The sequence below is a fragment of the Sulfitobacter aestuarii genome (assembly GCF_042685005.1).
Classification (GTDB): domain Bacteria; phylum Pseudomonadota; class Alphaproteobacteria; order Rhodobacterales; family Rhodobacteraceae; genus Sulfitobacter; species Sulfitobacter aestuarii.
In genome coordinates, this window is sequence record NZ_JBHUMP010000003.1 from 1 (window position 1) to 55,666 (window position 55,666).

Consider the following 55,666-nt stretch of genomic DNA (forward strand, 5'->3'; position numbering starts at 1 on the left):
GGCCTCATAGCAAAAATACAAACGGCCTCCGTGAACACCCAATTTCTCGACCAACTTCCTGATGTGGTCCGGCCGATGTGTGATTGTTCCCCAATGGCGCACTTCGCCCCCGCGTTCACCTCGCGCGACGGCGACGGAGATCGTCGCCTTGTGGACATCAAGCCCGATGAATGTGCTATCCTGCATGTGGTCTCTCCCCCATTCTTGAGGCTCGGCGCCAGCCTATCTGACGCAACCCTCGAACGGAGAATGCCGCGGGAGAGGCCGCCGAGCCAGTCAGCTCACACGGCGATCATGGGGTCTAAAGAGCCGATGTTACGGGATCAGTTAAGACGCGCGATTGTGGTTGAAAAGGAACCGCCGCCCTGGCGCCATGAAGGCGTTTCGTACGCCGATAGAATGGGTGCTTAGGTTCGCGTTCCAATTGAATAGTTCCGCTGGCGGAGGAGGTGCGCTTCCAACCAGACCGTCTCCCGTGACCCCTGAAGGAGCTACGGAAGGCTAACGTGTCTTACGGATTTCTAGCGAACATTTCGCAATTTGACGCCGGTTCACTGGGCAATTCGCTGCTGCGCCCAATGTCCGAGGGAAGCAGCCCACAACGCGCAGTGACCCGCAACACACTGACTTGAATACGTTTTCTTTCTACGCATTCGTTGTCGTGCGACCACGGTGGTCGTTCGAAAGGAAACAAAAATGCGAGAAGTATGCCTCAGTCAAATCGATCTGGCTGCCCGATGGAGAATTAGCCCACGGACGCTCGAGCGTTGGCGGTGGATCGGAGATGGGCCGCGCTTCATGAAGCTCGGCGGGCGGGTGATCTACCGCCTCGAAGATGTGCTGGCGTTCGAACACCAAGAGCTGCGTGATTTGGAGGAGATAAAGGCCGGACGTTGAAACCGGCGCGCGCATCGTCAACCAAACCCTGCGCAGCGAGTTGTTCTGACCTGCGCAGGGAAGTTGCGTCCGCCGAATAGCATATGCAGATCGCCAGCAAGCGTCATTCCTGCCCTCGGGCCAAAACCATAACAATCATCTTCACCTCCAGATAGAACCGCGTTCGAAAACAATCACTTTACGCGCAATTTCGATTGCCCGCTTTCCTCCCCTCAGTTAGCGTCATCGAGAGCACAGAAAATGGGCCCGCATAGTTTGCGGGTCCACCGATCTGGCCCGGAGGTGATTTTGGAGAATGACCGGTCGGAACTTCGCTGGGGTGTCGAGCAGCGCCTCGAGTTCATAGAGTTCCGCCTGTTCTGGGAGGGGCATGTGAACCGGAGCGATCTGATGGACCAGTTCGGGGTCTCGGTGAACCAGGCGTCCACCGACCTGAACCGCTACATCGGCTTCGCGCCTGACAACATGGTCTACGACAAGAGTGCGCGAACCTATGTACGCGGCTCCGGGTTCAAGCCGCAGTTCCTCGAGCCTGACGCGAGCCGCTACCTTGCACAGCTGCGATCGGTCGCTGACGGGATCGTCGACCGCGAGGACGCCTGGATCGCCAACCTCCCGCCCTACGCGGCCGCCCCTACGCCGGTTCGCGGGGTCAGCGTACTATGGGGAGGCCTCAATGACTGGGTGGACTGAAGATGGGATTGCGCGCGCCTGGCGAGCGCTCGCACGGCAGGAAGCGGCGGAAGACTGGCGATTTGTCCATCTCACCGATATGGGCGCCGTCTCTGTCGAGGCGGGGTGTCACTTTCACCGGCGTGTTCGTCAGCGTCGTCGCGCCATCCTTGTGATCGCGAGCCGTCGGCGTCATCCACATCTGGCAGGCGCTGGTCAGGTCGGCTGATTTGCGGTTGCCCGCGCTCGGCTTGTTGCCGTCTGTCGCCATCGGCGTCGGCCAGTCCCGCGCCATGCCATCGAAGCCCTTCTCGTTTTTCCGGGCACCTCCCTGGCTGCGAAAGCTGTCCGTCTGCGGCGTCGGCCACATCGCGGCGCTCGTTGCCGGGTTCATTCCCTGTTTGCCCGCTTCTTGCGAGGGCGACGGTTTGGTCTGCCGGTTCTCGTTGGCGCTGGCCCGGGGCGTCGGCCACAGCCGCAGCATCTCCGTCCGGTTGCCACCGCTCGAGCGGGTCCCGGAGCAGGCGCGCGGGGTCGGCCAGCTCGTCGTCTTCACGGACGGCGAGGATGAACAGACGCTCGCGTTTGTGGGGCGCACCGACTTCCGCCGCCGTAAAGAGGCCTGCCGCAAGGCGGTAGCCCATGACGACCAGTCCGCTGGCGACTTCGGGGAAGCCGAGGCGGAGATGATGGGCGACATTCTCGAGGAAGACGAAGGGCGGCTCGACCTCGTCGATGATTTGCGCGACATGCGGCCAGAGGTGGCGCGGGTCGTCCGCGCCCTGTCGCTTGCCCGCGACCGAGAACGGCTGGCACGGATAGCCCGCAGTGACGATGTCCACAGCGCCGCGCCACGGGCGGCCGTCGAAGCTGGCAACATCGTCCCAGACAGGCGCGCGATCCAGGGTCGCGTCCTCCATCCGCGCCACGAGAGTGGCCGCGGCGTAGGTTTCCCGCTCGACATGGCCCACAGTTCGATATCCGGGCATGGCGATGGTGAGCCCGAGGTCGAGCCCGCCTGCGCCGGAACAGAGCGAGAGGCCGAACAGGTCTCCGGCTTCGGAAGCGCGTCCGGAGGAAGGTAAAGCCAGGTCATGCATCGCCTCAGCGTGGGTTGGCCGTCAGATCGGCGAAGGTCTGGCCGGTCTTGTCCAGCACGGCCTCATGGCCGGTGAATTGCTGCCAGCGCTGCACGGCGACATCGACATAGGCCGGGTTCAGTTCGATCCCGAGGCAAACGCGGCCCGTCGTTTCGGCCGCGATCAGCGTCGTACCAGATCCCATGAAGGGCTCGTACACCGCCTGAGCCGCGCATGCCGGTGGTGATGTCGCCGCTCTCGATCAGGGTCAGCAGGATTTCGTCGCGGTCGCGCGATTTCAGCCATTGGGAGGCGCGGGTGATCTCGGATTTGGTGATCCCCTTGGGCCCGGCCGCGCGGACGATCTCCTTCAGCCGCTTCAGATGCGCCTCGGTCTCGGTATCCGCCACATGGCGCTCGACCGCCTCCATGGTGCGCCGCGCGTAATGGCGCACGAAGCCGATGGCCCAATCCGCCCCGGAGATGTCGATCTCGGGGCGCACGGGATCGCGCCCGACAGCGACGATCAGCGCGAGCTTCAACGCGTTCTCTCCGATGCGGGCGAGAATGGCAGTGAAGGCCGTCCCGGCCGCCGCCCGTAGCTCCTCGGTCAGGGCGTCGCTGAGATCGGCAAACCGGGCGCGCGCCGCATCCGACATCGGCACGGTCATCGGGTTAACGGCGGTGTTCTGATCGGCGGTCTTGCCGGTCAGGTTGCCCTTCACGGTGCCGCCGCCTTTCGCGACCTGCTGGAGCGCCTGGATCAGCGTGGGCGGCGCTTGCCGGATGCCCACGGCGAGGTTCTCGTCGGGATAGTCCTCACGGCTCGGCAGGATCAGAAAGCGCGCGAGCGAGCCGTCGACCACATTCGCGCCCTGCAGCACGCCCCAGAAATGCAGGGGCATCGTGGTGCCATAGACGCAAAGGCAGGGCTGATTGATGTCGCGCCGCTCATTGGTGCCGTCGCGGTTCGCATATTCGGCCCCAAGGAAGATCCCGCCTGCGGCCATGAAGAGCTCGGTCATGTTGTCGAGGATCTCGGTGATGTGGCGCGGGCTGCGCTTGCGGTCGGCGGCGGCCAACAGGAACATCCCGAATTCGTCGATCTGGAACAGGGTCGCGGGCTGGCGATGGAGCGCGGTCAAAAGCCCCGCGCCAGAGGCGATCTTGTTGCCGCCGAGATGGTGGGCAAGGCCTGCCTCGAAGAACACCTCGTTGATGATCTCGCGGGCGTGGTTCTTGCCCGAGCCGCTGTCAGCGATCCCCACGACATAGAGGTTCGAACGCAGGTTGCTGGTCGCGCGATACCGCCGGCCCATCAGCGCGCCGATGGCGCAGAGGCTGGCCCCGAGCGACAGAAGCGGTTGCGGGCGGCGGGCGGTGGCCAGCATGTAGCCGGTCAGCTCGCCGACAAGACCGTCGGGGATGTCCAGGCTGAAGGTCGGCTTTTCCGGGTCGGCGACGGTGGGCGCGCTTCCCTCCAGCCGGGCCAGCAGATCGGCGGCCGGATGCGGGCCATCCGGATCGAGACTGCCATCGAGGCGCAAGGCGGCATCGGGCTGCCAGCCTCGTTCCATGGCGAGGTGATAAATGGTGCCCGCGCCGATCCTGTCGGGCTTGAAGCTCGCCCAGGCGCGGGCCGTGGTCGCGGGCACATCCTTGGCCGCCTGGGCCGACCAGGTGGCAAAGACCTCGCCGCCCTCATCGCCAAGCGCGCCTTTCAGCGCCATGCCGATGCGCATCCAGCTGTCGTAATCGAGCTCGTCATTCGGCAGCCAGTCGAGCGCCGACCGGATGGCCGACAAGGTGCCGATCTGCCCGTGGTTGCGCAGCACGGTGGCCGCGGCTGCCGAGCGCAGCCCGCGCTTACGCAGGGCCTCGGGCAGCATCGCACAAGCCTCCTCGATGAAGGCTGCCGCAGCTTCGGCCTTGATCTCCGGAAGGTCGCTGATGCCGAGATCGGCCAGCCCCTCGTCGGGCCAGACATAGGGCGCGCCGGTGTCGGGATGATCGGCATGGCCTTGTCGTGGCGGCTATAGGAAACGCCCGTGACCGGAAGCCATTGCTGCTTCGGCGAAAGCACCGGCAGCGTGGCGGCCGTCGGGGCGATCTTCACCTCGCGCGCCGGGAAGACATAGCCGCAATCCGGGCATTCCGTCGCCGAGAGCGCGATGATGCTGTCGCAATCCGGGCAGACCTTGGTCGGTGGATCGCCCCCGCTGCCATCGCCGGGGCGTTTGGGGCGCACGAGGTCGATCGGTCCGTGGCGACGGACATTGCCCGCGAAGTCCAGCACCAGGCAGTTTTCCTTGCCCGGCGCGAGGCGGGTGCCGCGCCCGACCATCTGCACATAGAGCCCGGCCGATTGCGTCGGGCGCAGGAGCGCAATCAGGTCGACGCCCGGCGCGTTGAAGCCGGTGGTCAGCACGCCCATCGAGGCCAGCGCCCGGATTTCGCCGCGCTTGAAGGCGGCAAGGATCGCATCGCGCTCGTCCTTCGGCGTGTCGCCGAAGATCGTGCGGCAACTGATGCCCTGGCGGCCGAATTCCTCCGCCACATGACGCGCATGCTCGACACCCGAACAGAAGGCCAGCCAGGATTTCCGATCGCGGCCATGCTCGATGATCTCGGTAACGGCCGCGCGGGTGATGGCGTCCTGATCGACCGCCGCCGCCAGATCGCGCGCAATGAAATCGCCCGCGCGGGTGCCCACCTTCGAGACGTCGAGCCGGGTTGCGGGCTGTTTCGAGACCAGAGGGCTCAAATACCCCGCATCGATCAGCTCGCGGACCGGGGCCTCATAGGCCGTATCGGTGAAGAGTGCGTTCTGCCCCTCGTGCAGCATCCCGCAATCGAGCCGGAACGGCGTGGCAGTCAGACCGATCACCTTGAGCGCAGGGTTGATCGCCTTCAGCGCGTCTAGGAAGCGCCGATACATGGTGCTCGACTTGCCAGGGATCAGATGCGCTTCGTCGATCAGCACCAGATCGGTGTGGCCGATCTCTGCCGCGCGGCGGTGGATCGACTGGATGCCGGCGAAGAGAATCCGCGCCTGAGCCTCGCGTTTTCCGAGGCCCGCCGAATAGATGCCCGCCGGGGCATCGGGCCAGAGGCCGGTCATCTCGGCATGGTTTTGGGCGATCAATTCCCGGACATGGGTCACGATCAGGATGCGCTGGTCGGGCCAGGCCTTCAGCACGCCCTCGATGAAGGAGGCCATGACGAGCGACTTGCCGCCCGCGGTCGGAATGACCATCAGCGGATTGCCGGTGTGGGTCTGGAAATAGCCGTAGATCGCGGTGATCGCGGCCTGTTGATAGGGGCGCAGGGTCAGCATGGCGCGGCCTCCGGAGAACGGGCGTTGTTGGTCCAGGTCGAGCCATCGGCCATGCGGTAGGTGACGAGATCGTCGCCCGCATCGATGACCTCGCCGGGGATGAGATCGGGGATGAAGAGATGGCGGTCGCAGGCGGCGCGCTGCTCCGCCGGGGCCAGCATCCGGTCGTGGCGGGCGCAGTGCCAACCACCCTCGACGGGTGTGGAATGCAGGCAGGACCGGCAGGTCACTGCGGCCCCACCGCCGTCATGGCAGGCCGCATGGTGATCGCAGAACCGGCATTCGAACCAGGCCGGGTCCTCGCTGATCCGCGCGGGCGGATGCTGGGCGAAGATGATGCGCCCCGCCTTTTCCAAGAGGCGCTCGGCCATGGCGCGGTCCGCCTTGATGCGCTCGACATGCAGCGCGTCGGTGTCCTTGCAGACCGCGACGTAGAGGGCGCGCGTGATGCCGGTCAGGTGCATGTAGATCTGCATCTGCGCCGCATGCTGGGGCTTGGCCAGAACGACGCCCTTGGCGACCAACTCGTTGAAGCTCTTGACCGAGTGGGTCTTGAACTCCAGCACATGGCAGGTCTTGGGCGCCTCCAGGAGCCCGAGGGCCACGCCGTCGAGCGAGCCGCCGAAATGGCTACCATGGGCTTCGACCCGGAACTGGCGGCCGGTTTCGGGATCGACCTCGAGCACGGTCGCCCCGGTGGCACGCAGGTTGCGCACGAGCCGGTCCTCTTCCAGCTGACCCGTCTCGAAAAGGCGCAGCAGGCGGCCGGAATTGCGCGAGGGCGTGACCCAGCGGAAATCATACCAGAGCGCCCGGGCACAGGATTTGCCGATGATCGACGCCCCGAGGTGATCGCGGAAACCATCGCCCTGGCGGGCCTCGTAATCGGCATAGATCGCCGTCAGCGTCGGCGTGGGGGCTTCGGGAAGCTCTGCCATCACAGACCCTCCCGTTCGGTGCGGGCCTGAGCCTCGGCCAGAATGCCATCCCAAGTCTCGGGGTCATCCGCCGCGAAGGCGTCGCAGGCGTCATCCTCGAGATGATCGCCCCGCGCGACATGGAGGCCGCCGAATGACCCGAAGCAACGACACGATCCGCGTGCTGATCCCCCTGAAGTTGCGCAGGAAGAATGGACGGCCCAAGATCATGCCGCCCGCCGATTACAGCCCGAGTGAGGATCAGACGCAGGACCCGCACATCCTGCGCGCCATCGGCCGGGCTTGGGGCTGGCGGCGGCGTATGGAGGCAGGTGAGTTCGCCACGATCCAGGAGCTGGCCGAGGCCGTCGGTCTGGCCGAGCGCCATGTCAGCCGCCAGCTGCGCCTCGCCTATCTGGCACCCGAGGTGCTCAAACGCCTGACCTGCGGGCGCGAGGCGTCGGTGGTCAGCCTCTATGACCTGTGTTTTCTGGCCGGGGAGACATGGCAGGAGCAGGCTGAGCGGGCGTTTCGGTAACCCTCAATGAAAACTCGCCTGAAAGGACGTCGCGGTCAGCGAGACATACGCGTCCAACGGCGGGTGCAGCTCAAACGCTTTCGGCTCGCGCGCAAAGTTCCACAGGCGGAACAGGGACCATTGCGAGCGCCGCTCCTCGGCCACAGCCAGCTCGTTGCGGCTGATATGAAAAGGCGTGCGCTCCCAGCCATTCGTCGTCTTCACCTCGATCAGGCGCGGACGGCCGTCCGGCGCGAAACTCGCGATGTCGTAGCCGGCGCCATCGCCATCCTCCTCCGAAACCCATCTGACCTTGCGCGCAAGATCGTCGCGGCCCGCTGATTTCAGGGCTGCACGCTCATGCGCCAGGACGCGTTCCTCACCGGCACGGCCGAGGGCGCGGTTTCGCTCGTCTCGCGCCGCGACATCGAATTTGCGGGCGATGTGCAGCATCTGCTCCAGCTCCTGCGGCGGCGGCTGGTTCGACAGCGTGGGCGGCGGCCCGGTCCAGATCGGCCGCGCCTCCGCCAAGCCAGTCGGCGCTCCCGGACGCGAATGGCGACCGAGCCAAGCCGGATTCAGCGCCAGCCAGCGCGCCACTGCATCCACCAGCGTCATCTGGAAATTGAAGGCGGGCTTGTAGCCCGGGATCCAGTCCTCACCCAGCCCCTTCAGCACGGCGCTGATGTTCTGGTGCTTGAACTTGACCGATCCCTCGGACCGATCATTCAACAGGGGCAGCAGCCCGCGCCGATGCTCGGCCTTGTTGTAGGGGCGACCAGAGACGTCGTCGGCCAGCATCGCCAAGTAATCCGCGACGATCAGGTCGTTCTCTTGATCAGTCCAGGCCCCGTTTGACATCCCGCCAGGCTAAAGGCGGAAACTGCGTTTGTCATCAGAGACTTCGCGCAAGGCTCCCAAGACATACCAACGAACACGCCGCGCGTGTCGCGCCTCCGACTTCATCGAAACAAGCCGGAACCAGCGAAACACGGGCGCAACGCGACCCGATCAGATCATTGAAATGTATAGGGATTTTGAATCCGTCTCGCCGAGAGCGCAGGGCGGGTGGAAAGAGACGGTGGGCATTCGGAGACCGATCTCGCGCAGTCGGCCCGTCTCTGAAGGGCGGATGGTGCCTGAAAACCCCTTTGGCACATAAAGAAAAAGGCCCCGCGAGGGACCTGTTTTCGGGTTTGCAATTTGCAAGTGGCGGAGGAGGTGGGATTCGAACCCACGGTACGCTCTCACGCACGCCGGTTTTCAAGACCGGTGCATTCGACCACTCTGCCACTCCTCCGCAGCCCGCTCCTCCTAATCTGCCGATGTTGATTCGGCAAATGCCAATGGCTGCAAGAAGAACTTTGCGGAGCCGGGGAAATTTGCCGAACCGGGCGGCTCGGCCTTTTCAGTGCCCGCGCGGCAGGATAATGTGCGCCAAAGCCCCTTGCAATGGGGCAGGTGAGGTGCCGTAATCGCGGCGGAACAGGCCCGTTTGCGCGGTGCCGGCAGGCAAGGACAGGATCATGATCAGGCCAGACCCCAGGATGCGCGGGACGCGGCGCCCATTGCTATTGTTGAGCGTCGGCACCGTGGCGCTGAGCCTCTTGGCGGGCTGTGGCGAAGGCGGGCGGTTCTCCCTTGGCAGCGGCGGGGAGAGCGCGACGGGTGATGCGCCCCGCTCGACCCGGCTGGTGGAGCGTGATGTCGAGGCGCCGGACGTGTTTTCAGTGACCGAGGAAGGGCTCTGGGACGGGCGGCCCTCGCTGGGCGGCGTCTGGGTGGCACATCCGGATGTGAAGGAACCCGAGCGGGTGATCATTCGCAACCAGCAGAACGAGAAATTCGTCATCGGGGCGCTGTTCCGCCGCGAGCGCGACCTGCCGGGGCCGAGCCTGCAGATATCCTCGGATGCCGCCGCCGCGCTGGACGTGCTGGCCGGGGCCCCGGCGCCGCTCAACGTCACGGCCCTGCGCCGACAGGAGCAGGCGCCCGAGGCGGAGACCGAGACCGGGGCGGAGGAGGACAGCGCGGTTGACGAACTCGCCCTCGCCGCCCCCAGCGCGGTGCGCGAAGCCATGCTCGAACCTGCCGCCGCAACCGGGGACGCCGCGCCAAGCGGTCCGGTGAGCGTCGCGGCAAGCACAGCCAAGCCACCCGCGACCAGACCCGCACCGGCCGCCGCTGCCAAGCCTGCCAGGGCGCCTGGCAAGACCTTCGTGCAGATCGGCATCTTCAGCGTCGAGGCCAACGCCACGCGCACCGGCAAGCAGATGCGCGCCGCCGGAATGGTGCCGACGATCAAGCGCAGCGAGATCAACGGCAAGCCGTTCTGGCGCGTTCTTGTCGGGCCGGCGGCCAGCCCCGGCGAGCGCGACAAGCTGCTGAAGGCGATCAAGGCGGAAGGCTTCTCCGATGCCTATGCCGTGTCTAACTGACCCAAGAAGGAGCCAACTTTTGATGATCCGCCATTTCGCTGCCAGCCTGGCGCTGATCCTGTTCAGCCTCCCTGCCCTCGCCTTCGACACCAAGGCCAAGGCCGCCTATATCATGGACCAGACCACCGGCACGGTGCTGCTGGCCAAGAATGCCGACCAGCCCCTGCCCCCGGCCTCGATGTCCAAGCTGATGACCCTCTACATGGCCTTCGAGGCGGTGGAGAAGGGCGTGCTCGACCTCAACGAAGTGCTGCCGGTCTCCGATCATGCGGCGGCCTATGGCGGATCGTCGATGTTTCTCGACACCACCGATCGGGTCAAGGTCGAGGACCTGCTGCGCGGCATCATCGTGCTTTCGGGCAATGACGCCAGCGCGGTGATCGCCGAGGCGCTGAGCCCGGATGGGACCGAATACGGCTTTGCCCGCCTGATGACCCAGCGCGCCCAGCAGCTCGGGATGACCAATTCGACCTTTACCAATTCCAACGGCTGGCCGCAGGCCGGGCATCTGATGTCGCTGCGCGATCTCGGCCTGCTCGCGCAGCATCTGATCGAGGATTTCCCGCAATTCTACCCGCTGTTCAAGGAGACCGAATTCGTCTTCGACAACCGGGTTCCGAGCAACAAGTACAACCGCAATCCGCTGCTCACCATGGGTATCGGTGCCGACGGGCTGAAGACCGGCCATACGTCGGAAGCCGGCTATGGTCTCGTCGGTTCGGCGACCGAGGGCAACCGGCGGATCATCTTCGTCCTCTCCGGGCTCGACAGCGAAGCCGTGCGCGCGCAGGAGGCCGAGGCCATCGTGAACTGGGCCTTCCGGCAATTCTCCCAGCGCCAGCTCGGAGCGGCCGGAACCGAGATCGCCCAGGCGCCGGTGGCGCTCGGGGCTGCGCCGAGCGTCGGGCTGGAACTCGCCAGGGACCTTTCGGTCCTGGTGCCGGTGAGCGGCGGTCAGGACACCAGCGCCGAGGTCGTCTACCAGAGCCCCTTTCACGCGCCCCTGAGCAAGGGGCAGGAGCTCGCCGAACTGGTGCTGACCCGCGACGGTCTGCCCGAAGTGCGGGTCCCGCTGGTGGCGGCCGCGGCCGTTGCGCCGGGGGGCTTCAAGGTCAAGGTCATGGCAGCGGCAAAGCACCTCCTGACCCGGCTCAACGCCGGACCGCGCAGTGAGACCCCCGCCGCTGACACGTCGGAAAGCGCGGGGCAAGAGGAGGCCTCGTGAACGCCCCCGGCCTGTTCATCAGCTTCGAAGGCATCGACGGTTCGGGAAAATCCACCCAGGCAAGGCTGTTGCGCGATCATCTGGCCGCGGGCGGCCAAGACGTCGTGCTGACCCGCGAACCCGGCGGCAGCCCCGGTGCGGAGGAGATCCGCGCGCTCGTCCTGCAGGGCGACCCCGACCGCTGGTCCGCCGAGACCGAGATCCTGCTCTTCACCGCCGCGCGGCGCGATCATCTGGAACGCACGATCCGCCCGGCCCTGGCGGCGGGCAAGGTGGTGATCTGCGACCGTTTCGCCGATTCCACACGTATGTATCAGGGCCTGTCGCGCGGCGATCTGCGTCCGGTTGTCGATCAGCTCCACGCGCTGATGATCGGCATCGAACCCGACCTGACCCTGCTGATCGACATGGAACCGGCGGCGGGCCTCTCGCGCGCCCTCTCACGCCGCACGGCGGAGGAACGGTTCGAGGATTTCGGCCTGCCGATGCAGGCGGCGATGCGCCGCGGCTTTCTCGATCTGGCCGCCGAATTCCCCGACCGTTTCGAGGTCATCGACGGCAGCGGCGCGATCGACGCCGTTTCCCGGACCGTCACCGCCGCGGTCGATGCGCGGTTGCGGGCGCGCTGAACCACCCCGGCCCGCGTCGTTTCGGCCCCGTTTCCTCCCCCGCCAGATATGTTAGACCCCAGCCATGAGCGATGATGACCACCCGCAGCCCGATGCCATTCCCGGCGCGCCGCATCCGCGCGATACCGTTCGCCTGATCGGACAGGAAGCGGCAGAGGCGGCGTTTCTTAACGCGTTCAACACCGGCAAGCTGCATCACGCCTGGCTGCTGACCGGACCACGCGGCACCGGCAAGGCGACCCTCGCCTGGCGTCTGGCGCGGTTCCTGCTCGCCACCCCGGGGCCAGACGATGGCGGCATGTTCGACATGCCGTCGGCGACCAGCCTTGACATCGACGCCGACCATCCGGTCGCCCGGCGGCTCGCCGCGCGGGCCGAACCGGGGCTGAAATCGGTGACCCGCAGCCTCAATCCCGAAACCAAACGGATGCGCAAGCAGATCGTCGTCGATGACATCCGCAGCCTCGGGAGCTTCTTCCAGCTCTCCGCCGCCGAGGGCGGCCGCCGCGTGGTGATCATCGATTCCGCCGACGAGATGAACCCCAACGCCGCCAATGCGCTGCTGAAAATGCTCGAGGAACCGCCCGAACGCGCGACCCTCCTGCTGATCAGCCACCAGCCCTCCGCCCTGCTGCCCACCGTCCGCTCGCGCTGCCGGGTGCTGCGGCTCGACACGCTCAGCCCCGATGAGATGACCGAGGCCTTCGCCGCCCTGCCCGAACCGGTCGCGGGCGATCCCGGCGCGCTGGCCGAATTGTCCGGCGGCTCGGTCGGGGCCGCGCTGCGCCTGTCGCTGCTCGGCGGATTGCAGATCTACGCCGAGCTGGTGACGCTGATGGCCAGCCTGCCCCGCATCGATCGCGCCCGCGCCCTGAAACTCGCCGAGGCCGCCGCCACGCGCGGCGCCGAGGAAAAACTCGCCCTGCTGTTCACCCTGATCGACCTGTTGCTGGCGCGTCTGGCCCGCACCGGCGCCACCGGCGCGGCGCCGCTGATCGAGGCCGCACCGGGCGAGCGTGACATGCTGATCCGCCTCGCCCCCGGCCCCGGCCAGGGCCGCGCCTGGGCCGACATCGCCCAGGAGATCTCATCGCGGGCCCAGCACGGGCTGGCGGTCAACCTTGACCCTGCCGCGCTGGTCCTAGATACCCTGCAGAAAATGGGCCAGACTGCGCCCCGTTGACCAGTGAGAGGCCCGGCCGGATGACCGATACACCCGAAATCACCGACAGCCATTGCCACCTCGATTTCCCCGATTTCGACGGCGAATTGCCACAGATCATCGCCCGCGCCACCGCAGCCGGGGTCACCCGGATGGTGACAATCTGCACCCGGCTCAGAAACGAACCTGCCGTCCGCGCCATTGCCGAGGCCCATGCGCCGATCTTCTACGCCGCAGGCACCCATCCGATGTCCGCCGCCGAAGAACCGCTGGCCAGCACCGACGAGCTGATCGCCCTGACCCGCCATCCAAAGATGGTCGGCATCGGCGAGACCGGGCTCGATTATCACTACACCGCCGAAAGCGCCGAGATCCAGCAGACCTCCCTGCGGATCCATATCGACGCCGCGCGCGAGACCGGCCTGCCGCTGATCATCCACGCGCGCGACGCGGATGCCGACATGGCCCGGATCCTGCGCGAAGAACACGCCAACGGCGCCTATGCCTGCGTCATGCACTGCTTTTCCTCGACGCCGGAACTGGCCCGCGCCGCGCTCGACCTCGATTTCTACCTGTCGATGTCGGGCATCACCGCCTTCCCGCGCTCCACCGACCTGCGCGAGATCTTCGCCGCCGCGCCGATGGACCGGATCCTGGTCGAGACCGACGCCCCCTATCTCGCCCCGCCGCCGCACCGGGGCCGACGCAATGAACCGGCCTATGCCGCCGATACCGCCCGCCGCGGCGCCGAGACCTTCGGCCTCGATTATGCCGAATTCGCCGCCCGGACCCAGGCCAATTTCGACCGGCTCTTCGCCAAGGCCGCGGCCCATGTGGCAGCCGCCTGATGGACCGGCTGCGCCTCACCATTCTCGGCTGCGGCTCCTCGGGCGGCGTGCCCCGGCTCGGCGGCCATTGGGGCGCCTGCGACCCGGCAGAGCCGAAAAACCGGCGCCGCCGATGCTCGCTGCTGGTCGAACGGATCGGCGCAAACGGTACCACCACGGTGCTGATCGACACCTCCCCCGACATGCGCGCGCAGCTGCTCGACGCCGGGGTGGGACGGCTCGACGCGGTACTCTATACCCATGCCCATGCCGATCACGTCCATGGGCTCGACGATCTGCGGATGATCGTCATGAACATGCGCAGCCGCCTGCCGGTCTGGGCCGACGCCCCCACCAAGGCAGCGCTTCTCGACCGGTTCGGCTATGCCTTCATCCGCCCCGAAGGCTCGCTCTACCCGCCGATCCTCGACATGCATGACATCACCGGCAATATCGAGATCGACGGCGCCGGGGGGCGGCTCACCTTCACCCCGTTCAGCGTCGCCCACGGCCCGATCGACGCGCTCGGCTTTCGCATGCATGACGTGGCCTACCTGCCCGATGTCTCGGAAATCCCCAATCCGGCCTGGGCGCATCTCGACAATCTCACCTGCTGGATCGTCGATGCTCTGCGCCGCGACCCGCATCCGACCCACAGCCATCTGGCGCGCACCCTCGAATGGATCGGGCGGATCGCCCCGAAAAGCGCGGTGCTCACCAACATGCACAACGATCTCGACTACGCGACCCTTGCCGCCGAGCTTCCCGCCCATATCCGGCCGGCCTTCGACGGGCTGCAGCTCACCTTCCCGCTGACCTGATCTCCGGCTTCTTCTGACCTGAAATACCTCACGGGGGTCCGGGGGTGTGAAACCCCCGGCAGCGCTTCTTCCTTGATTCTGCCGCAGTGCTTCGGGGCACCCGACCGGGGACAGGGCGCCAGCCAGATGATGCGCAAATGCAACGGCGCGCCCGCCCCGCGACCATGACCCGGCCCCCTGAAAAGCCACGCGGAAACGCGGCGAAAAACCCGGGCCGGAACGTCACCGTGCCCGGAGCGAACCCGCTTTTCTCGAAATAAATTATCATTTTAAATCAATGTGGTGCGGGTGAAGGGACTTGAACCCCCACGCCTTGCGGCGCCAGAACCTAAATCTGGTGCGTCTACCAATTCCGCCACACCCGCACGCGCTGCGCGGGGCTTGCCCGACACAGATCGCCTGCTGCGTATCAAACATGAAGCGCTTAGGCGAGAGCAAAAAGACGGGACATTAATCGGATCTTTGCCTAGACTCGGCACAACCTGAGGCAGGTAAGCAGAGAGAACGCCCATGAAACCGAATACGGTCGGGCGCGTTGGCGGACAGGATCCGCACACGGGCCAATTCAGGCCCTATGCCAGTCTGGATACCGGGCTGGTGCAGGGCAGCATGTTGCTGACGCTCGAAGGCGAGATACCGGTGGAGTATCTCTCGCCCGGCGACAGGCTGATCACCCGCGATTGCGGCATGTCCCGCGTCACCCATATCCAGCGCAGCACCCGCCGGGTCCGGACCATCGCGCTGGCGGCGGGCTCGCTCGGCCATACCCGGCCCGAACGCGATGCCCTGCTGGCCGGGGACCAGATGGTGCTGATCCGCGACTGGCGCGCGCGGGCGCTGTTCAATTCCGCCCGCGCGCTGGTCGCGGCGCGCTCCCTGATCGACGGTGAATTCATCACCGATCTCGGCACCAGGGAACAGACCCTCTACCAGATCTTCTGCGACGGTCCGCATATCCTTTATGCCGACGGTCTCGAACTCGGCACCGCCGATGCGGCAAGGGCGCCCGGCGCCGTGCTGCACGCCGCCTGAGCTCAGATCCCGAGCCGGTTCATCACCCGCGGCAGACGTTCGGGCAGATCCTCGGCAATCAGCCCGGCGCCGAAATCGAGCGCGCATTCCACATGCAGCCAGACCGCCAGCTCCGCCGCCTGGCGCGGCGCCAGCCCGCGGGCGCGCAGCCCGGTCACGAAACCCGCCAGCACATCCCCGGCCCCGGCGGTGGCGAGCCAGGGTGCCGCCCGCTCTCCCGTCGCCCGGTGCCGCGCAATCGCACCGTCCGGCCCGGCCACGCAGGTCTCGCTGCCCTTGAGGATCACCCAGGCCCCGGCCCGCGCCGCCGCCTTGCCCGCCGCCTCGGCCCTGCCCATGCCCGCCTCCAGCGCCGTGGCGAGATCCGGAAACAGCCGGGCGAATTCACCGCCATGCGGCGTCAGCACGCAGCCAGGATGCAGCCACCCGAACAGCGCCGCATCCCGCGCCAAGAGCGTCAGCGCATCGGCATCGATCACCAGCCCCCGACCGCTGCGTAGCGCAGATGCCAGAAGCGCACCCTGCCGTTCGCCAAGCCCGAACCCCGGCCCGAGACAGAGGATATTGATCCGCTCATCCTCCAAAATCGCTTCGAGCGCCGCCGCATCCGCGACCCGGGCGAGCATCAGCGCCCGGATCTGCGTTGCCACCTCGAGTTGCGCCGCGGGCGGCACCCCGAGCGTCACCGCCCCGGCGCCGATGCGCAACGCCCCGCGCGCCGCGAGCAGCGCCGCGCCGCTGCGCCCTGCGCCGCCGCTCAGCACCAGCGCATGGCCGTGATCGTATTTATGGCCCTGCCGCTTGCGCAGTACGGCAAGGTCCAGATGTTCCCGCGCGATGCTCCTCACGTCCATTTCACACTCCCTGCGCGCATCGCCCGCCCGGCCTCATGTCGCCACGCCGCGCGCAGCTGATTTTCATTTCCGCCCAAAATTTGGGCGACCTGCCCAAACCGCAGGCAGCAGTCCCGGCATCGGCCGGTTTGCGCCGTCCTGCGCCCGCCTGCCCATGGCGTCGATCCTCACAAGATGGGAGGTAGGGCGCAACAGGTGCGAGTCATATTGCGGAGAGCCAGCATGAAGAAGATCGAAGCCATCATCAAACCGTTCAAACTCGACGAGGTGAAAGAGGCGCTGCAGGATATCGGTGTGCAGGGCCTTTCGGTGATCGAAGTCAAGGGCTTCGGCCGCCAGAAGGGCCATACCGAGCTTTACCGCGGCGCCGAATATGTCGTCGATTTCCTGCCCAAGGTGAAGATCGAGGTGGTGCTCGACGATGATCAGGTCGATGCCGCCATCGAGGCCATCGTCGATGCGGCCAAGACCGAGAAGATCGGCGACGGCAAGATCTTCGTTTCGCCCATCGAACAGACCATCCGCATCCGTACCGGCGAGACCGGCTCGGACGCGCTGTAAGCTACCCAGAAAGAAAGAGGCCATTTCCATGGACAACAAGGCGTTCCTGAAGAAGATCAAGGACGAGGATATCGAATATGTCGACATCCGCTTCACCGACACCCGCGGCACGTTGCAGCATGTCACCGTGGTCAACGACCTCGTGGACGAGGATTTCCTCGAAGAGGGTTTCATGTTCGACGGCTCCTCGATTGCCGGCTGGAAGAGCATCGAAGCCTCCGACATGAAGCTGATGCCCGACGTCGCCTCGGCCTATGTCGACCCGTTCTATGCCGAGAAGACGATCTGCGTGCATTGCTCCATCGTCGAGCCCGACACCGGCGAAAGCTATGAGCGCGACCCGCGCGGCACCGCCGAGAAGGCCGAGGCCTACCTCAAGTCCTCCGGCATCGGCGACACCGCCTTCTTCGGTCCCGAAGCCGAGTTCTTCCTCTTTGACGACGTGAAATTCTCCAACACCATCAACAAGGTATCCTACGAAGTTGATGCCTCCGACGGCTCTTGGAACTCCGACACCGATTACGAGATGGGCAACATGGGCCACCGCCCGGGGCTCAAGGGCGGCTATTTCCCGGTCAACCCCACCGACGAGGCGCAGGACCTGCGCGCCGAGATGCTCTCGACCATGAAACGCCTCGGCATGAAGGTCGACAAGCATCACCACGAGGTCGGCTCCTGTCAGCACGAGCTCGGGCTGATCTTCGGCACGCTCACCGAACAGGCCGACGAGATCCAGAAATACAAGTACATCATCCACAACGTCGCCCATGCCTATGGCAAGTCGGCGACCTTCATGCCCAAGCCGATCTTCGGCGACAACGGCTCGGGGATGCATGTCAACATGTCGATCTGGAAGGACGGCAAGCCGCTGTTCGCCGGCGACAAATACGCCGATCTCAGCAACGAGGCGCTGTGGTTCATCGGCGGCATCCTGACCCATGCCAAGGCGCTCAACGCCTTCACCAACCCAACCACCAACAGCTACAAGCGCCTGATCCCCGGTTTCGAGGCCCCGGTGCTGCGCGCCTATTCCGCGCGCAACCGCTCGGGCTGCGTACGGATCCCGTGGACCGAAAGCCCGAAAGCCAAGCGCGTCGAGGCCCGTTTCCCCGATCCGGCGGCCAACCCCTACCTGTGCTTTGCCGCGCTGCTGATGGCCGGTCTCGACGGCATCAAGAACAAGATCGATCCGGGCGAGGCGATGGACAAGAACCTCTATGACCTGCCCGCCGAGGAGCTCAAGGAAATCCCGACCGTCTGCGGCTCCCTGCGCGAGGCGATGGAAGAGCTCGAACGCGACATGGACTTCCTGCTCGCCGGGGATGTCTTCACCCGCGACCAGGTCGAAGGCTACATCGCGTTGAAGATGGACGAGGTCCACAAGTTCGAACAGACCCCGCACCCGGTCGAATTCGGCATGTATTACTCCTGCTGAGCCGACCGGCACCGCAGAGATCAGGGCGCTCCCCCGGGGGCGCCCTTTCCGCATCCTGATCGCCGAACCTGCCGCAACCTGCGCGCGACTGTGCCGCAAATGCCTCAGGAGGCGCCATTTCCTTTGCTTGTCAGCGGCTCCGGGCTAGTCTCAGTGCAACGTCAATATAAGAGGTTTCACATGCGCCCCCTAAGTACCGTACTCATCTCCCTGGCCCTGTCCGGCGCCCTCGCCGCCCCGGCGGCAGCAGCAGCCTGCGGCAACAATGCCAACGGTTTCAACAGCTGGAAATCCGGCTTCGCCGATACCGCCGCGGCCAACGGGGTGAAGCAGCGCGGGCTCGAGGCACTGGCCAATGCGCGCTACGCCTCCGGCACGATCCACGCCGACCGCAACCAGAAATCCTTCAACTATTCGCTGCAGAAATTCATGCAGATCCGCGGCGCCGACACGATCGTCGCCCAGGGCCGCAAGCGCAAGGCGCGCGATTCCGGCTTCTATCAATCGCTCGAACAGCGCTTCGGCGTTCCGGCCGGGGTGCTTCTGGCGATCCACGGGATGGAGACCGGCTTCGGCGGATTCATGGGCGACAGCGCCGTCGTCTCCGCGATCACCACGCTCGCCTATGATTGCCGCCGCTCGGATTTCTTCATCCCGCACGCGATCGGCGCGCTCAAACTGGTCGATCAGGGCGCCATCACCGGCGCCACCAAGGGCGCCAAACACGGCGAACTCGGCCATACCCAGTTCCTGCCCGGCAATGCGCTGCGTTACGGTGTCGACGGTTCCGGCGACGGGCGGGTCGATTTCTATAACCAGGCCGACGCGCTGGCCTCGACCGCCAATTTCCTGCGCCAGAAGGGCTGGCAGCCCGGCGTCGGCTATCAGGAAGGTCAGGCAAACTTCAACGTGATCAAGCAATGGAACGCTGCGGGCGTCTACCAGAAGGCGATCGCGATCATGGCTGCCCGTATCGACGGCTGAGCCCCCGGGCTGCGCTCCCCCTCGGGGCGCAGCCTCCCGCTTCTTCATGCCCCAAATACTCATCCACCCCGACGGCAAGCGCAGCGCCGACTGACGCGCACAATGTCGAAAACGACCTCAGGCAACGTCGCTTTCAAGGGATGCAGCGCGCGTTCTTTCAGGCAGGCTGGTCCCGACAGAGGGAGCCCGCCGATGACCGCCCATTACAGCAGCCAGCGCAAGATCACCCCGCATGCCCCGCCGACGCCCCGCGCCGCGCCCCCCGACAATGACCGGATGGAGATCGGCCCGACCCGCCTGGCCCTAGACGAATGGGCAGAGGCCGGGCTCGCCTTGCCGGACCTGCCGGAAATGCGTCGTTACCGCTGGGACCGGCTGACTCGCCACATCGTCGCGCGCGATTATGGCGGGCTGTTGATGTTCGACCCGCTCAACATCCGCTACGCCACCGACAGCACCAACATGCAGCTCTGGAACACCCACAACCCGTTCCGCGCCGTGCTGCTCTGCGCCGATGGCCATATGGTGATCTGGGATTACAAGAACGCGCCCTTTCTCAGCGGATTCAACCCGCTGGTCCGTGAACGCCGCTCCGGCGCCGATCTGTTCTATTTCGACCGGGGCGACCGGATCGACGTGGCGGCGGATGTCTTCGCCAACGAGGTCCGCGCCCTGATCGAGGCCCATGGCGGCAACAACAAGCGGCTCGCCGTGGACAAGATCATGCTGCACGGCCTGCGCGCGCTGGAAGCGCAGGGGTTCGAGGTCAAGGACGGCGAAGAGGTCACCGAAAAATCCCGCTCGGTCAAGGGCCCCGAAGAGATCAAGGCGATGCGCTGCGCCTCCCATGCCTGCGAAACCGCCGTGCGGATGATGGAGGATTTCGCCCGCGCCGAAGTGCCCAATGGCGAGACCAGCGAAGATGACATCTGGGCGGTGCTCCATGCTGAAAACATCCGCCGCGGCGGCGAGTGGATCGAGACCCGCCTGCTCGCCTCCGGCCCGCGCACCAACCCGTGGTTCCAAGAATGCGGACCCCGCATCACCCAGCCCGATGAAATCATCTCCTTCGACACCGACCTTGTCGGCGCCTACGGCATCTGCATCGACATTTCGCGCAGCTGGTGGATCGGCGACACCGCCCCGCGCCCCGACATGGTCTACGCCATGCAACATGCCCATGAACATATCATGAGCAACATGGCGCTGCTCGGACCCGGCGTGATGATCCCCGAGCTGACCGCCAATTGCCATCAGCTCGCCCCGCAATTCCAGAGGCAGAAATACGGCTGCATGATGCATGGCGTCGGGCTCTGCGACGAATGGCCGAACGTCTCCTACCCCGACAAGGCGGTGCCGGGCGCCTTCGATTACCCGCTCGAGCCCGGCATGGTGCTCTGCGTCGAGGCGCTGGTCTCCCCCGAGGGCGGCGATTTCTCGATCAAGCTCGAGGATCAGGTGCTGATCACCGAAGACGGTTTCGAGAACCTGACCCGCTATCCTTTCGACGCGGCACTGATGGGCGGCTGAACCGCCCTATTGCCCCAATGCCTGCCCCAGATCGGCGATCAGATCGCCCGCATCCTCGATCCCCACTGACAGCCGCAACAGCCCTTCCGGTATGCCGGTATGCGGCTCGATCGTGTGACGATGCTCGACCAGCGATTCGACCCCGCCGAGCGAGGTGGCGCGATGGAACAGCTGCAACCGCCCGGCCACATTCAACGCCGCCTCCACCCCGCCCCGCACCACCAGCGAGAGCAGGCAGCCAAAGCCCTCCGCCATCTGCCGGGCCGCGACCTCGTGACCGGGGTGATCCGGCAGACCGGGATAGAACACCTGCTCCACCTGCGGATGATCGGCAAGGAATTCCGCCAGCGCCTGCGCATTGCGCGACATCTCCCGTATCCGCAGCGGCAGCGTGCGCATCCCGCGGGTCAGCAGCCAGGCCTCGAACGGCCCTAGCACCGCCCCGGCCGAGCCGCGATCCTCGACGATCTCCTGCCAGATCTGATCCTGCGGATCATTGGTCGAAAGCGCCCCGGCCAAAACGTCCGAATGTCCGTTGATCCCCTTCGTCGCCGAATGCATGACGATATCCGCCCCCAGCGACAGCGGCTGGCTCAGCACCGGGCTCGCGGCGGTCGAATCGACCACCAGCAGTGCCCCGACGCCGTGACAGATCTCCGCCGCCCGCGCCACATCGGTGATCCGCAGCCAGGGGTTGGACGGCGTCTCGACCCAGACCAGCGCCGGACGATGCTCCTTGCAGGCCGCCTCCAGCGCTGCCGGATCGCTGGCCTCGACCTCTTCCAGCCCGATGCCGCGCCGCTCGCAAAACTTGCGGATCCACTGCGTCGTGCCCCAATAGATCTGGCTCTGCACCAACACCCGCGTGCCGGTCTCCAATGCGCGGAACAGGGCCGCCGTCGCCGCCATGCCGGAGGGAAAGAGCAAGGTCTCCCGCGCCCCTTCGAGCTTGCTCAACACCTGTTCGGCAATCCGCGTATTCTCGTTGTGATAGCGCAGATACATGTTGTCGCCCTGCATCTTGCGATATTCCTCGTCGCGCCCGAAGGTCGTCGCCACATGCACCGCCGGTACCACCCCGGCGGTGGCGAGATCCGTGGCCCCGCCCGCATGGGCGGCGATGGTGGCAGGGTGAAGGCGGGGTCTGTCGGTCTCGTCCATGGCGTCTCTCTCCTCGCAGCGCTCCGGCCCCACCGTGCTACACCGGCTTGACGCGTCGGGCAAAACCTCTTTCACCCTCCCCGCTGCGCCGGTCATCTCACGCCCCCGTGAGCCCCGCGACCCGGTCCTTGCAGCCGCCCGCCCGAAGGCCCACCATTGCCCGACAGACCCGGCAGCGCAGCAACGGAGACAATTCATGGCGATCGAGCGTTTCACCTTTCCCGGCCATGACGGCAGCCAGCTCGACGCGCGGCTCGACCTGCCCGAGGGGCCGCATCTGGCCACGGCGCTGTTCGCCCATTGCTTCACCTGCGGCAAGGACATCGTCGCGGCCCGGCGCATCGCCGCCCGGCTGGCGGGCATGGGGATCGCCGTGCTGCGCTTCGATTTCACCGGGCTCGGCCATTCGGAGGGCGAATTCGTCAACACTTCCTTCACCTCCAACGTGCAGGACCTGGTCGCCGCCTGCCGCCACCTCACCGCGCAGAACATGGCGCCAAGCCTGCTGATCGGCCATTCGCTGGGCGGCGCGGCCGTGCTGAAGGCCGCCCCCCGGATCCCCGGCATCAGGGCGGTCGCCACGCTCGGCGCCCCGATGGACCCGAGCCATGTGACCGAAAGCTTCGCCGAGGCCCTGCCCGAAATCCGCGCCAGGGGCGAAGCCGAGGTCTGCCTTGCCGGGCGCCCCTTCCGCATCGGCAGCAAATTCGTGGAAGACATCGGCGCCGCCGCGCTGCGCGACGCGCTCGCCTCCCTCAGGGCCGCCCTGCTGGTGCTGCACGCGCCGCGCGACGCGCAGGTCGGCATCGAAAACGCGGCCGAGATCTTCACCGCCGCCAAACACCCCAAGAGCTTCGTCACCCTCGATGACGCGGACCACCTGATCACCCGCCCGGCGGATGCCGAATATGCCGCCGAGATCATCGCCACCTGGTCGGCCCGCTATCTCGACCTGCAACCCCCGGCACCGCCCCCCGCCGCCCCCGAAGGCGTATTGCGCGTCAGCGAGGCCGACCCGGACGGCTTCCTGCAGGACATCCAGTCCGGCCCGCATCACCATATCCTCGCCGATGAACCGCTGGCCTATGGCGGCACAAACCGTGGCCTCACCCCCTATGGGCTGCTCTCCGCCGGTCCCGGCGCCTGCACCTCGATGACGATCCGCATGTATGCACGGCGCAAGGGCTGGCCCCTGACCCATGTCAGCGTCGATATCTGTCATGACAAGGTCCATGCCCAGGACGCCGAGACCGGCAGCGGCGACAAGATCGACACCTGGCGTCGCCGCATCCGGCTTGAGGGCGACCTCAGCGAAGAGCAACGCCAGCGCCTGCGCGAGATCGCCGACAAATGCCCGGTCCACCGCAGCCTCGAGCGCAGCTCGCATGTGCAGACCGAGCTGCTTCCCGCGCAAACCTGACCCCGCTTCTCTATGCCCGCCAATACTCCGGGGGAATCGCCCCGCCGGGGCGATGGGGGTCGGCCCCCGGACAGCGCCGACGCCTGGCTACCCCGCCCCGCGCCCTTGTTCTCGGGCGCGCCGCGGTCTATTGCCCTGCTGACCTCTGCCAAACGCGAAAAGGTATTGCCGATGATCCCCCGCTATTCCCGCCCCGACATGGTCGCCATCTGGTCGCCCGAGACCAAGTTCCGCATCTGGTACGAGATCGAGGCCCATGCCTGTGACGCGATGGCCGATATCGGGGTGATCCCGCGCGAGAACGCCGAGGCGGTCTGGAAGGCCAAGGATGTCACTTTCGACGTCGCCCGGATCGACGAGATCGAGGCGGTGACCAAGCACGACGTGATCGCCTTCCTCACCCATCTGGCGGAGCATGTGGGCAGTGACGAAGCCCGCTTCGTGCATCAGGGCATGACCTCCTCGGACGTGCTCGACACCTGTTTCAACGTCCAGCTCACCCGCGCCGCCGACATCCTGATCGCCGATATGGAGGCGCTGCTCGCCGCGCTGAAGCGCCGCGCGCTCGAGCACAAGGACACGGTGCGCATCGGGCGCAGCCACGGCATCCACGCCGAGCCCACCACCATGGGCCTGACCTTCGCGCGGTTCTATGCGGAAATGGACCGCAACCTCGCACGTCTCAAGGTCGCCCGCGCCGAGATCGCCACCGGCGCAATCTCCGGTGCCGTCGGCACCTTCGCCAATATCGACCCGGCCGTCGAGGAACATGTCTGCGAAAAACTCGGCCTCGCGCCCGAGCCGATCTCCACCCAGGTGATCCCGCGCGACCGCCACGCCGCCTTCTTCGCCGCACTCGGCGTCGTCGGATCCTCGATCGAGAACATCGCCACCGAGATCCGCCACATGCAGCGCACCGAAGTGCTGGAGGCCGAGGAATTCTTCTCCGCCGGCCAGAAGGGCTCCTCGGCGATGCCCCACAAGCGCAACCCGGTGCTGACCGAGAACCTCACCGGCCTGGCGCGTCTGGTGCGCATGGCGGTGATTCCGGCGATGGAGAACGTCGCCCTCTGGCACGAGCGCGACATCTCGCATTCCTCGGTCGAGCGCAACATCGGCCCGGACACCACCATCACCCTCGATTTCGCCCTGGCGCGGTTGACCCAGGTGATCGACAAGCTGGTGATCTATCCCGACAACATGCTGGCGAACATGAACAAGTTCCGCGGGCTGGTCATGTCGCAGCGGGTGCTGCTGGCGCTGACCCAGGCGGGCGTCAGCCGCGAGGACGCCTATAAACTGGTGCAGCGCAATGCCATGAAGGTCTGGGAACAGGGCAAGGATTTCAAGACCGAGCTGCTCGCCGACGAAGACGTGCTGAAGGCGCTTTCGGTCGAGGAGATCGAGGAGAAATTCGACCTCGGCTATCATACCAAACATGTCGACACGATCTTCGCCCGCGTCTTTCGGGATTGAATAGGCGCCGCGCCGCCGGGGAACCGGGTGGCGCGGCAAACTTCTTCGCGAATTGCGCGCGCCGGTGTATCCTGCCTGCGCAGATCGAAGGAGTAGCACGATGAAACTGAGAATTGCCCTGACCGCCCTGATACTTTCCCTGCCGAGCCTCGCCGCCGCCGCGGGCTGCAGCCATGACCGCCGGGTCATGTCCTGTGCCGAGGGCACGGTCTATGATCACGCCACCGGCACCTGCGTGAGCGACGCGACGACCTGACCGCCTGAGCGGCGGCCCCGGGCCCGCAGATGACCTCAGCGGCCCTGATCCCTCACCTGCCGCCCTTCCCGGCGGGGCCGGAAATGGTGCGCCCCATGTGAGAGGTCGGCCCGGCGCCGGACAGTCGATTTCAGCTTTTTTTCATCTTTCCCGCCCATATTCGCCTGCGACATTCGGGAGGGCGAAGATGCAGGACATGGTGGCGTTGGGCCAGCGCGGCACCGGCCTCGTGGCACCGGGCGGCGCGCCGCCGCAGCGGCTCAGCCGCAAGGCCAAGGCAGCGATCGTTGTGCGGCTGTTGCTGAGCGAGGGCGCCGACATCCCGCTCGAGGAATTGCCGGAGGATCTGCAGGCCAGCCTGACCGAACAGATGGGCGCCCTGCGCCGGGTCGATCGCGCGACGCTGAGCGCCGTGGTCAGCGAATTTCTCGATGAGCTCGACGGCGTCGGCCTGTCCTTCAGCGGCGGGCTCGTCGGCGCGCTCGACATGCTCGACGGCAAGATCAGCAAACATACCGCCGCGCGGCTGCGCCGGGAGGCCAGGGTGCGGGCGCTCGGCGATCCTTGGGAAAGCCTCTGCGGGCTTGACGCGGACAGGCTGCTGCCGGTGCTGGAGAACGAGAGCGTCGAAGTGGCGGCGGTGATGCTCTCGAAACTGCCGGTCGCCACCGCCGCGGCGCTGCTCGGCCGTCTCCCCGGACCGCAGGCGCGGCGCATCACCTATGCCGTCTCCCTGACCGGCGCGGTCACCCCCGAAGCGGTGGAGCGGATCGGCCTGTCGCTCGCCGCCCAGCTCGAACATCAGCCGCCCCGCGCCTTTGACGCCGATCCGGTGGAGCGCGTCGGCGCGATCCTCAATTCCTCGACCTCGCTGACCCGCGATGACGTGCTCGAAGGGCTGCAGGAGAGCGACGAGGGTTTCGCGGAGGCGGTGCGCCGGGCGATCTTCACCTTCGCCAATATCCCCGAGCGCGTCGCCCCGCGCGACATTCCCCGCATCCTGCGCGCGGTCGATCCCGGCGCCCTGCTCACCGCGCTGGCCGGAGCGGAAGCCGCCGGTCAGCAGCCGGTGGCCGATTTCATCCTTTCCAACATGTCGGGCCGCATGGCCGACCAGCTGCGCGAGGACATCGGAGAGGCCGGCAAGGTCAAACCCGCAGCGGCGGAGGAGGCAATGGCGGCGGTCGTCACCGCGATCCGCGCGCTCGAGGCAACCGGCGACGTGGTGCTGCTGAGCGGCGAGGAGGACGGGGAAGCGGGCTGACGCCGCCGCTGCCCGGCTCGGCCGCGCATACGGCGCCGCGCCTGTCGCCTTGTTGCGCCGCGCCGCGCAGGCTATGTCTGGGGGTCATTATCCACAGCCGCAGAGCCCCATGTCAGACCAGCCCCTGCAAGCGCCCCGGTTTTCCCTGCGCAAGACCTCGCATTACCTCACCAACGCGGTGATCGTCGCGGTGATCCGGCTGGCGCTCGCCCTGCCCTACCGGGCGCGTGTGGGTTTCGTCGGCTGGCTGGTACAGCATGTGATCGGGCCGCTCGCGGGCTACCGGCGCCGGGCGCTCGACAATCTGGCGCTGGTCTGGCCCGACCTGCCCGCAGCACGTCGCGCCGAAATCGCGTCGGCCTGTCTCAACAATGTCGGGCGCAGCTTCATCGAGAATTACTCGCCCGGCGATTTTCCCGCCCGCATGTCGCAGAACCGATTGCAGGGGCCGGGCGTCGCCGCCCTGCAGCAGGCCGCCGAGGCCGGGCGCCCGGTGGTCCTGGTGACCGGGCATTTCGGCAATTACGAGGCGACGCGCGCCGCGCTGGTGGCGCGGGGTTTTGACATCGGCGGGCTCTACCGCGACATGAAAAACCCCTATTTCAACGCCCATTACGTCAAGACGATGGAGTCGTTCGGCGGCCCCGTCTTCGCCCAGGGGCGGCGCGGCACCGCCGGTTTCGTGCGCCATCTCAAGGACGGCGGCCAGCTTGTACTGCTCTTCGACCAGCATGTCTTCGGCGCGCCGCAGCTCGATTTCCTCGGTCTTCCGGCAAATACCGCGCTTTCCGCCGCCGAGCTGGCGCTGCGCTATGACGCGCTGCTGATCCCGTTCTACGGCATTCGCCAGCCCGACGGGATCGGGTTCGAGACCGTGCTGGAAGCCCCGGTGAAGCATGACGATGCGAGGGCGATGACCCAGCGGCTCAACGATTCCCTTGCCGCGCGGGTCCGTGAACATCCCGAACAATGGTTCTGGGTCCATCGGCGCTGGCGTATCAAGCGCTGACCACCGGGCAACCAGCGCCCTAGCGCAGCCGCGCCGCCGCCACGATCGCCCCGGCCGGATGGCGCTGGATCAGCACCACCACCGGCTTGTCCCCGGCAAGCTGCGCGGTCAGCTCGAGCGGCGCCTGCCCGTCCCATCCTGCCAGATGCCGCCAGCCTTCGACCACATTGGTATATTTGAGCAAGCGACCCGCGTTCTCGCCGCGTTCGATCCTGACGCTGCGTGCGGGACTGTAGCGCAGCAGATGCACGTCGAATGTCCCCTCCAGCCCCGGATCGCCCTGCGCATTGATGCGCAGCGCGCCATTCTCGCGGTGCAGCTCCAGCGTCACGCGCTGCGGTGCCGCGCGATGCTTGGCGATCGCCGCGGCGAGCTGCTCGGGCTTGGCGCCCATGATGTCGCTCTGTCCCTGCACGATCATCTCGGGCGTATAGATCATCCGCCGCCCCTGCGCCTTGGCATAGGCGCGCTGCCGGTCGGCATGGGCGGGCACGGCGAATAAATCCGCCCAGCCGATGTAATCCCAGTAATCCACATGCAGCGCCAGCGCGATGACATCGCCGCGCGGCGCCAGTTCTGCCAGCAGCGCATCGGCCGCCGGACAGGCGGAACATCCCTGCGACGTATAGAGTTCGACCACCACCGGACGCGGCCCCGCCCAAAGCGCCCCGGCAAGGCCAAGGATCAGGGTGGCGGTATAAAGCAGCAAACGGGTCATGCGGTTCCGGCGTGGTTTGTCGACTGTGGCTGCCGGTGTACCCCCGCGGAGCGGGAAAAACCAATCAATGTTTCTTGAGGGGAAGCACCGCCGCCCCTTCAAATTCAGTACACAATGGTATACATTTTGCGGCGGACAGCCGCGATAGCAGTTGAAACGCAGCCTGCGATACGGCATTGAAGCGGCAAGCACTGCCACCCATTCATAAAAGGGAGCCATCCATGACAATCACCGTTGGTCAGGACACAGCCAAGACCCGCAAGACGTTGCGCAGTGGCGATCAATCCGTCGCCTATTACTCGATCCCCGCCGCGCAGGACGCCGGTCTGGGCGATTTCTCCCGCCTGCCCGCCGCGCTGAAGGTGGTGCTGGAAAACATGCTGCGCTTCGAGGATGGCAAGACCGTCACCGTGGACGATATCAAGGCCTTCGCCGAATGGGGTGCCAAGGGCGGGCGCAACCCCCGCGAAATCGCCTATCGCCCGGCCCGCGTGCTGATGCAGGATTTCACCGGCGTTCCGGCGGTGGTCGATCTCGCGGCAATGCGCGACGGTATCGTCGCGCTCGGCGGTGACGCGGAGAAGATCAACCCGCTGAACCCGGTCGATCTGGTCATCGACCACTCCGTGATGATCGACGAATTCGGCAACCCGCGCGCCTTCCAGATGAACGTGGACCGCGAGTATGAACGCAACATCGAACGCTACACCTTCCTGAAATGGGGTCAGAAGGCGTTCAACAACTTCCGCGTGGTGCCGCCCGGCACCGGCATCTGCCACCAGGTCAACCTTGAATACCTCAGCCAGACGATCTGGACCGACAAAGACCAGAATGGCGAGGAAGTGGCCTATCCCGACACGCTTGTGGGCACCGACAGCCACACCACCATGGTCAACGGCGCTGCCGTTCTGGGCTGGGGCGTCGGCGGGATCGAGGCAGAAGCCGCGATGCTGGGTCAGCCGATCTCCATGCTGATCCCCGAGGTCGTCGGTTTCGAGCTGACCGGCCGCATGATGGAAGGCACCACCGGCACCGACCTCGTGCTGAAAGTCGTGGAAATGCTGCGCGAGAAGGGCGTCGTCGGTAAGTTCGTTGAATTCTACGGCGAGGGTCTGGATCACCTGCCGCTCGCCGACCGCGCAACCATCGCCAACATGGCCCCCGAATACGGCGCAACCTGCGGTTTCTTCCCGATCGACGACGAGACCCTGCGCTACCTCACCAACACCGGCCGCGACAAGGATCGCGTCGCGCTGGTCAAGGCCTATGCCAAGGAAAACGGCATGTGGCGCGGTGCCGACTATGCGCCGGTCTATACCGACACGCTCACCCTCGACATGGGCAGCATCGTCCCGGCGATCTCGGGCCCCAAACGCCCGCAGGATTACATCGCCCTGACCTCCGCCCATACCGCCTTTGCCGAATATGTGAAGGGCATCCGCGAGGGCAAGGACGCCTCGGCCAATGCCGAAGTCCGCTGGGAAGGCGAAGGCGGCCAGCCCGAGCCGCGCACGATCCCCGGTGACGAGGGCCACCACGCCCGCGGCTACGTGCAGACCGACGACGGCCATTATCAGCTCCACGACGGTTCCATCGTGATCGCCTCGATCACCTCCTGCACCAACACCTCCAACCCCTATGTGATGATCGGAGCTGGCCTCGTGGCCCGCAAGGCCCGCGCGCTCGGCCTGACCCGCAAGCCCTGGGTAAAAACCTCGCTGGCCCCCGGCTCGCAGGTCGTGTCGCATTACCTCGAGGCCGCGGGCCTGCAGGAAGACCTCGACGCCATCGGTTTCAACCTGGTCGGCTATGGCTGCACCACCTGTATCGGCAACTCCGGCCCGCTGGAGCCCGAGATCAGCAAGGCGATCAATGATTACGACCTGATCGGCACCTCGGTCCTCTCCGGCAACCGCAACTTCGAGGGCCGGATCTCGCCCGACGTGCGCGCCAACTACCTCGCCTCCCCGCCGCTCGTCGTGGCCTATGCGCTGGTCGGTGACATGAACCACGATCTGGCCAACAGCCCGCTCGGGCAGGACAAGGACGGTAACGACGTCTACCTGAAAGACATCTGGCCCTCGACCAAGGAAATCGCCGAGCTGGTCGAGAAAACCGTGACCCGCGAAGCCTTCCAGGAGAAATACGCCGACGTCTTCAAGGGCGACGAGAAATGGCAGGCGGTCGAAACCACCGACAGCATGACCTATGACTGGCCGCCGCAATCGACCTATGTGCAGAACCCGCCCTATTTCCAGGGCATGTCGCCGGAGCCGGGCACGATCACCAATATCGAGAACGCCAAAGTGCTCGCCGTGCTGGGTGACATGATCACCACCGACCACATCTCCCCGGCCGGTTCCTTCAAGGAGACCACTCCTGCCGGTCAATATCTGGTCGAGCGTCAGGTGCCGGTGCGTGAATTCAACTCCTATGGCAGCCGTCGCGGCAACCACGAGGTGATGATGCGCGGTACCTTCGCCAATATCCGCATCAAGAACGAGATGCTCGATGGCGTCGAGGGCGGCTATACCAAGGGCCCGGATGGGCAGCAGACCTCGATCTTCGAGGCGGCCATGGCGCATCAGGAAAACGGCACGCCGCTGGTGATCTTCGGCGGCGAGCAATACGGTGCCGGTTCCTCGCGCGACTGGGCGGCCAAGGGCACGGCCCTGCTCGGCGTGAAGGCGGTGATCGCCGAGAATTTCGAGCGCATCCACCGCTCGAACCTCGTCGGCATGGGGGTCATCCCCTTCGAATTCACCGGCGGTGACACGCGCAAGACGCTGGGCCTGACCGGGGAGGAGAGTGTCTCGATCTCCGGGCTCGACAGCATCAAGCCGCTGCAGGAAGTGCCCTGCAAGATCACCATGGCCGATGGCAGCGTGAAGGAGATCACCCTGAAGTGCCGCATCGATACCGCCATCGAGATCGAATATATCGAGCATGGCGGCGTGCTGCATTACGTGCTGCGCAACCTGGCGAAATCCGCCTGAACCCGGCGGCGCGCCGGTCAGCCGATGGGTTGATCGGCGCAATGCCGGTTCACACCGGACCTGCCGGAACGGATAATGGCTCCCGAGTTCCTCGGGAGCCATTTTTTTGTTGTAATCAAGCCTCACGGGACGAGGCTTCGCACTGGTTACTGTTCTGAAAGCCTTTTGGCCTTTCACAACCTATGCAAGATATTGCGCAGGAATATGTTAATATAAGGTGAATTGGTATGGCTTTGACAACAGAACAGCAGATGCTGGTCGAACAACGGCTGAGCAATGAGAAGAAATCGGTCGGGGTGGCCTATCTTCTGTGGTTCTTCACCGGCTGGATCGGCGGCCATCGCTTCTATCTCGGCAAGATCGGCTCGGGCGTCGCGATGCTGATCCTGACGATCCTCGGCTGGCTGACCTTCACCATCCTGATCGGCTTCGTGTTCTTCGCCGTGGTCGCCATCTGGGCGCTGATCGACCTGTTCCTGATCCCCGGCATGATCGACAATGACCAGCGAGCCAAGCGCCTGCGCATCAGCAACGACATGATGTCCGCCTCCGGCCTGCCCGCCGACCCGGCCACCTGACCGCCAGGACGGGGGCGCCGCGATCCGCGCGCCCCTATCCTATTGCTCAAGCGCCTCGCGCAGGGCCGGAACGAAGCGCTGCTCGTAATCGCTGCCGATCAGCGGCCCGGCAAAGCGGAACAGCACATTGCCCGCACCATCGACGATGAAGGTCTCCGGCGGCGCCGTGACGCCCCAGTCGATCGCGTTGCGCCCCTGCGGATCGAATCCGACCCCGAGGAACGGATTGGCCGATTCGCGCAGGTAATCGGTGGCGTTGCCCTCGGTATCCTTGAAATTGACCCCGACGATGCGGATCCCCTTGGCCTGCATCTCCAGCAGCTTGGGATGCTCGGCGCGGCAGGGCGGGCACCAGCTCGCCCAGAAATTCACCAGCGTCACCTGCCCGGAACGCAGGACATCCTCCGGCACCGGCGGGAAATCGGCCAAGGGCTTTTCCGGCAGCGACGGCGCCTGCTGCCCGATCAGCGTCGAGGGCAGCGCATCGGGATTGTCGCGGAACATGCCGATCGCGGCCAACGCCACGAAGGCGCCGAAGACCAGCGGCGGCACGATCATCAGGGGGGATATTCTAGCCATGTCTGTGTCCTTCGGCTTCCGCCGCATCGAGCGCGGCGCGCGCGGCCCGGCCCCGGCGCAGGCTGACCAGCACCAGCGCAGCCAGCAACACCAGCGTCGCGCCATAGGCGCCCAGCACCTCGACGGCGTATTTTCCAAGATCGGGCATCACAGGTCACGTCCCATACGTGCCTGCAGCGCGCGGGTGCGGCGCAGGCGGATTTCGGTCCCGGTGCGGTAGAGCACCAGCGCAACGAACAGCAGCCCGAAGCCCAGCATCGACAGCACCAGCGGATAGAAGAACACATCCGCCACCGAGCGCCCGCCGGTCACCACCGGGACGCTCGTGCCCTGATGCAGTCCCTGGTTCCAGAACTTCACCGCATAGCGGCTGAGCACGGCGAAGACCGAGCCGACGAGACAGAGCATCGAGGTCAGGTCAGCCGCCGTGTCCGGGTCCTCGACCGCCTCCCAGAGCGCGATATAGCCGAGATAGAACAGGAACAGGATCAGGAAGGAGGTCAGCCGCGGGTCCCAGACCCACCAGGTGCCCCACATCGGCTGCCCCCAGAGCGCCCCGGTGATCAGCGCGATCAGTGTCATCACCAGCCCCACCGGCGCCGCGGCCTTGGCGGCCAGCGCGCTCACGTGATGGCGCCGGACCAGCCAGATCAGCGAGGTCACCAGCATCATGAACCAGGCGTTGATCGCCATCAGCGCGGCGGGCACATGCAGATAGATGATCTTCACGGTCGAACCCTGGCGGATGTCATCCGGGGTGAAGAAGAAACCCCAGATCAGGGCGGTGCCGACACAGATCGCCGCCGCCGCCCAGAGCGTCGGCTGCAGCCGCGCGCTCAGCGTCAGGAATTTCACCGGATTTGCATATTGCCAGAGAGACATGGCGCTTATCTAACCCCGGCTTCCGGGAGCCTCAATGCACAAATCGTCACGTTTAGCGCAGTCCCATGCGCAGCACCGCCGCCGAGGCAAAGGGCATCAGCGCCACGCAGGCGCAGGTGATCCCGGCGAGCATCGCGAGCGGTGTCGTCGCGGCCAGCCCCTCGGCCCCACGCCGCGCCGCCTCGGCCCCGAAGATCAGCGTCGGCACATAGAGCGGCAGGATCAGCAGCGACATCAACAGCCCGCCCCGCTTGATTCCCACCGTCAGCGCCGCGCCGAAGGTCCCGATCACCGACAGCGCCGGCGTGCCAAGCGCCAGCGAGGCGACAAGCCAGACATATCCGCTCGGCGCGAGGTTCAGCAGCAACCCGAACAACGGCGCCGCCAGCACCAGCGGCAGCCCGGTCGTCAGCCAATGCGCCAGCGCCTTGACGCTCAGCGCCGCCTCCAGCGGCAAGGGCGCGGTGGCCAGCAGATCGAGCGTGCCATCCTCGTAGTCAAGCGCCAGCAGCCGGTCGAGCGACAACAGGCACGCCAGCAGCGCCCCAAGCCACAGCACACCGGGCGCAATGGCGCTCAGCAGCCCCGGCTCCGGCCCGATGCTGAACGGCACCAGCAGTGTCACGATCAGAAAGAACGCCAGCCCAAGGCCGAAACCGCCCCCGGCGCGGAAGGCCAATGCCAGATCACGCTTCAGCAAAGCCCTCACAGGAAAGCCTCGTCACTGGCCCCGGCGCGGGCCACCGGATCGGCACGAAAGGTGCCGACCTCCAGCACCTCGGCATCAAGGCCAAGGTCGATATGCGTGGCGATCAGCGCCGCGCCGCCCTGCCCCAGATGCGCGCGCACGGCATCGGCAAACATCGCCACGGCGGCGGCGTCGAGCGACACGGTCGGCTCGTCCAGCACCCAGACCGGCCGCCCCGTGACCAGCAGCCGCGCCAGCCCCAGCCTTCGTTTCTGCCCGGCCGACAGCGTCCCGGCCAGCCGGTCGGCCAGCGGCTGCAGCGCATAGGCATCAAGCGCCGGTTTGATGTCGCCCTGCCCGAACACCTCGGCCCAGAACCGCAGGTTCTCCACCACGCTCAGCATCGCCTTCAGCCCGTCCGCATGACCGGCATAGGCGATTTGCTCCTCCGCGCCCACGATCCGCCCGCCCAGCGGCGCCTGCAAGCCGGCAAGCGTGCGCAGCAGCGTCGTCTTGCCCGCCCCGTTGGCCCCGCGCAGGACCAGCGCGCCTCCGGGGGCGAGCGTGAAGGACAGACCCTGCAGCACCGGCACGCCGCCGCGCGCGATGGCCAGGTCACTTACGACAAGCGGCAGGGGCTCGAACATGCGAACAGGCGCACTCAGACCGGGATCAGCGCCAGCGCGATCCGCCGACCCTCGCTCAGCAGCACGTTATAGGTCCGGCAGGCGGCGGGCGAAGCCATGGTCTCGACCCCGATCCCGACCTCTTCGAGCGCGTCGCGCAGCGCATCGGGAATATGCCCGATCTCGGCCCCGGTCCCGAGGAACAGCACATCGACCTGACCGGCGAAACCGAGCAATGCCTCGACATCCTCATAGCCGCCCCAGGTCTTCGTGCCGTCAGGACCGGCGGTCACCGGCCCGTGCACCACCTGTCCGCCGATCCGGAAGAAACCGGGACCATAGCCCTCGACGGGTTTGGCATCGGTAAACACGATCTCGTTGAGGCGCATGTCTCATCCTTTCCACAGCGGCAGGCCCAGAAGGGCCGAACAAGCTATAATCGCATATGCCACGGCGCGAAACCGGCCTTCGGCCTTCGGGTCGAACATCAGCCCGCCGAGGAAATTGGCGATCAGGTTGGGCACCCCGACCAGCAGCCCGAGCAGGAAGATATGCCAGTTCAGCAGATCGTTGAGCCAGAGCACGCCGAACAATACCGTGTCGATGGCCAGCAGGTAGAGCAGGAAATTCGCCCGGATCACCGCGATGGGCAGACGGCTGGCCATGTAGAGCAGGATCACCGGCGGCCCGGGTATCCCGGCGAACCCGGTCATGAACCCGCCGATCCCGCCGGTGGCGATGACCAGCGGGCGGCTCAGACGGCCGCGAAAGCGCCAGCCGCTGATCAGCAGCGCCAGCATGGCCAGCACCGCGACGGAGATGAACCAGCCGAAGAGCTCCGGCGCGACATGGGCGAGGAACCAGATCCCCAGCGGCAGCACGAACACCGCGCCGAGCAGCAACAGCCCGACCTCGCGCGCGCGCCCGTCGCGGATCGCCCCCGGCAGGTTAGGCAGCGGGCCGAGCAGCTCCGTCGCGGTCAGGAAGATCACCGCCTCCACCGGGCTCAGCACGCTGCTGGCCACCGGCATGATGATCATCCCCGATCCGAACCCGGCAAAGCCGCGCACCAGCCCGGCGATGCAGACGATCAGCACCAGCCAGATCAGACCCTCGGTCTGAAAGGCCGCGCCGAGCGCGTCAGGCATCGATATTGGCGTATTGGTTCCCGGCGTTGGCGTCGGGCTTGGACCAGTCGCGCTTGACCCCGAAATAGAGCAGCACCGAGGAGGCCACGAAGATCGACGAATAGGTGCCGATGATCACGCCCCAGATCATCGCGAAGACGAAGCCGCGGATCACGTCGCCGCCCAGCACGAAGAGCGCGATCAGCGCCAGCAGCGTGGTGAAGGAGGTCATGAAGGTCCGGCTCATGGTCTCGTTGATCGACAGATTGAGCACTTCCTTGAGCGGGCGTTTCTTGTACTTGCGCAGGTTCTCGCGCACCCGGTCGAACACCACCACCGTATCGTTGAGCGAATAGCCCACGATGGTCAGCAAGGCCGCGATGATCGCGAGGTCGAAGCGGATCTGCAGCTCCGAGAACACGCCGATGGTCAGCAGCACGTCATGCGCCAGCGCGATCACCGCCCCGGCGGCGAACTGCCATTCAAAGCGCAGCCAGATGTAGATCAGCACCGCCCCCAGCGCCAGCGCGACGGCGATCACCGCGGTCTGGATCAGCTCGCCCGAGACTTTCGGCCCGACCGATTCGACGGAGATGAACTTGATGTCCGGGCGCACCTCGCTCAGCGCCGCCTCCACCGTCTCGACGGTCTCGACGGTGACCGCCTCCTGATCGTCCTGCGCCTGAATGCGGATCATCGCGACATTCTGATCGTCGCGGAAGGAGGGGTCGAACACTTCGGTAATGGTGATATCGCCGAGCTCGAGCTTGTCCATCGCATCGCGGTATTCGCCGATATCGATGGGCAGCGGGCTCTCGGTACGGATCGTCGTGCCGCCGCGGAAGTCGATGCCGTAATTCAGCCCGCGCAGCGCGAAGGAGCCGAAGGCCACCAGCATCATCAGCGCCGAGATCCCCAGCCACAGCTTCCAGTGCTTGAAGAAATCGAAATTGGATTCGCTCTTGAACAGTCGCAGACGCATGTCAGACCTCGATGGTTTTGGGGCGGCGGCGTTCGAACCAGATCACCACCATCAGCCGCGTGACGAAGATGGCGGTAAACACCGAGGTGATGATCCCGAATCCGAGCGTGATGGCAAAGCCGCGCACCGGGCCGGAACCCATGACGAAGAGGATCACCGCGGTGATCAGCGTGGTGATATTTGCGTCCACAATGGCGCTCAGCGCCTTTTCATAGCCGAGCGAAATCGCCCGTGCCGGACCTTTGGCGGTCTTCAGCTCCTCGCGGATCCGCTCGAAGATCAGCACGTTGGCATCCACCGCCATGCCGACGGTCAGCACGATCCCGGCGATCCCCGGCAGGGTCAGCGTCGCACCGATCACGCTCAGGATGCCGAACAGCAGCCCGACGTTGATGATCAGCGCGATATTGGCGAAGATTCCGAACAGCCCGTAGCTCGCCCACATGAAGAACAGCACGGCGCCGAAGGCGACCATGGTGGCAACCTTGCCCGCGTCGATACTGTCCTGACCGAGCTCCGGCCCGATGGTGCGTTCCTCGAGGAACGAGAGCCCGGCAGGCAGCGCCCCGGCGCGCAGCAGCACCGCGAGGTTGGTCGATTCCTCGACCGTGAACCGCCCGGTGATGATGCCCGACCCGCCGGGAATATGGTTCTGGATGGTCGGCGCGGAAATCACCGTGTCATCGAGCACGATGGCAAAAGGCGCGCCGATGTTCTCGGCGGTGTAATTGCCGAACTTGCGCGCCCCGGCGGTGTTGAACCGGAAATTGACCGCGGGCGCGCCGTTCTGGTCAAAGGCGGGCTGCGCATCGACCAGCTCCTCGCCGGTGACGACGGGCGCGGATTCGATCGTGTAGAAGACCCCGGGCTCATCGGCCGACGGCAGCACCTGGTTGCCGATACCGGTGTTGCTCTCGCCATCGGTGCCCCGGCTCACCACCGGGTTGAAGGTCAGCTGCGCCGTGGTGCCGATGATCTCCTTGAGCTCGGCGGCGGAACCGATGCCCGGCACCTGGATGAGGATACGGTCGGTGCCCTGGCGCTGGATCGTCGGCTCGCGGGTGCCGACCTCGTCGATCCGGCGACGGATGATCTCGAGGCTCTGCTGCATGGTGCGCTCGTCGGTGGCGCGCTGCTCGGCCTCCGAGAGGGTGACGATGATCTCGCCATTCTCGCCGCGCACCTCGATGTCATTGGCCCCGGCTCCGGTCAGCGTCGTGACCGGCCGCGCCAGACCGCGCACGATCTGCAGCGCCTCGGCCATCTTGTCGGGTTCGCTCAGCCGCACGCGCAACTCGCCAGGGGCCGCTTCCTGCCGGCGCACCGGGGTGAGGCTGCGCAACGCGTCGCGCACTTCGGGCCAGGTCGCCTCCATGCGGCTTTCATAGACATCCGCAACCTCAACCTCGGCCAGCAGATGCGCCCCGCCGCGCAGATCGAGCCCGAGATTGACCAGCCCCGAGGGCATCCACTCGGGCCAGAGCGCCTTCTGCGCTTCCAGCTCCGGCGTCGCCCCCGCCAGCTCGATCGCCTTGACGGCGTCGTTATGCTGTTCGACCGGAGAATAGAACAGGTTGGGCAGGGCCAGGAAAAGGCCGACCGCACAGGTCAGCCAGATCGCCACCCGTTTCCACAGATCAATCTGGAGCATGGTTCCGCCTTTGCTTTGCGGGGGAATTGCGGCGGCTTACTGGGCCGCCGGTTCGGTCTTGGAAATCACCGTGGCGATGGTCGCCTGAACGACGCGGACCTTCACGCCCTCGGCGATCTCGACCTCGAGTTCACCGTCTTCCTTGACCTTGGCCACCTTGCCGATGATGCCCCCCTGGGTGACCACCTGATCGCCCCGGCGCAGCCCGGCGACCATGGCCTGATGTTGCTTGGCCTTCTTCTGCTGCGGGCGGATGAGCAGAAAATACATGATGCCGAAGATCAGGATCAGCGGAATGAATTGCTGGATGCCTTCCATGGGGGTCGTCCTTTTTTGATATGTTTCGCACGACAGGAGGCCCGGCCGCGAATTTTGGCAGAACCTATGCCCCGGTTTGCGGCTTTGCAAGGCGAGAAGCCCCCGAATGAAGACCCCTTCCCGAGGTTTCTGCCCCTATCCCGCGCACCGCGCCGAAGCAGCCCTATGCCAGCCCGCGAGATTAGGGCATAACGCGGTCCAACCGATTCAGACCAAGGACAGGATCCATGCACGATATCCGCGCCATTCGCGAAAATCCCGAAGCGTTCGACGCCGCCCTCGCGCGGCGCAGCGAGGCGGCGATGTCCTCCGCGATCCTGGCGCTGGACGAGGCGCGGCGCGGCAAGATCGCCGCCGCCGAAAATGCCCAGGCCGAGCAGAACCGCGCCAGCAAGGAAGTCGGTGCCGCCAAGGCGCGCGGCGATGACGCCGAGTTCGAGAGGCTGCGCGCGCTGGTCAGCGCCAAGAAGGCCGAGGTCGCGCAGATGCAGGCCGAGGCCAAGGAACTCGACGCCGAGCTCACCGACATGCTGGCGCGCATCCCCAACAGCCCCGCCGAGGACGTGCCGCAGGGCGCGGACGAGAACGACAATGTCGAGGTCAACCGCTGGGGCGAAAAGCCCGAGCTCGGCTTTGCCGCGAAGGAGCATTACGAGATCAAGGGCGTCGCCGCGGCGATGGATTTCGAAACCGCCGCCAAGACCTCGGGCGCGCGTTTCGTGATGCTCACCGGTGCGGTCGCGCGCATCCACCGCGCGCTGGCGCAGTTCATGCTCGACACCCATGTCGACGAGAACGGCCTGACGGAGGTGAACTCGCCGGTACTGGTGCGCGACGAAGCGATGTATGGCACCGACAAGCTGCCGAAATTCGGTGACGACAGCTATCAGACCACCGACGGCTACTGGCTGGTCCCGACCTCCGAAGTGCCGCTGACCTACACGGTCGCCAATGAAACGCTGGAGGCGGCGGAGCTGCCCAAACGTCTCACCGCCCACACGCTCTGCTTCCGCTCCGAGGCGGGCAGCGCCGGGCGTGACACCGCCGGTATGCTGCGCCAGCACCAGTTCGAAAAGGTCGAGATGGTCAGCATCACCCTGCCCGAAGAATCCGAGGCGGAACAGAAACGCATGCTGCGCTGCGCCGAGGATATCCTCGAACGGCTCGACATCCCCTATCGCACGGTGATCCTGTGTACCGGCGACATGGGCTTCGGCGCGCGGCGCACCTATGACATCGAGGCCTGGCTGCCCGGTCAGGACGCCTATCGCGAGATCTCCTCGGTCTCGACCACCGGCGATTTCCAGGCCAGGCGCATGAACGCCCGCTACAGGCCCGCCGATGGCGGCAAGCCGCGTTTCCTGCACACGCTCAACGGCTCCGGCCTCGCGGTCGGGCGCTGCCTGATCGCGGTACTGGAGAACGGCCAGCAGGAAGACGGCTCGGTCAGGCTTCCCGGGGCGCTTGCCCCGTATCTCGGCGGCAAGACCATGTTGACGGCCGACGGCGCGCTGAGCTGAGCTGATACAATCGGCGGGGCGCAACCGCCCCGCCAGCCGTTGCGCCTGCGCCGCATCCAACGCGCGCCGCGCTTACGCCTCCTCAACATCTCGCAATTACACCTTGTGGCAATCGCGCGATTATCCTCGACAGTCTGGCACCTGTCGAAACCCGAAGGAAACGCGGCCCGCATGCCGGGCCCGACATACCGGTCAAGGCAGCAGGGTGACGCCTGCTGCGCGATTCCGATCTGGCGGCGCCGCCATTTTTAAGCAGCCCACCCAGACAGTTACATGAAGGACACAATCCGCCATGGCCCTGGGCCATCGGCGGGCGCACCGGCTTGCCCGGTGATTTTCGCGTACTAGCTCAAAAGACATCCCCGCCGATGTGTCCGGAGCTGCCGCATGCACAAGACCCGCCTGATCATCGCCGTTGCCTGTTTCGCGCTGAGCCTGGCCTTCGCCGCCTCGCCGCTCTTCGTGCAAGGGTTCAACGGCTTCGATCCGGCGCAATTCCCGGTGCCGCAGGACGAACCGCCGGTGCAGCCCGCGGGCTATGCCTTCTCGATCTGGGGGGTGATCTATCTCTGGCTCATCATCGGCCTCGGCTGGGGCCTGTTGCGCGCACCGCGTGACGGGCAATGGCATGACATGCGCGTGCCGCTCTGCCTGTCGCTGGCGCTCGGCAGCGGCTGGCTGGCGGTGGCGGTGCTGAGCCCGCTTTGGGCCGCCGCGCTGATCTGGCTGATGCTGATTACCGCGCTGGTCGCCTTGTTCCTCGCACCGGTCGAAGACCGGCTCTGGGCCGCCGGGCCGGTCGGGCTCTACGCAGGCTGGCTCAGCGCCGCCTCCTGCGTCTCTCTTGGCCTGCTGGCGGCGGGCTACGGGGTGATGAGCGCGCAGGGCGCGGCGCTGCTCTTCGTCAGCCTGGCGATCCTGCTCGGCCTGCTGGTGCAGGCAGCGCTCGGACGCGTCCCGACCTATGGGCTCGCGGTGATCTGGGGGCTGGCCGCGATCGTGGTGCAGAATTACCAATCCGCGCCCCTCATCGCCGGGCTCGCCGCGATCGGGGCGCTGCTCGTCGCCCTGCCCACCCTGCGCGCCTTCCGCCGCTGACCGGCCCGTTTTCCGACCCGGAAAACGCGGCGGACTTTTTGCAAAAGTCCGGCGGGCGCGTTCAGCGGTCGCTGCGCCGTCCGTCGGTATGTTTGCGCAGCTTGGAGGGCGCGGCCTTCTTGCGCCCCTTGTAGGGGTTGGCATCGGACTGGCCGCGCATCCACAGCCGGATCGGCGTGCCCGGCATGTCAAAGTCGAGCCGCAAGCCATTGACCAGATAGCGGTTATAGCTGTCCGGCACCTTGTCGGGATGGCTGCACATCACCACGAAACCGGGCGGCCGGGTCTTTGCCTGCGTCATGTAGCGCAGCTTGATCCGCTTGCCCTGCGGCGCGGGGGGCGGATGCGCCTCCATCATCCCCGAGAGCCAGCGGTTGAGCTGCGCCGTGGATATCCGCCGGTTCCAGACCTCATAGGCGCGCATGATCGCGCCGTGCAGCCGGTCCATGCCGCGCCCGGTCTTGGCCGAGACGGTGACCAGCGGCGCGCCGCGCAGCTGCGGCAGCAACCGCTCGAAGCTTTCCTTCAGCTCCTTGAGCTTGGCCTGCCGGTCGCCTTCGATATCCCATTTGTTGACCGCGATCACAACAGCGCGGCCCTCGCGCTCGGCCAGATCGGCGATGCGCAGATCCTGCTGCTCGAAGGGGATCTCGGCATCCAGCAGCACCACCACGACCTCGGCGAACTTCACCGCGCGCAGCCCGTCGCTGACGCTGAGCTTCTCCAGCTTTTCCTGCACCTTGGCCTTCTTGCGCATCCCGGCCGTGTCGAAAATCCGCATCGGTACCGGCGTGCCCTCGGGCCCGGCCCAGTCGGTGCGCAGCGAGATCGCATCCCTCGTGATCCCCGCCTCGGGTCCGGTCAGCAACCGGTCCTCGCCGAGGATCTGGTTGATCAGCGTCGATTTCCCGGCATTGGGCCGCCCGACAACGGCAACCTGCAGCGGCTTGGCATCGTTCGGCATCGGCACCGCGTCGGGGTCTTCGGCCTCCGCCTCGCTCAGATCGACATCGACATCCGGCGCGTCGCTCTTTGCGCGTTCGGCGAAGCCGTCGGCCAGCGGCATCAGTTGGGTATATAGATCGTTGAGCCCCTCACCGTGTTCCGCCGACAGTCGTACCGGCTCCCCGAGGCCGAGCGAATAGGCTTCGATCACCCCGGCTTCGGCGGCGGCGCCCTCGGCCTTGTTGGCGGCAAGGATCACATGCGCCGAGCGTTTGCGCAGGATATCGGCAAAGACCAGATCCGACGGTGTGACGCCGACCCGCGCATCGATCATGAACAGGCAGATGTCGGCCATGTCGACCGCCCGCTCGGTCAGCCGCCGCATCCTGCCCTGCAGGGAATAGTCGGTCACCTCCTCAAGCCCGGCCGTGTCAATCACCGTGAAGCGCAGATCGGCGAGCCGCGCGGCGCCCTCGCGCAGGTCGCGGGTGACGCCGGGCTGGTCATCGACCAGCGCGAGTCGCTTGCCGACGAGACGGTTGAACAGCGTCGATTTGCCGACATTGGGACGGCCGACGATGGCGAGGGTAAAGGACATTGCAAAGCTCCAGGGCCCCGGCGGGCCAATCACAAGCCCGCGCTTTAGCCCATTTCGCCCTCAACGGAAAGCGTGCAATTTTCCCTCGGTCGAAACGACATAGAGCGTGCCGCCCGCCACCACCGGCGCCGTGGTCGCGCCGCCGGGCACCGGGGTCGTGCCGATGAGCCTGCCGTCGCGCGGATCATAGCTGCGCAGCTGCCCGTCGTTGGAGGCGATGATGATCCGCCCCCCGGCGAGCACCGGCCCGTAATGTGCCACCACCTCGGATTGCCGCTTCGGCTTGTCACTGACGAAATTGGGCAGTTTCACCCCCCAGATCCGCGCACCGTCGCGGGCATCGAGGCGGATGAGCTCGTTGAGATCGCTGATCGCGAAGATCGAATCGCCGACCGGCCAGACCGGACCGATCGCGCCTTCCGGCACGCTCCAGAGCTGTTCGCCGCTGCCGATGTCGAGCGCGGCGATCCGGCCCGAGTGATTGCCGATATAGGCGACATTGCCCGAGACCACCGGCGCGCCGGTCAGATCGGAGACGCTGCTCAGTGCCCTGCCGGGACGGCGGCCGACGACCGAGGTGTTCCAGCGCGGGATGCCGCCGCGGCGGAACACGGCCTGCACCTCGCCCGAGCCGAAGCCGAAGATCGCCAGATCATCGGTCAGCGCCGGGGCGGGCATGCCGAGCACGTTGTTGACGCTGCGCGTCGAGGAGGTCTGCCATTGCACCCGCCCGTCGCTGCGCCGCACCGCCCAGCCGGTGTCGTCCCCGGCGGTGAGATAGACCAGATCGCCCGAGACCGTCGGCGTGCCGGAGCCGCTGGCCTCCAGCTTCTGCTGCCAGCGCGGGGCGCCGCTGGCGACGTCGAGCGCCGCGAGGATGCCATAGCCGACGGAGACATAGAGCGTGTCCCCGGCCAGCGCCAGACCGCCGCCGGTCGCCTGTCCCCGCGGATCCGAGGCCGGGGTCAGATCGCGGGTCCAGAGAGTCTCGCCGCTGCTCGAGGTGGCGGTGACCTGCGCCCCGGCGTCGAGGGTGAAGATCCGCCCACCGCCGACCACCGGATCGGCGGTGATGCGCAGCTTGCGGCTGTCGCCGGCCCCGATCGGCGCGGACCAGAGCGGCTGCGGATCGGCGGCGAGCGCGGCATGGGAGACGCGGCTCGCCGGACTGCCGATGGCATGGGTCCAGCTCGCATTGGCGGCGGTGCGCGGCAGGCTGATCGCGCGGCTCCGGTTGGGCAGGTCGGAACGGTCCTGCTCGACCGTCATGCCGGGATCCTGCAGCACCGAGCGCACATGTTCGCGCTTGCCCGGCAGATAGGTCTGGGGTTCGCTGCAGGCGCCCAGCAGCATCAGCGCGCCGAGCGCACCGAGCGGCAGGCACCGCAGGGTCCGGGCGCGCCTCGATGGGCCAGAGGCCCCCTCGGCCCTGCCCTGTGCGAAATGTCGGGCCCCGTGATCGCCCGGTCTGCTGCAATCGTCGATCATTACCTGCTCACTCTGCCTTGAATGTCGCTGCTGCCGAGGCCCGCGCGGGCATCAGTTCGTTTCCTGAAGCGCCCCTGCGGCGGGGTCTGTCGCGCTGGCGTCAAGCTCGGGCTCGCCGCCGAGGGCCACGATCACCTGCAGCGCACGCTGTTGCAAGTCCGGCGTGGTGCCGGCATCGTTGAGAATGTCCTGGTAGCGGGCGATCGCCGCGTCCGGCGCGTTCTCTTCGATCTCGATCAGCGCCAGCTGCTCGGCGGCCAGCAGCCGCAGCGGCGCGCCGGGCTGGGCCATCGCCTCGAACCCCTGGCGACGCTCGGCGGCCGGGGCGCTGGCGCTCTTCAGCGTCAACGCCTTGAACTGCGCGATCTGCCGGTAGATCTCGGGCGCCGCGCCGTTCACCGCCACCGCATCGAGACGCGCGACAGCGGCGTCGATATCGCCCGCCTCCGCATGTTCCGCCGCCGTAAGAAAGCCGAGCACGGCCGCCGCCGCCGCCTCCGGGGCGCCGACATCGTCGAGCGCCGCGGCGCGTGCGGCGCTGTCATCGGCCTGCATCGCCGCGAGCATCGCATCGCCGAGCGCCTCGGCCTCGGCGCGTTCGCGGGATTTCTGGTATTCGTTCCAGGCCGCCCCGCCGACGATCAGCACCACCAGCAGCACGGCGATCCAGCCATAGCGGCGCATCAGCCCGAAAAGCCGGTCGCGGCGGACCTCCTCGGTCACCTCGTCGATGAAACTGTCACTATTGCTCATGCGGCCCTGTCCCCGGCTGAATTTGGCCCGTCATAACGCGCAGTGCGGCGCAAGCCAATACCCCGCGCGAAACGGCGCCGGGGCGGGCCGGTCACGGCAGCGTTCCGTGTGGTAACAATTTGCGAGTAAATCTAGGCAGTTCCGTCGTTTTGCGCTATCACGCTGGCCTGTAATACGTCGCCCCTCCCCGGCGGCGTCAAGATCCGAGGCTCCGGGAATGCGCATCTTTTCAATCCTTTCCGCTCTGGCGGTGACTTTGCTGATGTATCTGGCCATCTTCGAGCGGCCCGCGCTGCTGGCCTCCTTCGGGGTCAGCCCGCCACCCGAGACAGGGGCGCGCGAGGGGGTGAGCGAGGCGGCCCTGCCCGGTGACGTTGCGGCAGGCGGGACGCGGGTCAAGGTCATGGTCCTGCGCTCGCAGGCCGAGACCCTGCAGAATGCGGTGCTCCTGCGCGGCCAGACCGCCGCGGCCCGGCAGGTCGATCTGCGCGCGGAAACCTCCGCCGTCGTGGTCTCCGAACCGCTGCGCAAGGGGCATGAGGTCGCACGGGGCGAAACCCTTTGCGCGCTCGATCCCGGCACCCGTCCGGCGCAGCTCGCCGAGGCGCAGGCGCGGCTCAGCGAGGCCGAGGCCCGGGTGCCCGAGTCCGGGGCCCGCGTCGCCGAGGCCGAGGCACGGCTGAAGGAGGCGCAGATCAACCAGAACGCCGCCGCGCGGCTGATCCAGGACGGTTTCGCCTCGCAGACCCGGGTGGCCGAGGCCGATGCGGGCGTCGCCACCGCGCAGGCCGGGCTGACCTCGGCCGAGGCGGGGCTGCGCGCCGCGCGCGCGGGCATCGAGGCGGCCCGCGCCGCCGTCGCCGCGGCGGAGAAGGAGATCACCCGGCTTGCCATCACCGCGCCGTTCAGCGGCGTGCTCGAAAGCGACAGCGCCGAGCTCGGCAGCCTGCTGCAGCCCGGCGCGCTCTGCGCCACGGTGCTGCAGCTCGACAGCGTCAAGCTCGTCGCCTTCCTGCCGGAGACCGAAGTGCACCGGGTCAGCCTCGGCGCCCCGGCGCAGGCGGAGCTGGCGGCGGGCGGCGGCACGCTCGAGGGCGAGGTGAGCTTCCTTGCGCGTTCCGCCGATCCGCAGACCCGCACCTTCCGGGTCGAGATCGAGGTGGCCAACCCGGACCAGACGATCCGCGACGGCCAGACCGTCGAGATCGCCATCGCCTCCAGCGGGGTCGAGGCGCATCTGATCCCGCAATCGGCGCTGACGCTGAACGACGAAGGCCGTCTCGGCGTGCGGCTGATCGATGCCGAGGCGGTGGTCGATTTCCGCCCGGTCGAGCTGATCCGCGACGCCGCCGACGGGGTCTGGGTCGCCGGTCTGGCCGAGGAGATCGACCTGATCGTGCGCGGTCAGGAATATGTCACCGCCGGGGTCAAGGTGGCGCCGACCTGGCAGGAGCTGAGCCAGTGAGCGGCATCGTTGACTGGGCTGCCGGGCGCGCGCGCATGGTGCTCGCCTTCATCCTGCTCAGCATCACCGTCGGCGCCTATGCCTATTCGACGCTCCCCAAGGAGGGCGAACCGGATATCGAGATCCCGGCGCTCTTCGTCTCCGTCCCCTTCCCCGGCATTTCCGCCGCCGACAGCGAGACGCTGCTGGTCAAGCCGATGGAGACCGAGCTTTCCGATCTCGACGGGCTGAAGAAGATCTCCGGTACCGCGGCGGAAAATTATGCCGGGGTGGCGCTGGAGTTCGAATTCGGCTGGGACAAGACCAAGATCATGGCCGATGTGCGCGACGCGATGAGCACGGCGGAGGCGAAATTCCCCGACGGCGCCGAGAAATACTCGATCAACGAGATCAACTTCTCCGAATTCCCGATCATCATCGTCAACCTGACCGGCCCGGTCCCCGAACGCACCATGACCCGCGTGGCGCGCGAGCTGCAGGATGCGCTCGAAGGGCTCGACGCGGTGCTCGAGGCGGCGGTGGCGGGCAGCCGGGACGAGATGCTCGAAGTGCTGATCGACCCGCTCAGGCTCGAAGCCTACAACGTCACCGCTAACGAGTTGATCAACGTGGTGCAGAACAACAACCAGCTGATCGCCGCCGGGGAGGTCGAGACCGATCAGGGCACCTTCTCGGTCAAGATTCCCTCCTCTTTCGACGATGCCGCCGATATCTATGCGCTGCCGGTCAAGACCAACGGCGACCGGGTGGTGACGCTGGGCGATCTGGCGCAGATCAACCTGACCTTCGAGGACCGGCTCGGCACCGCGCGGTTCAATGGCGAGAAGACGCTGACGCTGCAGGTGGTCAAGCGCAAGGGGTTCAACCTGATCGATACGTCGGCCAAGGTGCGCAACGTGGTCGATGAACATGCCGCCGCCTGGCCCGAGGGACTGCGCGCGGCGGTGCATGTGGGCACCTCCAACGACCAGAGCCGGATCGTCGATTCGATGGTGCAGCAGTTGCTCGGCTCGGTGTTCACCGCCGTGGCGCTGGTGATGATCGTGGTGCTGGCAGCACTCGGCATCCGCGCCGCGCTGCTGGTCGGGTTCGCGATCCCGACCTCCTTCCTGCTCTGTTTCGCCTTCCTCGCGCTGATGGGCATCTCGATCTCCAACATCGTGATGTTCGGGCTGATCCTCGCCGTGGGGATGCTGGTCGACGGAGCCATCGTGGTGGTCGAATATGCCGATGCCCGCCAGCAGGAAGGCGTCGGGCCGATGCATGCCTATGTCGATGCGGCCAAGCGGATGTTCTGGCCGATCATCTCCTCCACCGCCACCACGCTCTGCGCCTTCCTGCCGATGCTGTTCTGGCCCGGCGTGCCCGGGGAGTTCATGGGGATGCTGCCGGTGACGCTGATCTTCGTGCTCTCCGCCTCGCTGGTGGTGGCGCTGATCTATCTGCCGGTGGTGGGCGGGGTGACCGGGCGGCTCGAGCGCTGGATGGCGCAGAACATGACCCGCATCGCGGCGCTGCCCTTCTATCTGCACCTGCTCCTCTTCCCGCTCGCCTTTGCCATGGCGGCGCTGCCGCTGGCGCTGTTCCAGCCGCTCTTCGCGGTAATCTCGGCGCGCTTTGCCGGGATGGACGGGCTCAACCTGCTCGGCTCGGTGATCCCCGCCTTCGCGGTGATTTTCCTGTGCATCGCCAGTGCCGCGGCGCTGATGATGCTGCTGGCGGCGGGGGCGATGCTGTTCCTGACCGCGCTCTTCGCGCTGATGACGCGGCTCGGCCGCGCCGGGCGCTGGCTCGGCGCGCGGATGTTCCGCCGCGAGCCCGGTCATGTCGATCCCGGCTATCGCCGCTCGGCCTTCGGCCATGTGATCGCCTTCATCGCGGGCAATCCGGTGATGCCGCTGGTGGTCGCCGGGACGGTCTTCGTCTTTGTCGGCACGGTGATGATCTTCTTTGGCAACAACAACAGGGGCGTCGAGTTCTTCGTCGAGAGCGAGCCGGAACAGGCGATCGTTTATGTGCTGGCGCGCGGCAATCTCTCCCTCGCCGAGAAGGACGCGCTGATGCGCGAGGCCGAGGCGGTGGTGCTGGCCCATCCGGGCGTTCAGACGGCCTTTGCCTTTGCCGGTGAAGGCGGGCTCGACAGCAATACCGGCGGGGTGCTGGCGCCGAAGGATTCGATCGGGCAGATCCAGCTCGAAACCATTCCATGGGAGGACCGTCCGACGCGCAGCGAGGTGCTCTATACCCTGCCGCTGCTCGGCTATGACTTCACGCGCGACGTGCAGGACCCGGCCTATGACGGCGACCGGATCATCGCCGACCTTACCGAACAGCTCGGCGAGATCCCCGGCATCCGCATCGAGATTCTCGCCCAGGCGATGGGGCCGGGCGCGGCCAAGCCGGTGCATCTGCGGCTGAAATCGGATTCGCTGGAGGATCTGGTCGCGACCACGGCGATGATGCGCGAGACCTTCGAGGCGACGCCGGGGCTGATCCTGATCGAGGACAGCCGCCCCCTGCCCGGCATCGACTGGCGCATCGATGTCGATGTCGAGAAGGCCGGGCAATATGGCGCCGATGTGCTGACCGTGGGTGCGATGGTGCAGCTCGTCACCCGCGGGCTGCTGCTCGACACGATGCGGGTCGAGACATCCGACGAGGAGATCGAGATCCGGGTGCGCCTGCCCCGGGAGGACCGTCTGCTCTCCACCCTCGACACGCTCAAGGTGCGCACCGCCGACGGGCTGGTGCCGCTGGCCAATTTCATCACCCGCACGCCGGTGCCGAAACTGGCGGAGATCAACCGGGTCGACCAGAAACGCCATCTCGATCTCAAGGCCGGGGTCGAGAGCGGCATGATGAAGCTGGTGCGCCCGCCCGAGAGCGCCGCGGAGGGCGATGGCGCGGTGACGCTGGCGAGCCTGCGCCCCGACCGGGACGGCGCGCTCAGCGGACCGGACGGCAGCCGCTATGCCATCGCCGCGCGCAGCGCGGCGGCGGGCGATGCGGATCTTGCCGCCGGGCTGGCGCGCGGCGAATTCCGGCTGGTGCCGATCAATGCCAATGAGCGGATCGAGACGCTGACCGCCTGGCTTGAGGCCAATCCGCTGCCCTTCGGCGTCAGCTATGAATGGACCGGCGATCAGGAGGATCAGGCCGAGAGCCAGGCCTTCCTCAGCTCCGCCTTCACCGCCGCGCTGGGGCTGATGTTCATCATCCTGCTGGCGCAGTTCAACTCGTTCTACAATTCGGTGCTGGTGCTGCTGGCGGTGGTGCTCTCGACCACCGGAGTGCTGATCGGGATGCTGGTGATGGATCAGACCTTCTCGATCATCATGACCGGCACCGGCATCGTCGCGCTGGCCGGGATCGTGGTGAACAACAACATCATCCTGATCGACACCTATCAGGAGCTCGAACGCTACATGCCGCGAATCGAGGCGATCATCCGCACCGCGCAGGCGCGGATCCGCCCGGTGCTGCTCACCACGATCACCACCATGGCCGGGTTGACGCCGATGATGTTCGGTCTCAGCCTCGATTTCGCCGATGGCGGCTATACGATCGACAGCCCCACGGCGCTGTGGTGGAAACAGCTCGCCACGGCGGTGGTCTTCGGGCTCGGCATCGCCACGGTGCTGACGCTGATGGTGACCCCCTCGATGCTGGCGATCCGGGTCTGGGCGAGCACCTACATGCGCTGGATCGCGCGGCTGCTGGCGCGGCTGTCGCTGGGCCGGGCCAGCCGGGCGGCGCAGGACTGGGCGCTGGCCCGCGATGCGCGTCACCTTAGGAGCGACGAGATCATCTGGGACACCGGGGACGGGCCGGATCTTCCGGCGCCGCGGGCCGGGTTGAAGGCGGCCCAATAGGGCGGCCCGGCGCGCCGCCAGATGCGGCGGCTCAAGACAAGGTGAGCGGCGTGGCCTCGCCGGGGCGGCGCGGCGCGCTATCTTGGCGCGCATCACGCGACATCATCTGACAGGAGCCCATGATGAAGAAACGTCTCGCCCTCGCCACCGTCCTCGGAGCCGGTCTGAGCCTGCCCGCCCTCACCCTGCCCGCCCTTGCCGCCGAGCTCGTCCACAAGGTCAGCCCGCATTCGGTGAGCGTGACCATCGACCGGCTCGCCGCCGCGGTGGAGGAGGCCGGGGCCAATGTCTTTGCCCGGGTCGATCACGCCGCCGGGGCCACCAAGGCCGATATGGAGCTGCGCCCGACGGAGCTGCTGATCTTCGGCAATCCCAAGCTCGGCACCCCGGCGATGCAGGCGGCCCAGAGCGCCGGGCTCGACCTGCCGCTGCGGGTGCTGGCCTATGCCGATGGCGAGGGCGTGGTGCATCTGGTCTATCACGATCCCGCGGAGCTGGCGCTGCAGCACGGGCTGCCCGAGGGGGCGGAATATCTCGCCAAGATGACCGGCGCGCTGAACAAGCTGACCGACAAGGCGGTGGCGGAGGAGTGAGCCAAGGGCACTGATGGCCGCCCCGCGGGGCGGCGGATGAGGGGCGTTGCCCCTCAAACTCCCCAAGGTATTTCCGGTCAGAAGAAGCCGGGACGGGTCAGACCGCCTCGGCCTCGCTTTGCTGGCGCATCCAGAGCTGCGCGTAGCGGCCGCCTTGGGCGAGCAGTTCCTCGTGACGGCCCTGCTCCACGATATTGCCCTGTTCGAGCACGACGATCCGGTCGGCATCGGCGATGGTCGAGAGCCGGTGCGCGATGATCAGCACCGTGCGGCCCTGCCCGGCGCGGTGCAGCGCGTCCTGGATCTCGTGTTCGGTTTCTGAATCGAGCGCCGAGGTGGCCTCGTCCAGCAACAGGATCGGCGGATCTTTCAGCAGGGTGCGGGCGATGCCGACGCGCTGTTTCTCGCCGCCCGAGAGCTTGAGCCCGCGTTCGCCGACCCTTGTCTCGTAGCCCTGTGGCAGCGACAGGATGAAGTCGTGGATCTGCGCGGCACGGGCGGCGGCCTCGATCTCGGATTCGGTGGCGCCGTCGCGGCCATAGGCGATGTTGTAGCCGATCGTGTCGTTGAACAGCACCGTGTCCTGGGGCACCACGCCGATGGCCCGGTGCAGGCTGTCCTGGGTCACGTCGCGCAGATCCTGCCCGTCGATCCTGAGCGCGCCGTCCTGCACGTCATAAAAGCGGAAGAGCAGCCGTCCGATGGTGGATTTGCCCGAGCCGGTGGAGCCGACGATGGCCACCGTCTCGCCGGGTTCGGCGGTCAGCGAGATGCCCTTGAGGATCTGGCGATCGGGATCATAGCCGAAATGCACGTCATCGAGGGTGACGCGCCCGCCGGTGACCCGCAGTTCCGCCGCGCCGGGCTTGTCGGTGATCTCGGCCGGTTGGTCGAGCAGGCCGAACATCTGGCCCATGTCGACCAGCGCCTGGCGGATCTCGCGATAGACCGTGCCGAGGAAGTTGAGCGGCACCGTGAGCTGGATCATGTAGGCGTTGACCATGACGAAATCGCCCACCGTGAGGCTGCCGTTTTCGACCCCGATTGCGGCCATCACCATGACACCGACAAGGCCCGAAGTGATGATCAGCGCCTGGCCGAAGTTGAGGAAGGCGAGCGAGTAATTGGTCTTGATCGCCGCTTCCTCATAGCCTGCCATCGCCGCGTCATAGCGCGCCGCCTCGCGTTGCTCGGCGCCGAAATATTTCACCGTCTCGTAGTTCAGCAGCGAGTCGATCGCCTTCTGGTTGGCGTCGGTGTCCTGGTCGTTCATCTGGCGGCGCAGTTTCACCCGCCATTCGGTCACCGCGAAGGTGAACCAGACATAGAGCGCGATGGTCACCGCCACCACGGCGAGATACCAGATGTCGAACAGCACCGCGAGGATGATCCCGACGAGGATCAGCTCGAGGATCAGCGGCCCGATCGAGAACAGCAGGAAGCGCAGCAGGAAATCGACGCCCTTGACCCCGCGTTCGATGATCCGGCTGAGACCGCCGGTCTTGCGGGTGATGTGATAGCGCATCGACAGGCGGTGGATGTGATCGAAGGTTTCGAGCGCCAGCATGCGCAGGGCGCGTTGCCCGACCCGGGCGAAGACCGCGTCGCGGATCTGGCCGAAGCCCACGCCCATCAGCCGGGCCATGCCATAGGCCACCGTCAGGCCGACGGCGCCGAGCATCAGCATCGGCGCGCCTTCGTCCGAAAGCGCATCGACCGCGCCCTTGTAGAACACCGGTGTCGCGACGGTGATCAGCTTGGAGAGCAGCAGCGCCAGCATCGCCCAGACCACCCGGCGTTTGACCCAAGGCATGTCATCGGGCCAGAGATAGGGCGCGACCTTGCGCAGCACCAGCAGGCTTGACTGACGCTCGGCGGCATCGGCCAGCTCCTCGTCGCTGAGCAACGGCTTGGCGGGATCGGGCTGGCGGGTATTGACGGCGCGGGCGGTATCGGCGGGCATGAAAGGTCCTGAACTGACTGGCCCCCCTACATAGGCCGCCCCCGCCAGATGTGCCAGAGCCGGGGCCGGCATGGCGGCCATGTGACCGGCGCCGGGTCGGGCGGCGTCAATCCGGCAGGTCGAAGACCTGGCCGGGGTAGATCAGATCTGGGTTGCGGATCGCGGTGCTGTTGGCCTCGAACACCCGCACGAAGAGCAGCCCGTCGCCGTAGCGCGCCCGCGAGATCGCCCAGAGCGTGTCGCCGCGTTGCACGGTCACGGCGCTGAGCGGGCCGTCCTGCCCGGCCCCGGCGGCGGCGAGCGCGGCGGCGGATTCGCGTTTGAACGGGGTTTCGACGCGGCTGATCACGTCGCCTGACGCGCCCATCTCGTCCACCCTGAGCGTGTAGATCCCGGCATCGACCTGGGGCAGTTCACCGCGCCAGCGCCCGGAGTTGTCCACGGCGAGGTCGATCACCGCGTCATTGTCGAGATAGATACGCACGTGGCGCGCCTCGGGCTGGGCGCGCCCGGCGAGCTGGACTTCACCGCTGTCGGCATAGCTGATCGCATCAAGCGCCACGCGGGACATGACCTGGGGTGCGGCGGGCTGCATGACCTCGATGCCGTCGGGGGTGGATTTCAGCAGCGCGACGGGGGCGTCGGGCTCCGTGGCCTCGCCGGGTTGCGTGCTCGCGGTGACGGTCGGTGGTGCAGAATCGGATGGGTCGGCTTCGGCGGCGGTGGTGGCGGGAGATGCCGTGTCAGCCGGGGGGGCCTCTGCGGTTTGGGTGGCGGGGTGTTCGGTTCTGGCGTCGGGGTGCTGCTCTGCCGGGATTGCCTCGGCCAGTTCGACGGATTGTTCCGGTGCCGCCTTGCTGGGGGCCAGGATGATGTCGTCCTGCGAGGCGATACGTTCGCCGTCGAGCTCCTGCGTCAGGCTCAGGACATGGCCCTGCCCGTCACTTGGCAATTGGGCGACAGCGGCGAAACGGCCCTGCGCATCGGCCTGGGCCGCGCCGACCGGGGCGCCGTCCTGCAGGAGTTCGATCCGCGCGCCCGGGGCGGCGCGGCCGGCGATGACGGTGAGCCCGTCGGGCTCGCGGCGGACCTCGTCGAAGGCCGGGGCCGGGAGCTTGGGCGGTGCAGACACAGAAGGCGTGTCAGGGGTGGCCTGCGCTGTCGGCTGGCCGACGTCGGCCTCGGGCCGTGCTGTCGTGTCGGGCAGCTGCGCGGCGCGGTCGGGGGCCTCGTTGAGCGGGCTGCGCGGCAGGAAGGCCCAGAGCGCCAGCGCCGTGATCGCGAGACCCGTTGCGCCGAGCAGCATCGGCGCGCTGCGAATACCTGATGCGGATATGGCCATTGCCGATTGCCCCCGTAGTTGAGCCTTTCTGGCAGGCAGGATAACACGGGGCAGAAACCCGGCACCATGCAAAGCGCATTTTTCCGTCGATTAGCCCCTGAACAAGGATTCCCCGATGAACCAGAAATCTGTCTGCATCTATTGCGGATCGCGCCCCGGCAACGATCCGGCCTTCACCGCCGATGCCGAGGTGCTCGGTGTCGGTCTGGCGCAGAACGGCTGGCGGCTGGTCTATGGCGCGGGGGATGTCGGGCTGATGGGCAGCGTGGCGCGGGCCGCGCAGGCGGCGGGGGCGGATACTTTCGGGGTGATCCCGCAGCATCTGGTGGCCTGGGAGGTCGGCAAGAGCGATCTGTCACGCTATGTGGTGACCGAGACCATGCATGAACGCAAGAAGGTGATGTTCATGAATTGCGACGCGGTGGTGGTGCTGCCCGGCGGTGCGGGGTCGCTCGATGAGCTGTTCGAAGTGTTGACCTGGCGCCAGATCGGCCTGCATGAGAAGCCGATATTCATCGTGAATACAAATGGTTACTGGGCACCCTTCATGCAGATGATCGAGCATGTGGTGGCGCATGGCTTTGCCGAGGAAAGCCTGCTGTCCTATATCACCCCGGTGCCGGACGCGGCGACCGCCCTCACCGCCCTGCGCCGCGCCCTGTCCTGACCGAAGGCGCTGGCGGAATAGAGCGCCAGCGCGCACCAGATCAGCGCGAAGGTGATCATGTGCCAGCCGGTCAGCGGCTCGGCGAAGAGCAGCACGGCGCAGAAGAATTGCAGCGTCGGGTTGAGATAGGAGAGCAATCCGGCGGTGGCCATGGTCAGGCGGCGCGCGGCATAGGAGAACAGGATCAGCGGCACCGCGGTCAGCGGTCCGGCGCAGATCAGCATCAGCGTATCGCGCGTCGAGGCGCCGAAATGACCGGCGCCGCTGTGGTGGGATTGCCACAGTACCAGCGCCGCGACAGGGCTGAGCAGCAGCACTTCGGCGGAGACGGAGACCACCGGGCCAACATCGAGCTGCTTTTTCATCAGCCCGTAGGCCGAGAAGCTTCCCGCCAGGCTCAGCGCCACCCAAGGCGCGGTGCCAAGGCCGTAGGTCAACAGCGAGACCCCGAGGGCGGCCAGCGCCACGGCCAGCCATTGCAGCGGCGCGAGGCGTTCGGCAAAGACGATGCGGCCGAGCAGCACCGCCAGCAGCGGGAAGACGTAATAGCCAAGCGCGGCTTCTGTGGCATGGCCCGATTGCACGGACCAGATGAACATGAACCAATTGGCGGAGATCATCAGCGTCGCGAAGGCGATGATCGCAAGGGCCCGCCGCCCCTGCATCGCCCGGATCATCGCAGGCAGGCGGCGCTGCGCGGAGAGGATGAGGATG

At 66.5% G+C, this 55,666-nt stretch carries 49 protein-coding genes, 2 tRNA genes and 5 pseudogenes (1 of these 56 cut by a window edge); 27 read left to right on the forward strand and 29 right to left on the reverse strand.

The window, feature by feature from the left end; genetic code table 11:
- Positions 1–186 (reverse strand): annotated as a pseudogene (locus ACFSUD_RS04445) (IS110 family transposase); the annotation flags it as partial.
- A gap of 510 nt (positions 187–696) precedes the next feature.
- Between ACFSUD_RS04445 and ACFSUD_RS04450 the strand changes: the two are divergent.
- A complete protein-coding gene (locus tag ACFSUD_RS04450; RefSeq protein ID WP_386371895.1) occupies positions 697–897 on the forward strand; it encodes a helix-turn-helix transcriptional regulator in 201 nt (66 codons plus the stop codon).
- A 288-nt stretch (positions 898–1,185) separates the two neighbouring features.
- Positions 1,186–1,554, forward strand: a pseudogene (locus tag ACFSUD_RS04455) (WYL domain-containing protein); the annotation flags it as partial.
- Positions 1,555–1,570: 16 nt separating this feature from the next.
- On the opposite strand, the gene ACFSUD_RS04460 reads toward ACFSUD_RS04455, so the two are convergent.
- The 6 genes and pseudogenes from ACFSUD_RS04460 to ACFSUD_RS04485 form a co-directional block, all read right to left on the reverse strand.
- Positions 1,571–2,053, reverse strand: coding sequence for a hypothetical protein (locus ACFSUD_RS04460; RefSeq protein ID WP_386372605.1), 483 nt, complete (start codon positions 2,051–2,053; stop codon positions 1,571–1,573).
- A 112-nt stretch (positions 2,054–2,165) separates the two neighbouring features.
- Positions 2,166–2,669 (reverse strand): annotated as a pseudogene (locus ACFSUD_RS04465) (DNA cytosine methyltransferase); the annotation flags it as partial.
- 4 nt (positions 2,670–2,673) lie between these two features.
- Positions 2,674–2,874 (reverse strand): annotated as a pseudogene (locus ACFSUD_RS04470) (DNA methyltransferase); the annotation flags it as partial.
- Positions 2,875–3,091: 217 nt separating this feature from the next.
- Positions 3,092–4,390 (reverse strand): annotated as a pseudogene (locus ACFSUD_RS04475) (DUF3987 domain-containing protein); the annotation flags it as partial.
- Positions 4,369–5,985: a DEAD/DEAH box helicase gene (locus ACFSUD_RS04480; RefSeq protein ID WP_386371897.1), complete on the reverse strand. Its 1,617-nt coding sequence runs from the start codon at positions 5,983–5,985 to the stop codon at positions 4,369–4,371. The pseudogene ACFSUD_RS04475 and the gene ACFSUD_RS04480, both read right to left, overlap by 22 nt.
- Positions 5,979–6,923, reverse strand: a complete 945-nt coding sequence (locus ACFSUD_RS04485) for a hypothetical protein (RefSeq protein WP_386371899.1) — start codon at positions 6,921–6,923, stop codon at positions 5,979–5,981. The genes ACFSUD_RS04480 and ACFSUD_RS04485 overlap by 7 nt, the downstream gene beginning before the upstream one ends.
- 133 nt (positions 6,924–7,056) lie before the next feature.
- Between ACFSUD_RS04485 and ACFSUD_RS04490 the strand changes: the two genes are divergently transcribed.
- The gene (locus ACFSUD_RS04490; RefSeq protein ID WP_386371901.1) at positions 7,057–7,440 is read left to right on the forward strand and encodes a hypothetical protein; all 384 of its coding nucleotides are present in this window, start codon (positions 7,057–7,059) and stop codon (positions 7,438–7,440) included.
- A gap of 3 nt (positions 7,441–7,443) precedes the next feature.
- Here the strand turns inward: ACFSUD_RS04490 and ACFSUD_RS04495 are convergent, their stop codons facing one another.
- Both ACFSUD_RS04495 and ACFSUD_RS04500 read right to left on the reverse strand, forming a co-directional pair.
- Entirely contained in the window at positions 7,444–8,280 is an 837-nt protein-coding gene (locus tag ACFSUD_RS04495) for a DUF3883 domain-containing protein (protein WP_386371902.1), read from the reverse strand.
- 349 nt (positions 8,281–8,629) lie between these two features.
- Positions 8,630–8,719: transfer RNA gene (locus tag ACFSUD_RS04500), tRNA-Ser, on the reverse strand.
- 226 nt (positions 8,720–8,945) lie between these two features.
- On the opposite strand from ACFSUD_RS04500, the gene ACFSUD_RS04505 reads away from it, so the two are divergent.
- From ACFSUD_RS04505 to ACFSUD_RS04530, 6 genes are all read left to right on the forward strand, one after another.
- Positions 8,946–9,857: an SPOR domain-containing protein gene (locus tag ACFSUD_RS04505; RefSeq protein ID WP_386371904.1), complete on the forward strand. Its 912-nt coding sequence runs from the start codon at positions 8,946–8,948 to the stop codon at positions 9,855–9,857.
- 22 nt (positions 9,858–9,879) lie between these two features.
- Complete coding sequence (locus ACFSUD_RS04510; protein ID WP_386371906.1) at positions 9,880–11,082, forward strand: serine hydrolase; 1,203 nt, start codon at positions 9,880–9,882, stop codon at positions 11,080–11,082.
- A complete protein-coding gene (gene tmk, locus ACFSUD_RS04515) occupies positions 11,079–11,711 on the forward strand; it encodes a dTMP kinase (RefSeq protein ID WP_386371908.1) in 633 nt (210 codons plus the stop codon). Before ACFSUD_RS04510 ends, tmk begins: the two co-directional genes overlap by 4 nt.
- Positions 11,712–11,775: 64 nt before the next feature.
- Complete coding sequence (locus ACFSUD_RS04520) at positions 11,776–12,894, forward strand: DNA polymerase III subunit delta' (RefSeq protein WP_386371910.1); 1,119 nt, start codon at positions 11,776–11,778, stop codon at positions 12,892–12,894.
- A 20-nt stretch (positions 12,895–12,914) separates the two neighbouring features.
- Positions 12,915–13,721, forward strand: a complete 807-nt coding sequence (locus tag ACFSUD_RS04525; protein ID WP_386371912.1) for a TatD family hydrolase — start codon at positions 12,915–12,917, stop codon at positions 13,719–13,721.
- Positions 13,721–14,521, forward strand: a complete 801-nt coding sequence (locus ACFSUD_RS04530) for an MBL fold metallo-hydrolase (RefSeq protein WP_386371913.1) — start codon at positions 13,721–13,723, stop codon at positions 14,519–14,521. The genes ACFSUD_RS04525 and ACFSUD_RS04530 overlap by 1 nt, the downstream gene beginning before the upstream one ends.
- 280 nt (positions 14,522–14,801) lie before the next feature.
- Here ACFSUD_RS04530 and ACFSUD_RS04535 read toward each other — a convergent pair.
- Positions 14,802–14,886 (reverse strand) — tRNA-Leu (locus ACFSUD_RS04535).
- A 145-nt stretch (positions 14,887–15,031) separates the two neighbouring features.
- Here ACFSUD_RS04535 and ACFSUD_RS04540 point away from each other — a divergent pair.
- A complete protein-coding gene (locus tag ACFSUD_RS04540) occupies positions 15,032–15,553 on the forward strand; it encodes a Hint domain-containing protein (RefSeq protein WP_386371915.1) in 522 nt (173 codons plus the stop codon).
- A gap of 2 nt (positions 15,554–15,555) precedes the next feature.
- On the opposite strand, the gene ACFSUD_RS04545 is transcribed toward ACFSUD_RS04540, so the two are convergent.
- The gene (locus ACFSUD_RS04545) at positions 15,556–16,407 is read right to left on the reverse strand and encodes an NAD(P)H-hydrate dehydratase (RefSeq protein ID WP_386371917.1); all 852 of its coding nucleotides are present in this window, start codon (positions 16,405–16,407) and stop codon (positions 15,556–15,558) included.
- A 222-nt stretch (positions 16,408–16,629) separates the two neighbouring features.
- Between ACFSUD_RS04545 and ACFSUD_RS04550 the strand changes: the two genes are divergently transcribed.
- The 4 genes from ACFSUD_RS04550 to dddP all read left to right on the forward strand — a co-directional run bounded on the left by ACFSUD_RS04550 (position 16,630) and on the right by dddP (position 20,917).
- Complete coding sequence (locus tag ACFSUD_RS04550; RefSeq protein ID WP_386371919.1) at positions 16,630–16,968, forward strand: P-II family nitrogen regulator; 339 nt, start codon at positions 16,630–16,632, stop codon at positions 16,966–16,968.
- Between the two features lie 28 nt (positions 16,969–16,996).
- Positions 16,997–18,403 (forward strand): type I glutamate--ammonia ligase, encoded by a 1,407-nt coding sequence (gene glnA / locus ACFSUD_RS04555; RefSeq protein WP_386371921.1) that lies wholly within the window; start codon positions 16,997–16,999, stop codon positions 18,401–18,403.
- Between the two features lie 180 nt (positions 18,404–18,583).
- The gene (locus ACFSUD_RS04560) at positions 18,584–19,387 is read left to right on the forward strand and encodes a lytic murein transglycosylase (protein WP_386371923.1); all 804 of its coding nucleotides are present in this window, start codon (positions 18,584–18,586) and stop codon (positions 19,385–19,387) included.
- Between the two features lie 192 nt (positions 19,388–19,579).
- Positions 19,580–20,917 (forward strand): dimethylsulfonioproprionate lyase DddP, encoded by a 1,338-nt coding sequence (dddP, locus tag ACFSUD_RS04565; protein ID WP_386371925.1) that lies wholly within the window; start codon positions 19,580–19,582, stop codon positions 20,915–20,917.
- A 6-nt stretch (positions 20,918–20,923) separates the two neighbouring features.
- Here dddP and ACFSUD_RS04570 read toward each other — a convergent pair whose 3' ends face one another.
- Complete coding sequence (locus ACFSUD_RS04570; RefSeq protein ID WP_386371927.1) at positions 20,924–22,078, reverse strand: trans-sulfuration enzyme family protein; 1,155 nt, start codon at positions 22,076–22,078, stop codon at positions 20,924–20,926.
- A 196-nt stretch (positions 22,079–22,274) separates the two neighbouring features.
- On the opposite strand from ACFSUD_RS04570, the gene ACFSUD_RS04575 reads away from it, so the two are divergent.
- The 5 genes from ACFSUD_RS04575 to ACFSUD_RS04595 all read left to right on the forward strand — a co-directional run bounded on the left by ACFSUD_RS04575 (position 22,275) and on the right by ACFSUD_RS04595 (position 27,503).
- On the forward strand, positions 22,275–23,498 hold the full coding sequence (locus ACFSUD_RS04575; protein ID WP_386371929.1) for a bifunctional alpha/beta hydrolase/OsmC family protein: 1,224 nt from the start codon (positions 22,275–22,277) through the stop codon (positions 23,496–23,498).
- Between the two features lie 171 nt (positions 23,499–23,669).
- The gene (gene purB / locus ACFSUD_RS04580; protein ID WP_386371931.1) at positions 23,670–24,974 is read left to right on the forward strand and encodes an adenylosuccinate lyase; all 1,305 of its coding nucleotides are present in this window, start codon (positions 23,670–23,672) and stop codon (positions 24,972–24,974) included.
- A gap of 100 nt (positions 24,975–25,074) precedes the next feature.
- The gene (locus ACFSUD_RS04585; RefSeq protein WP_386371933.1) at positions 25,075–25,230 is read left to right on the forward strand and encodes a carbohydrate-binding module family 14 protein; all 156 of its coding nucleotides are present in this window, start codon (positions 25,075–25,077) and stop codon (positions 25,228–25,230) included.
- 196 nt (positions 25,231–25,426) lie between these two features.
- Positions 25,427–26,494 (forward strand): flagellar motor switch protein FliG, encoded by a 1,068-nt coding sequence (locus tag ACFSUD_RS04590; RefSeq protein WP_386372571.1) that lies wholly within the window; start codon positions 25,427–25,429, stop codon positions 26,492–26,494.
- Positions 26,495–26,603: 109 nt separating this feature from the next.
- Entirely contained in the window at positions 26,604–27,503 is a 900-nt protein-coding gene (locus ACFSUD_RS04595; protein ID WP_386371935.1) for a lysophospholipid acyltransferase family protein, read from the forward strand.
- Between the two features lie 19 nt (positions 27,504–27,522).
- Here the strand turns inward: ACFSUD_RS04595 and ACFSUD_RS04600 are convergent, their stop codons facing one another.
- Positions 27,523–28,221: a DUF1223 domain-containing protein gene (locus tag ACFSUD_RS04600; RefSeq protein ID WP_386371937.1), complete on the reverse strand. Its 699-nt coding sequence runs from the start codon at positions 28,219–28,221 to the stop codon at positions 27,523–27,525.
- Between the two features lie 221 nt (positions 28,222–28,442).
- On the opposite strand from ACFSUD_RS04600, the gene acnA reads away from it, so the two are divergent.
- Both acnA and ACFSUD_RS04610 read left to right on the forward strand, forming a co-directional pair.
- Positions 28,443–31,217 (forward strand): aconitate hydratase AcnA, encoded by a 2,775-nt coding sequence (acnA, locus tag ACFSUD_RS04605; protein ID WP_386371939.1) that lies wholly within the window; start codon positions 28,443–28,445, stop codon positions 31,215–31,217.
- A gap of 227 nt (positions 31,218–31,444) precedes the next feature.
- A complete protein-coding gene (locus tag ACFSUD_RS04610) occupies positions 31,445–31,795 on the forward strand; it encodes a TM2 domain-containing protein (RefSeq protein WP_386371941.1) in 351 nt (116 codons plus the stop codon).
- Between the two features lie 39 nt (positions 31,796–31,834).
- Here ACFSUD_RS04610 and ACFSUD_RS04615 read toward each other — a convergent pair whose 3' ends face one another.
- The 10 genes from ACFSUD_RS04615 to yajC are packed head-to-tail and all read right to left on the reverse strand — an operon-like array spanning position 31,835 to position 38,648.
- Positions 31,835–32,374: a DsbE family thiol:disulfide interchange protein gene (locus tag ACFSUD_RS04615; protein ID WP_386371943.1), complete on the reverse strand. Its 540-nt coding sequence runs from the start codon at positions 32,372–32,374 to the stop codon at positions 31,835–31,837.
- Positions 32,367–32,522, reverse strand: coding sequence for a heme exporter protein CcmD (gene ccmD, locus ACFSUD_RS04620; protein ID WP_386371945.1), 156 nt, complete (start codon positions 32,520–32,522; stop codon positions 32,367–32,369). The genes ACFSUD_RS04615 and ccmD overlap by 8 nt, the downstream gene beginning before the upstream one ends.
- Positions 32,522–33,256 (reverse strand): heme ABC transporter permease, encoded by a 735-nt coding sequence (locus ACFSUD_RS04625; protein WP_386371947.1) that lies wholly within the window; start codon positions 33,254–33,256, stop codon positions 32,522–32,524. The genes ccmD and ACFSUD_RS04625 overlap by 1 nt, the downstream gene beginning before the upstream one ends.
- A 52-nt stretch (positions 33,257–33,308) precedes the next feature.
- A complete protein-coding gene (ccmB, locus tag ACFSUD_RS04630) occupies positions 33,309–33,965 on the reverse strand; it encodes a heme exporter protein CcmB (protein WP_386371949.1) in 657 nt (218 codons plus the stop codon).
- The gene (ccmA, locus tag ACFSUD_RS04635) at positions 33,962–34,591 is read right to left on the reverse strand and encodes a heme ABC exporter ATP-binding protein CcmA (protein WP_386371951.1); all 630 of its coding nucleotides are present in this window, start codon (positions 34,589–34,591) and stop codon (positions 33,962–33,964) included. The genes ccmB and ccmA overlap by 4 nt, the downstream gene beginning before the upstream one ends.
- Positions 34,592–34,605: 14 nt before the next feature.
- Entirely contained in the window at positions 34,606–34,959 is a 354-nt protein-coding gene (locus ACFSUD_RS04640) for an Mth938-like domain-containing protein (RefSeq protein WP_386371953.1), read from the reverse strand.
- A gap of 3 nt (positions 34,960–34,962) precedes the next feature.
- Entirely contained in the window at positions 34,963–35,718 is a 756-nt protein-coding gene (locus ACFSUD_RS04645) for a sulfite exporter TauE/SafE family protein (RefSeq protein WP_386371955.1), read from the reverse strand.
- Entirely contained in the window at positions 35,711–36,679 is a 969-nt protein-coding gene (gene secF / locus ACFSUD_RS04650; RefSeq protein ID WP_386371956.1) for a protein translocase subunit SecF, read from the reverse strand. The genes ACFSUD_RS04645 and secF overlap by 8 nt, the downstream gene beginning before the upstream one ends.
- Before the next feature lies 1 nt (position 36,680).
- A complete protein-coding gene (gene secD, locus ACFSUD_RS04655) occupies positions 36,681–38,330 on the reverse strand; it encodes a protein translocase subunit SecD (protein WP_386371958.1) in 1,650 nt (549 codons plus the stop codon).
- A 36-nt stretch (positions 38,331–38,366) separates the two neighbouring features.
- A complete protein-coding gene (gene yajC, locus ACFSUD_RS04660; protein ID WP_386371960.1) occupies positions 38,367–38,648 on the reverse strand; it encodes a preprotein translocase subunit YajC in 282 nt (93 codons plus the stop codon).
- 227 nt (positions 38,649–38,875) lie between these two features.
- Here yajC and serS point away from each other — a divergent pair, with 227 nt between their 5' ends.
- Entirely contained in the window at positions 38,876–40,168 is a 1,293-nt protein-coding gene (serS, locus tag ACFSUD_RS04665; RefSeq protein ID WP_386371962.1) for a serine--tRNA ligase, read from the forward strand.
- A 387-nt stretch (positions 40,169–40,555) separates the two neighbouring features.
- Positions 40,556–41,266, forward strand: coding sequence for a hypothetical protein (locus ACFSUD_RS04670; protein WP_386371964.1), 711 nt, complete (start codon positions 40,556–40,558; stop codon positions 41,264–41,266).
- Positions 41,267–41,327: 61 nt separating this feature from the next.
- On the opposite strand, the gene der is transcribed toward ACFSUD_RS04670, so the two are convergent.
- From der to ACFSUD_RS04685, 3 genes are all read right to left on the reverse strand, one after another.
- Complete coding sequence (der, locus tag ACFSUD_RS04675; protein ID WP_386371966.1) at positions 41,328–42,809, reverse strand: ribosome biogenesis GTPase Der; 1,482 nt, start codon at positions 42,807–42,809, stop codon at positions 41,328–41,330.
- Between the two features lie 60 nt (positions 42,810–42,869).
- Positions 42,870–44,162, reverse strand: a complete 1,293-nt coding sequence (locus tag ACFSUD_RS04680; RefSeq protein ID WP_386372573.1) for a PQQ-like beta-propeller repeat protein — start codon at positions 44,160–44,162, stop codon at positions 42,870–42,872.
- A 186-nt stretch (positions 44,163–44,348) separates the two neighbouring features.
- Complete coding sequence (locus ACFSUD_RS04685) at positions 44,349–45,050, reverse strand: tetratricopeptide repeat protein (RefSeq protein WP_386371968.1); 702 nt, start codon at positions 45,048–45,050, stop codon at positions 44,349–44,351.
- 217 nt (positions 45,051–45,267) lie between these two features.
- On the opposite strand from ACFSUD_RS04685, the gene ACFSUD_RS04690 reads away from it, so the two are divergent.
- The 3 genes from ACFSUD_RS04690 (at position 45,268) to ACFSUD_RS04700 (ending at position 50,980) form a co-directional block, all read left to right on the forward strand.
- Positions 45,268–46,515, forward strand: a complete 1,248-nt coding sequence (locus tag ACFSUD_RS04690) for an efflux RND transporter periplasmic adaptor subunit (protein WP_386371970.1) — start codon at positions 45,268–45,270, stop codon at positions 46,513–46,515.
- Positions 46,512–50,387, forward strand: coding sequence for an efflux RND transporter permease subunit (locus ACFSUD_RS04695; RefSeq protein ID WP_386371972.1), 3,876 nt, complete (start codon positions 46,512–46,514; stop codon positions 50,385–50,387). The genes ACFSUD_RS04690 and ACFSUD_RS04695 overlap by 4 nt, the downstream gene beginning before the upstream one ends.
- A 119-nt stretch (positions 50,388–50,506) precedes the next feature.
- Positions 50,507–50,980 (forward strand): DUF302 domain-containing protein, encoded by a 474-nt coding sequence (locus ACFSUD_RS04700; RefSeq protein WP_386371974.1) that lies wholly within the window; start codon positions 50,507–50,509, stop codon positions 50,978–50,980.
- A 97-nt stretch (positions 50,981–51,077) separates the two neighbouring features.
- On the opposite strand, the gene ACFSUD_RS04705 is transcribed toward ACFSUD_RS04700, so the two are convergent.
- Both ACFSUD_RS04705 and ACFSUD_RS04710 read right to left on the reverse strand, forming a co-directional pair.
- Positions 51,078–52,943, reverse strand: a complete 1,866-nt coding sequence (locus ACFSUD_RS04705; protein ID WP_386371975.1) for an ABCB family ABC transporter ATP-binding protein/permease — start codon at positions 52,941–52,943, stop codon at positions 51,078–51,080.
- A 106-nt stretch (positions 52,944–53,049) separates the two neighbouring features.
- Positions 53,050–54,285, reverse strand: a complete 1,236-nt coding sequence (locus tag ACFSUD_RS04710) for a LysM peptidoglycan-binding domain-containing protein (protein ID WP_386371977.1) — start codon at positions 54,283–54,285, stop codon at positions 53,050–53,052.
- 115 nt (positions 54,286–54,400) lie between these two features.
- Here ACFSUD_RS04710 and ACFSUD_RS04715 point away from each other — a divergent pair, with 115 nt between their 5' ends.
- Positions 54,401–54,952: an LOG family protein gene (locus tag ACFSUD_RS04715; RefSeq protein WP_386371978.1), complete on the forward strand. Its 552-nt coding sequence runs from the start codon at positions 54,401–54,403 to the stop codon at positions 54,950–54,952.
- Here ACFSUD_RS04715 and rarD read toward each other — a convergent pair.
- On the reverse strand, positions 54,889–55,666 hold the 3' portion of the coding sequence (gene rarD / locus ACFSUD_RS04720; RefSeq protein ID WP_386371980.1) for an EamA family transporter RarD. Its footprint extends 143 nt past the window's final position; 778 of the gene's 921 nt are visible here — the last part of the coding sequence; its start codon lies beyond the right edge, outside the window; its stop codon occupies positions 54,889–54,891. The two genes, ACFSUD_RS04715 and rarD, sit on opposite strands and share 64 nt — an antisense overlap.

Excerpts from the sequence above, each read along its gene's own strand:
- ACFSUD_RS04450 (WP_386371895.1), top strand. The coding sequence starts at position 697 with ATGCGAGAAGTATGCCTCAGTCAAATCGATCTGGCTGCCCGATGGAGA.
- ACFSUD_RS04460 (WP_386372605.1), bottom strand. The coding sequence starts at position 2,053 with ATGCTGCGGCTGTGGCCGACGCCCCGGGCCAGCGCCAACGAGAACCGG.
- ACFSUD_RS04480 (WP_386371897.1), bottom strand. The coding sequence starts at position 5,985 with ATGCTGACCCTGCGCCCCTATCAACAGGCCGCGATCACCGCGATCTAC.
- ACFSUD_RS04485 (WP_386371899.1), bottom strand. The coding sequence starts at position 6,923 with ATGGCAGAGCTTCCCGAAGCCCCCACGCCGACGCTGACGGCGATCTAT.
- ACFSUD_RS04490 (WP_386371901.1), top strand. The coding sequence starts at position 7,057 with ATGACCCGAAGCAACGACACGATCCGCGTGCTGATCCCCCTGAAGTTG.
- ACFSUD_RS04495 (WP_386371902.1), bottom strand. The coding sequence starts at position 8,280 with ATGTCAAACGGGGCCTGGACTGATCAAGAGAACGACCTGATCGTCGCG.
- ACFSUD_RS04505 (WP_386371904.1), top strand. The coding sequence starts at position 8,946 with ATGATCAGGCCAGACCCCAGGATGCGCGGGACGCGGCGCCCATTGCTA.
- ACFSUD_RS04510 (WP_386371906.1), top strand. The coding sequence starts at position 9,880 with ATGATCCGCCATTTCGCTGCCAGCCTGGCGCTGATCCTGTTCAGCCTC.
- ACFSUD_RS04520 (WP_386371910.1), top strand. The coding sequence starts at position 11,776 with ATGAGCGATGATGACCACCCGCAGCCCGATGCCATTCCCGGCGCGCCG.
- ACFSUD_RS04525 (WP_386371912.1), top strand. The coding sequence starts at position 12,915 with ATGACCGATACACCCGAAATCACCGACAGCCATTGCCACCTCGATTTC.
- ACFSUD_RS04530 (WP_386371913.1), top strand. The coding sequence starts at position 13,721 with ATGGACCGGCTGCGCCTCACCATTCTCGGCTGCGGCTCCTCGGGCGGC.
- ACFSUD_RS04540 (WP_386371915.1), top strand. The coding sequence starts at position 15,032 with ATGAAACCGAATACGGTCGGGCGCGTTGGCGGACAGGATCCGCACACG.
- ACFSUD_RS04545 (WP_386371917.1), bottom strand. The coding sequence starts at position 16,407 with ATGGACGTGAGGAGCATCGCGCGGGAACATCTGGACCTTGCCGTACTG.
- ACFSUD_RS04550 (WP_386371919.1), top strand. The coding sequence starts at position 16,630 with ATGAAGAAGATCGAAGCCATCATCAAACCGTTCAAACTCGACGAGGTG.
- glnA (WP_386371921.1), top strand. The coding sequence starts at position 16,997 with ATGGACAACAAGGCGTTCCTGAAGAAGATCAAGGACGAGGATATCGAA.
- ACFSUD_RS04560 (WP_386371923.1), top strand. The coding sequence starts at position 18,584 with ATGCGCCCCCTAAGTACCGTACTCATCTCCCTGGCCCTGTCCGGCGCC.
- dddP (WP_386371925.1), top strand. The coding sequence starts at position 19,580 with ATGACCGCCCATTACAGCAGCCAGCGCAAGATCACCCCGCATGCCCCG.
- ACFSUD_RS04570 (WP_386371927.1), bottom strand. The coding sequence starts at position 22,078 with ATGGACGAGACCGACAGACCCCGCCTTCACCCTGCCACCATCGCCGCC.
- ACFSUD_RS04575 (WP_386371929.1), top strand. The coding sequence starts at position 22,275 with ATGGCGATCGAGCGTTTCACCTTTCCCGGCCATGACGGCAGCCAGCTC.
- purB (WP_386371931.1), top strand. The coding sequence starts at position 23,670 with ATGATCCCCCGCTATTCCCGCCCCGACATGGTCGCCATCTGGTCGCCC.
- ACFSUD_RS04585 (WP_386371933.1), top strand. The coding sequence starts at position 25,075 with ATGAAACTGAGAATTGCCCTGACCGCCCTGATACTTTCCCTGCCGAGC.
- ACFSUD_RS04590 (WP_386372571.1), top strand. The coding sequence starts at position 25,427 with ATGGTGGCGTTGGGCCAGCGCGGCACCGGCCTCGTGGCACCGGGCGGC.
- ACFSUD_RS04595 (WP_386371935.1), top strand. The coding sequence starts at position 26,604 with ATGTCAGACCAGCCCCTGCAAGCGCCCCGGTTTTCCCTGCGCAAGACC.
- ACFSUD_RS04600 (WP_386371937.1), bottom strand. The coding sequence starts at position 28,221 with ATGACCCGTTTGCTGCTTTATACCGCCACCCTGATCCTTGGCCTTGCC.
- acnA (WP_386371939.1), top strand. The coding sequence starts at position 28,443 with ATGACAATCACCGTTGGTCAGGACACAGCCAAGACCCGCAAGACGTTG.
- ACFSUD_RS04610 (WP_386371941.1), top strand. The coding sequence starts at position 31,445 with ATGGCTTTGACAACAGAACAGCAGATGCTGGTCGAACAACGGCTGAGC.
- ACFSUD_RS04615 (WP_386371943.1), bottom strand. The coding sequence starts at position 32,374 with ATGGCTAGAATATCCCCCCTGATGATCGTGCCGCCGCTGGTCTTCGGC.
- ccmD (WP_386371945.1), bottom strand. The coding sequence starts at position 32,522 with ATGCCCGATCTTGGAAAATACGCCGTCGAGGTGCTGGGCGCCTATGGC.
- ACFSUD_RS04625 (WP_386371947.1), bottom strand. The coding sequence starts at position 33,256 with ATGTCTCTCTGGCAATATGCAAATCCGGTGAAATTCCTGACGCTGAGC.
- ccmA (WP_386371951.1), bottom strand. The coding sequence starts at position 34,591 with ATGTTCGAGCCCCTGCCGCTTGTCGTAAGTGACCTGGCCATCGCGCGC.
- ACFSUD_RS04640 (WP_386371953.1), bottom strand. The coding sequence starts at position 34,959 with ATGCGCCTCAACGAGATCGTGTTTACCGATGCCAAACCCGTCGAGGGC.
- ACFSUD_RS04645 (WP_386371955.1), bottom strand. The coding sequence starts at position 35,718 with ATGCCTGACGCGCTCGGCGCGGCCTTTCAGACCGAGGGTCTGATCTGG.
- secF (WP_386371956.1), bottom strand. The coding sequence starts at position 36,679 with ATGCGTCTGCGACTGTTCAAGAGCGAATCCAATTTCGATTTCTTCAAG.
- secD (WP_386371958.1), bottom strand. The coding sequence starts at position 38,330 with ATGCTCCAGATTGATCTGTGGAAACGGGTGGCGATCTGGCTGACCTGT.
- yajC (WP_386371960.1), bottom strand. The coding sequence starts at position 38,648 with ATGGAAGGCATCCAGCAATTCATTCCGCTGATCCTGATCTTCGGCATC.
- serS (WP_386371962.1), top strand. The coding sequence starts at position 38,876 with ATGCACGATATCCGCGCCATTCGCGAAAATCCCGAAGCGTTCGACGCC.
- ACFSUD_RS04670 (WP_386371964.1), top strand. The coding sequence starts at position 40,556 with ATGCACAAGACCCGCCTGATCATCGCCGTTGCCTGTTTCGCGCTGAGC.
- der (WP_386371966.1), bottom strand. The coding sequence starts at position 42,809 with ATGTCCTTTACCCTCGCCATCGTCGGCCGTCCCAATGTCGGCAAATCG.
- ACFSUD_RS04680 (WP_386372573.1), bottom strand. The coding sequence starts at position 44,162 with ATGCTGCTGGGCGCCTGCAGCGAACCCCAGACCTATCTGCCGGGCAAG.
- ACFSUD_RS04685 (WP_386371968.1), bottom strand. The coding sequence starts at position 45,050 with ATGAGCAATAGTGACAGTTTCATCGACGAGGTGACCGAGGAGGTCCGC.
- ACFSUD_RS04690 (WP_386371970.1), top strand. The coding sequence starts at position 45,268 with ATGCGCATCTTTTCAATCCTTTCCGCTCTGGCGGTGACTTTGCTGATG.
- ACFSUD_RS04700 (WP_386371974.1), top strand. The coding sequence starts at position 50,507 with ATGATGAAGAAACGTCTCGCCCTCGCCACCGTCCTCGGAGCCGGTCTG.
- ACFSUD_RS04705 (WP_386371975.1), bottom strand. The coding sequence starts at position 52,943 with ATGCCCGCCGATACCGCCCGCGCCGTCAATACCCGCCAGCCCGATCCC.
- ACFSUD_RS04710 (WP_386371977.1), bottom strand. The coding sequence starts at position 54,285 with ATGGCCATATCCGCATCAGGTATTCGCAGCGCGCCGATGCTGCTCGGC.
- ACFSUD_RS04715 (WP_386371978.1), top strand. The coding sequence starts at position 54,401 with ATGAACCAGAAATCTGTCTGCATCTATTGCGGATCGCGCCCCGGCAAC.